This window comes from Pantoea sp. Morm (genome assembly GCF_016643525.1).
Classification (GTDB): Bacteria; Pseudomonadota; Gammaproteobacteria; order Enterobacterales; family Enterobacteriaceae; genus Pantoea; species Pantoea dispersa.
The window spans coordinates 1-56,000 of the sequence record NZ_VOQX01000029.1 but is presented as its reverse complement, the minus strand read 5'-3'; the positions used below and the strand labels follow the sequence as shown (position 1 = coordinate 56,000).

The 56,000-nt window shown below is 57.7% G+C and carries 55 protein-coding genes, 6 tRNA genes and 1 other RNA gene (1 of these 62 running past the window's edge); 30 read left to right on the top strand and 32 right to left on the bottom strand.

Annotation, left to right across the window (positions count from 1 at the left end):
- The coding region annotated (locus FT726_RS12375) for an NADP-dependent malic enzyme (protein WP_346302850.1) crosses the window boundary (this coding region is incomplete at its 5' end): on the top strand, positions 1-1,151 show 1,151 of its 2,233 nt. Its footprint begins 1,082 nt before the window's first position.
- Positions 1,152-1,223: 72 nt separating this feature from the next.
- Here FT726_RS12375 and hemF read toward each other — a convergent pair.
- Positions 1,224-2,144 carry an oxygen-dependent coproporphyrinogen oxidase gene (gene hemF, locus FT726_RS12370; protein WP_021508069.1) on the bottom strand — a complete coding sequence of 307 codons (921 nt, stop codon included), beginning with the start codon at positions 2,142-2,144 and terminating at the stop codon, positions 1,224-1,226.
- Positions 2,145-2,191: 47 nt separating this feature from the next.
- Entirely contained in the window at positions 2,192-3,049 is an 858-nt protein-coding gene (gene amiA / locus FT726_RS12365; RefSeq protein WP_288422179.1) for an N-acetylmuramoyl-L-alanine amidase AmiA, read from the bottom strand.
- A 209-nt stretch (positions 3,050-3,258) separates the two neighbouring features.
- Here amiA and FT726_RS12360 point away from each other — a divergent pair, with 209 nt between their 5' ends.
- The 10 genes from FT726_RS12360 to FT726_RS12315 all read left to right on the top strand — a co-directional run bounded on the left by FT726_RS12360 (position 3,259) and on the right by FT726_RS12315 (position 12,608).
- Entirely contained in the window at positions 3,259-3,684 is a 426-nt protein-coding gene (locus tag FT726_RS12360; protein WP_021508071.1) for a GNAT family acetyltransferase, read from the top strand.
- A 114-nt stretch (positions 3,685-3,798) separates the two neighbouring features.
- The gene (locus tag FT726_RS12355; protein WP_346302849.1) at positions 3,799-4,419 is read left to right on the top strand and encodes an RpoE-regulated lipoprotein; all 621 of its coding nucleotides are present in this window, start codon (positions 3,799-3,801) and stop codon (positions 4,417-4,419) included.
- A 97-nt stretch (positions 4,420-4,516) separates the two neighbouring features.
- Complete coding sequence (locus FT726_RS12350; RefSeq protein WP_021508073.1) at positions 4,517-5,419, top strand: Dyp-type peroxidase; 903 nt, start codon at positions 4,517-4,519, stop codon at positions 5,417-5,419.
- 220 nt (positions 5,420-5,639) lie between these two features.
- The gene (locus FT726_RS12345; protein ID WP_132464837.1) at positions 5,640-6,656 is read left to right on the top strand and encodes a sulfate ABC transporter substrate-binding protein; all 1,017 of its coding nucleotides are present in this window, start codon (positions 5,640-5,642) and stop codon (positions 6,654-6,656) included.
- Positions 6,656-7,489: a sulfate/thiosulfate ABC transporter permease CysT gene (gene cysT, locus FT726_RS12340; protein WP_021508075.1), complete on the top strand. Its 834-nt coding sequence runs from the start codon at positions 6,656-6,658 to the stop codon at positions 7,487-7,489. Before FT726_RS12345 ends, cysT begins: the two co-directional genes overlap by 1 nt.
- On the top strand, positions 7,489-8,361 hold the full coding sequence (cysW, locus tag FT726_RS12335; protein WP_104094123.1) for a sulfate/thiosulfate ABC transporter permease CysW: 873 nt from the start codon (positions 7,489-7,491) through the stop codon (positions 8,359-8,361). Before cysT ends, cysW begins: the two co-directional genes overlap by 1 nt.
- Complete coding sequence (gene cysA / locus FT726_RS12330; protein WP_058770811.1) at positions 8,351-9,439, top strand: sulfate/thiosulfate ABC transporter ATP-binding protein CysA; 1,089 nt, start codon at positions 8,351-8,353, stop codon at positions 9,437-9,439. The genes cysW and cysA overlap by 11 nt, the downstream gene beginning before the upstream one ends.
- Before the next feature lie 72 nt (positions 9,440-9,511).
- Positions 9,512-10,396, top strand: a complete 885-nt coding sequence (cysM, locus tag FT726_RS12325) for a cysteine synthase CysM (RefSeq protein ID WP_215480574.1) — start codon at positions 9,512-9,514, stop codon at positions 10,394-10,396.
- Between the two features lie 173 nt (positions 10,397-10,569).
- Positions 10,570-11,250, top strand: coding sequence for a response regulator transcription factor (locus FT726_RS12320; RefSeq protein ID WP_021508079.1), 681 nt, complete (start codon positions 10,570-10,572; stop codon positions 11,248-11,250).
- Entirely contained in the window at positions 11,247-12,608 is a 1,362-nt protein-coding gene (locus FT726_RS12315; RefSeq protein WP_021508080.1) for an ATP-binding protein, read from the top strand. Before FT726_RS12320 ends, FT726_RS12315 begins: the two co-directional genes overlap by 4 nt.
- Positions 12,609-12,852: 244 nt before the next feature.
- Here FT726_RS12315 and crr read toward each other — a convergent pair whose 3' ends face one another.
- From crr to cysZ, 6 genes are all read right to left on the bottom strand, one after another.
- On the bottom strand, positions 12,853-13,356 hold the full coding sequence (gene crr, locus FT726_RS12310; protein ID WP_010617547.1) for a PTS glucose transporter subunit IIA: 504 nt from the start codon (positions 13,354-13,356) through the stop codon (positions 12,853-12,855).
- Between the two features lie 42 nt (positions 13,357-13,398).
- Positions 13,399-15,126: a phosphoenolpyruvate-protein phosphotransferase PtsI gene (gene ptsI / locus FT726_RS12305; RefSeq protein ID WP_021508081.1), complete on the bottom strand. Its 1,728-nt coding sequence runs from the start codon at positions 15,124-15,126 to the stop codon at positions 13,399-13,401.
- A gap of 159 nt (positions 15,127-15,285) precedes the next feature.
- Positions 15,286-15,543 carry a phosphocarrier protein Hpr gene (ptsH, locus tag FT726_RS12300; protein WP_007889063.1) on the bottom strand — a complete coding sequence of 86 codons (258 nt, stop codon included), beginning with the start codon at positions 15,541-15,543 and terminating at the stop codon, positions 15,286-15,288.
- 178 nt (positions 15,544-15,721) lie between these two features.
- Positions 15,722-15,916 carry a hypothetical protein gene (locus tag FT726_RS12295; RefSeq protein WP_021508082.1) on the bottom strand — a complete coding sequence of 65 codons (195 nt, stop codon included), beginning with the start codon at positions 15,914-15,916 and terminating at the stop codon, positions 15,722-15,724.
- Positions 15,917-15,932: 16 nt separating this feature from the next.
- A complete protein-coding gene (gene cysK, locus FT726_RS12290) occupies positions 15,933-16,904 on the bottom strand; it encodes a cysteine synthase A (RefSeq protein ID WP_021508083.1) in 972 nt (323 codons plus the stop codon).
- Positions 16,905-17,044: 140 nt separating this feature from the next.
- A complete protein-coding gene (cysZ, locus tag FT726_RS12285) occupies positions 17,045-17,806 on the bottom strand; it encodes a sulfate transporter CysZ (RefSeq protein WP_127834407.1) in 762 nt (253 codons plus the stop codon).
- Between the two features lie 217 nt (positions 17,807-18,023).
- On the opposite strand from cysZ, the gene zipA reads away from it, so the two are divergent.
- The 3 genes from zipA to FT726_RS12270 all read left to right on the top strand — a co-directional run bounded on the left by zipA (position 18,024) and on the right by FT726_RS12270 (position 21,318).
- Positions 18,024-19,007, top strand: a complete 984-nt coding sequence (gene zipA / locus FT726_RS12280; RefSeq protein ID WP_346302848.1) for a cell division protein ZipA — start codon at positions 18,024-18,026, stop codon at positions 19,005-19,007.
- Between the two features lie 72 nt (positions 19,008-19,079).
- The gene (gene ligA, locus FT726_RS12275) at positions 19,080-21,098 is read left to right on the top strand and encodes an NAD-dependent DNA ligase LigA (protein ID WP_058758355.1); all 2,019 of its coding nucleotides are present in this window, start codon (positions 19,080-19,082) and stop codon (positions 21,096-21,098) included.
- Between the two features lies 1 nt (position 21,099).
- The gene (locus tag FT726_RS12270; RefSeq protein ID WP_059011533.1) at positions 21,100-21,318 is read left to right on the top strand and encodes a DUF3820 family protein; all 219 of its coding nucleotides are present in this window, start codon (positions 21,100-21,102) and stop codon (positions 21,316-21,318) included.
- A 31-nt stretch (positions 21,319-21,349) separates the two neighbouring features.
- Here the strand turns inward: FT726_RS12270 and FT726_RS12265 are convergent, their stop codons facing one another.
- Positions 21,350-22,351, bottom strand: a complete 1,002-nt coding sequence (locus FT726_RS12265) for a bile acid:sodium symporter family protein (protein WP_021508088.1) — start codon at positions 22,349-22,351, stop codon at positions 21,350-21,352.
- A 101-nt stretch (positions 22,352-22,452) separates the two neighbouring features.
- Between FT726_RS12265 and FT726_RS12260 the strand changes: the two genes are divergently transcribed.
- Positions 22,453-23,373, top strand: a complete 921-nt coding sequence (locus FT726_RS12260) for a LysR family transcriptional regulator (protein ID WP_264442358.1) — start codon at positions 22,453-22,455, stop codon at positions 23,371-23,373.
- Here FT726_RS12260 and FT726_RS12255 read toward each other — a convergent pair.
- From FT726_RS12255 to FT726_RS12230, 6 genes are all read right to left on the bottom strand, one after another.
- Positions 23,370-23,726, bottom strand: a complete 357-nt coding sequence (locus FT726_RS12255; protein WP_141496624.1) for a FlxA-like family protein — start codon at positions 23,724-23,726, stop codon at positions 23,370-23,372. The genes FT726_RS12260 and FT726_RS12255 overlap by 4 nt on opposite strands.
- A 199-nt stretch (positions 23,727-23,925) precedes the next feature.
- Positions 23,926-24,062: non-coding RNA, RtT sRNA (locus FT726_RS12250), on the bottom strand.
- A 44-nt stretch (positions 24,063-24,106) separates the two neighbouring features.
- Positions 24,107-24,182, bottom strand: a tRNA-Lys gene (locus tag FT726_RS12245).
- Between the two features lie 4 nt (positions 24,183-24,186).
- Positions 24,187-24,262 (bottom strand) — tRNA-Val (locus FT726_RS12240).
- Positions 24,263-24,303: 41 nt separating this feature from the next.
- A tRNA-Val gene (locus tag FT726_RS12235) sits at positions 24,304-24,379 on the bottom strand.
- Between the two features lie 41 nt (positions 24,380-24,420).
- Positions 24,421-24,496, bottom strand: a tRNA-Val gene (locus tag FT726_RS12230).
- A gap of 273 nt (positions 24,497-24,769) precedes the next feature.
- On the opposite strand from FT726_RS12230, the gene gltX reads away from it, so the two are divergent.
- Positions 24,770-26,191, top strand: a complete 1,422-nt coding sequence (gltX, locus tag FT726_RS12225; RefSeq protein ID WP_058758358.1) for a glutamate--tRNA ligase — start codon at positions 24,770-24,772, stop codon at positions 26,189-26,191.
- A gap of 83 nt (positions 26,192-26,274) precedes the next feature.
- Here gltX and FT726_RS12220 read toward each other — a convergent pair whose 3' ends face one another.
- The gene (locus FT726_RS12220) at positions 26,275-26,628 is read right to left on the bottom strand and encodes a YfeC-like transcriptional regulator (RefSeq protein WP_058758359.1); all 354 of its coding nucleotides are present in this window, start codon (positions 26,626-26,628) and stop codon (positions 26,275-26,277) included.
- A gap of 111 nt (positions 26,629-26,739) precedes the next feature.
- A complete protein-coding gene (locus tag FT726_RS12215; protein WP_021508241.1) occupies positions 26,740-27,528 on the bottom strand; it encodes a formate/nitrite transporter family protein in 789 nt (262 codons plus the stop codon).
- 361 nt (positions 27,529-27,889) lie between these two features.
- On the opposite strand from FT726_RS12215, the gene FT726_RS12210 reads away from it, so the two are divergent.
- Together FT726_RS12210 and FT726_RS12205 are read left to right on the top strand one after the other, a co-directional pair.
- A tRNA-Ala gene (locus tag FT726_RS12210) sits at positions 27,890-27,965 on the top strand.
- A gap of 44 nt (positions 27,966-28,009) precedes the next feature.
- Positions 28,010-28,085: transfer RNA gene (locus FT726_RS12205), tRNA-Ala, on the top strand.
- Positions 28,086-28,209: 124 nt separating this feature from the next.
- Here the strand turns inward: FT726_RS12205 and FT726_RS12200 are convergent.
- From FT726_RS12200 to FT726_RS12180, 5 genes are all read right to left on the bottom strand, one after another.
- Complete coding sequence (locus FT726_RS12200; protein WP_346302847.1) at positions 28,210-29,826, bottom strand: rhodanese homology domain-containing protein; 1,617 nt, start codon at positions 29,824-29,826, stop codon at positions 28,210-28,212.
- Complete coding sequence (locus FT726_RS12195; protein ID WP_346302846.1) at positions 29,819-30,409, bottom strand: cysteine dioxygenase; 591 nt, start codon at positions 30,407-30,409, stop codon at positions 29,819-29,821. The genes FT726_RS12200 and FT726_RS12195 overlap by 8 nt, the downstream gene beginning before the upstream one ends.
- Positions 30,406-31,389, bottom strand: coding sequence for an ABC transporter substrate-binding protein (locus FT726_RS12190; RefSeq protein WP_288422160.1), 984 nt, complete (start codon positions 31,387-31,389; stop codon positions 30,406-30,408). Before FT726_RS12190 ends, FT726_RS12195 begins: the two co-directional genes overlap by 4 nt.
- Positions 31,389-32,477, bottom strand: coding sequence for an LLM class flavin-dependent oxidoreductase (locus tag FT726_RS12185; RefSeq protein WP_021508245.1), 1,089 nt, complete (start codon positions 32,475-32,477; stop codon positions 31,389-31,391). Before FT726_RS12185 ends, FT726_RS12190 begins: the two co-directional genes overlap by 1 nt.
- A 193-nt stretch (positions 32,478-32,670) precedes the next feature.
- The gene (locus FT726_RS12180) at positions 32,671-33,861 is read right to left on the bottom strand and encodes a NupC/NupG family nucleoside CNT transporter (protein WP_031279840.1); all 1,191 of its coding nucleotides are present in this window, start codon (positions 33,859-33,861) and stop codon (positions 32,671-32,673) included.
- A gap of 370 nt (positions 33,862-34,231) precedes the next feature.
- On the opposite strand from FT726_RS12180, the gene FT726_RS12175 reads away from it, so the two are divergent.
- A complete protein-coding gene (locus FT726_RS12175; RefSeq protein WP_021508247.1) occupies positions 34,232-35,473 on the top strand; it encodes an Nramp family divalent metal transporter in 1,242 nt (413 codons plus the stop codon).
- Between the two features lie 50 nt (positions 35,474-35,523).
- Here FT726_RS12175 and FT726_RS12170 read toward each other — a convergent pair whose 3' ends face one another.
- Positions 35,524-35,868 carry a DUF2502 domain-containing protein gene (locus tag FT726_RS12170; RefSeq protein WP_288422156.1) on the bottom strand — a complete coding sequence of 115 codons (345 nt, stop codon included), beginning with the start codon at positions 35,866-35,868 and terminating at the stop codon, positions 35,524-35,526.
- 157 nt (positions 35,869-36,025) lie between these two features.
- On the bottom strand, positions 36,026-37,015 hold the full coding sequence (mgrA, locus tag FT726_RS12165; protein WP_282996241.1) for an L-glyceraldehyde 3-phosphate reductase: 990 nt from the start codon (positions 37,013-37,015) through the stop codon (positions 36,026-36,028).
- A 213-nt stretch (positions 37,016-37,228) separates the two neighbouring features.
- On the opposite strand from mgrA, the gene FT726_RS12160 reads away from it, so the two are divergent.
- Both FT726_RS12160 and glk read left to right on the top strand, forming a co-directional pair.
- Positions 37,229-38,890, top strand: coding sequence for an alpha-keto acid decarboxylase family protein (locus FT726_RS12160; protein ID WP_288422154.1), 1,662 nt, complete (start codon positions 37,229-37,231; stop codon positions 38,888-38,890).
- A 154-nt stretch (positions 38,891-39,044) separates the two neighbouring features.
- Positions 39,045-40,010, top strand: coding sequence for a glucokinase (glk, locus tag FT726_RS12155; RefSeq protein WP_021508251.1), 966 nt, complete (start codon positions 39,045-39,047; stop codon positions 40,008-40,010).
- Positions 40,011-40,045: 35 nt separating this feature from the next.
- Here the strand turns inward: glk and FT726_RS12150 are convergent, their stop codons facing one another.
- Positions 40,046-40,774 (bottom strand): LytTR family DNA-binding domain-containing protein, encoded by a 729-nt coding sequence (locus tag FT726_RS12150; RefSeq protein WP_021508252.1) that lies wholly within the window; start codon positions 40,772-40,774, stop codon positions 40,046-40,048.
- Positions 40,771-42,462, bottom strand: a complete 1,692-nt coding sequence (locus FT726_RS12145; RefSeq protein ID WP_346302851.1) for a sensor histidine kinase — start codon at positions 42,460-42,462, stop codon at positions 40,771-40,773. The genes FT726_RS12150 and FT726_RS12145 overlap by 4 nt, the downstream gene beginning before the upstream one ends.
- Positions 42,463-43,060: 598 nt before the next feature.
- On the opposite strand from FT726_RS12145, the gene FT726_RS12140 reads away from it, so the two are divergent.
- Both FT726_RS12140 and alaC read left to right on the top strand, forming a co-directional pair.
- Positions 43,061-43,585 (top strand): GNAT family N-acetyltransferase, encoded by a 525-nt coding sequence (locus FT726_RS12140; protein WP_031280018.1) that lies wholly within the window; start codon positions 43,061-43,063, stop codon positions 43,583-43,585.
- A 118-nt stretch (positions 43,586-43,703) separates the two neighbouring features.
- Entirely contained in the window at positions 43,704-44,939 is a 1,236-nt protein-coding gene (alaC, locus tag FT726_RS12135; RefSeq protein WP_059012156.1) for an alanine transaminase, read from the top strand.
- Between the two features lie 42 nt (positions 44,940-44,981).
- Here alaC and ypdK read toward each other — a convergent pair whose 3' ends face one another.
- The 3 genes from ypdK to FT726_RS12120 form a co-directional block, all read right to left on the bottom strand.
- A complete protein-coding gene (gene ypdK, locus FT726_RS12130) occupies positions 44,982-45,053 on the bottom strand; it encodes a membrane protein YpdK (RefSeq protein WP_006120362.1) in 72 nt (23 codons plus the stop codon).
- A gap of 202 nt (positions 45,054-45,255) precedes the next feature.
- The gene (locus tag FT726_RS12125; RefSeq protein ID WP_104188600.1) at positions 45,256-46,284 is read right to left on the bottom strand and encodes an HlyD family secretion protein; all 1,029 of its coding nucleotides are present in this window, start codon (positions 46,282-46,284) and stop codon (positions 45,256-45,258) included.
- A gap of 5 nt (positions 46,285-46,289) precedes the next feature.
- Positions 46,290-47,891, bottom strand: a complete 1,602-nt coding sequence (locus tag FT726_RS12120) for an MFS transporter (protein ID WP_104188599.1) — start codon at positions 47,889-47,891, stop codon at positions 46,290-46,292.
- A 149-nt stretch (positions 47,892-48,040) separates the two neighbouring features.
- On the opposite strand from FT726_RS12120, the gene FT726_RS12115 reads away from it, so the two are divergent.
- The 4 genes from FT726_RS12115 to FT726_RS12100 all read left to right on the top strand — a co-directional run bounded on the left by FT726_RS12115 (position 48,041) and on the right by FT726_RS12100 (position 50,636).
- On the top strand, positions 48,041-48,826 hold the full coding sequence (locus FT726_RS12115; protein ID WP_021509102.1) for an IclR family transcriptional regulator: 786 nt from the start codon (positions 48,041-48,043) through the stop codon (positions 48,824-48,826).
- Positions 48,827-48,833: 7 nt separating this feature from the next.
- Complete coding sequence (locus FT726_RS12110; RefSeq protein WP_127834392.1) at positions 48,834-49,286, top strand: universal stress protein; 453 nt, start codon at positions 48,834-48,836, stop codon at positions 49,284-49,286.
- Between the two features lie 9 nt (positions 49,287-49,295).
- Complete coding sequence (locus FT726_RS12105; RefSeq protein WP_215800785.1) at positions 49,296-50,099, top strand: hypothetical protein; 804 nt, start codon at positions 49,296-49,298, stop codon at positions 50,097-50,099.
- A 255-nt stretch (positions 50,100-50,354) separates the two neighbouring features.
- Positions 50,355-50,636 carry a membrane lipoprotein lipid attachment site-containing protein gene (locus tag FT726_RS12100; protein ID WP_021509105.1) on the top strand — a complete coding sequence of 94 codons (282 nt, stop codon included), beginning with the start codon at positions 50,355-50,357 and terminating at the stop codon, positions 50,634-50,636.
- Positions 50,637-50,709: 73 nt separating this feature from the next.
- On the opposite strand, the gene FT726_RS12095 is transcribed toward FT726_RS12100, so the two are convergent.
- Both FT726_RS12095 and FT726_RS12090 read right to left on the bottom strand, forming a co-directional pair.
- On the bottom strand, positions 50,710-50,862 hold the full coding sequence (locus FT726_RS12095) for a hypothetical protein (RefSeq protein WP_021509106.1): 153 nt from the start codon (positions 50,860-50,862) through the stop codon (positions 50,710-50,712).
- Between the two features lie 281 nt (positions 50,863-51,143).
- On the bottom strand, positions 51,144-52,361 hold the full coding sequence (locus FT726_RS12090; protein WP_152390601.1) for an MFS transporter: 1,218 nt from the start codon (positions 52,359-52,361) through the stop codon (positions 51,144-51,146).
- A 280-nt stretch (positions 52,362-52,641) separates the two neighbouring features.
- On the opposite strand from FT726_RS12090, the gene FT726_RS12085 reads away from it, so the two are divergent.
- Entirely contained in the window at positions 52,642-52,881 is a 240-nt protein-coding gene (locus FT726_RS12085; protein WP_021313687.1) for a hypothetical protein, read from the top strand.
- A gap of 36 nt (positions 52,882-52,917) precedes the next feature.
- Here the strand turns inward: FT726_RS12085 and FT726_RS12080 are convergent, their stop codons facing one another.
- A complete protein-coding gene (locus tag FT726_RS12080; protein WP_346302845.1) occupies positions 52,918-53,817 on the bottom strand; it encodes an EamA family transporter in 900 nt (299 codons plus the stop codon).
- A 182-nt stretch (positions 53,818-53,999) separates the two neighbouring features.
- Between FT726_RS12080 and FT726_RS12075 the strand changes: the two genes are divergently transcribed.
- Both FT726_RS12075 and FT726_RS12070 read left to right on the top strand, forming a co-directional pair.
- Positions 54,000-54,863 (top strand): helix-turn-helix transcriptional regulator, encoded by an 864-nt coding sequence (locus FT726_RS12075; RefSeq protein ID WP_346302844.1) that lies wholly within the window; start codon positions 54,000-54,002, stop codon positions 54,861-54,863.
- An 861-nt stretch (positions 54,864-55,724) separates the two neighbouring features.
- A partial coding sequence (locus tag FT726_RS12070) for a type VI secretion system contractile sheath small subunit (protein ID WP_346302843.1) occupies positions 55,725-56,000 on the top strand: 276 nt, incomplete at its 3' end.

Genomic DNA, 56,000 nt, shown 5'->3' with positions numbered 1-56,000 from the left:
AATACCTGATTCCCAAACCGTTCGATCCGCGCTTGATTGTGCAGATAGCCCCGGCCGTCGCCAGAGCAGCGATGGATTCCGGCGTGGCGACGCGACCGATTGCTGACTTTGACGCCTACCGCGAGCAGCTCACCGAGTTCGTGTATAAAACCAATCTGTTCATGAAGCCGATCTTCTCGCAGGCGCGCAAAGCGCCGCAGCGCGTGGTGCTGGCGGAAGGTGAAGAGGTGCGGGTGCTGCACGCCACTCAGGAGCTGGTGTCGCTCGGGCTGGCGAAGCCAATCCTGATTGGCCGTCCCAACGTGATTGCCATGCGTTTGCAGAAGCAGGGGCTGAAAATCGAGGCCGGGCGTGATTTTGAGATCGTGAACAACGAGTCCGATCCGCGCTTCAAGGAGTACTGGAATGAATATTATCAGCTGATGAAGCGGCGCGGCGTCACGCCGGAAACCGCCCAGCGCGCGGTGATTGGCAATCCCACGCTGATCGGCGCCATCATGGTGCATCGCGGCGAAGCGGACGCGATGATTTGCGGCACCATCGGCGACTACCGTGAACATTACGATGTGGTGGAGAAGGTGTTTGGCTTCCGCGATGACGTCAAGGTCGCCGGGGCGATGAACGCGCTGCTGCTGCCGAGCGGCAACACATTTATTGCCGATACCTATGTGAATGAGGATCCCAGCGCTGAGCAGCTGGCGGATATCACGCTGCTGGCGGCAGAAACCGTGCGGCGTTTCGGCATCGAACCGCGCGTGGCGCTGCTGTCGCACTCCAGTTTTGGCACTTCGAATGCCCCCGGCGCGCGGAAGATGCGCGAGGCGCTGGCGCTGATTCAGCAGCGAGCGCCGGAACTGGAGATTGACGGCGAGATGCACGGCGATGCAGCGCTGGTGGAGAGTATTCGTCGCGAGCTGATGCCGGACAGCCCGCTGAAAGGTACCGCCAATCTGCTAATCATGCCGAACGTTGAGGCCGCACGCATCAGCTACAACCTGCTGCGCGTGTCCTGCTCGGAAGGGGTGACGGTGGGGCCGGTGCTGATGGGCATCCGCAAGCCGGTGCATGTGCTGACGCGCATCGCCTCGGTGCGGCGCATTGTTAACATGGTGGCGCTGGCGGTGGTGGAGGCGCAGACCGAGCCGTTGTGACCGGCAGGGCAACCCCACGGGGGCGCGTTTTAGCGGATTATTCCGCAAGGTGCGCATAAATGCGCACCTGGCTTATTTTTCCAGCCCCAGCCAATCCTGCACCGGCAGGAAATCGCGGGTCAGCGCGGCTTCCGGGGAGTCGTCGGCGGGTTGATAATCATATTCCCAGCGCACCAGCGGCGGCATCGACATCAGAATCGATTCGGTGCGACCGCCGGTCTGCAAACCGAACAGCGTGCCGCGATCCCACACCAGATTGAACTCAACGTAGCGGCCCCGGCGGTAAAGCTGGAACTGACGCTCGCGCTCGCCCCACGCCAGCTCTTTGCGCTTCGCTACAATCGGCTGATAGGCCTGCATGAAACCGTTGCCGACCGCCTGCATGAAATCAAAGCAGTGGTCAAAATCCGGCGTATTCAAATCATCAAAAAACAGTCCGCCAATGCCGCGCTGCTCGTTGCGGTGTTTCAGGTAGAAGTAGTCATCACACCACTTTTTGTAGCGCGCATAGACGTCGTCGCCAAACGGCTGGCACAGATCGAACGCGGTCTGATGCCAGTGCCGGGCATCTTCTGTGAAACCGTAATAAGGGGTGAGATCGAAACCGCCACCAAACCACCAGACCGGATCGGCGCCCGGCTTTTCGGCAATGAAAAAGCGCACGTTGGCGTGGCTGGTTGGCACATACGGATTTTCCGGATGTACCACCAGCGACACGCCCATCGCTTCGAAGCTGCGGCCCGCTAGCTCCGGGCGGTGCGCGGTGGCTGACGCGGGCATCTGCTCGCCATACACATGGGAGAAATTAACCCCAGCCTGCTCGAACACCTTGCCATTACGCAGCACGCGGCTGCGTCCACCGCCGCCGCCGGGGCGTTGCCAGGTGTCTTCGGCAAAGCTGGCGCTGCCGTCTTCCGCCGCCAGACCGGCGCAAATGTCATCCTGCAGCGCCAGCAGATAGGCTTTGACGCGCGAAATATCGGGATTGCTCATGGCTCACTCATTGCAAAAATTTGCCGCGATTCTAGCACAAAACGCTATCAGGCCTGGCGACGATCGTACTCATCAAAGTAATTGACGATACCGTCAGCAATCGCCCGGGCAATTTTCTGGCGAAACGCCGTGGTGCCCAACAGCTGTTCTTCACGCGGGTTGGTGATAAACGAGGTTTCCACCAGCACCGACGGAATGGACGGGGATTTTAGCACCGCGAACGCCGCCTGCTCGGTGTGCTGGCTGTGCAGGTGATGCACCGGACGAATCTGGTCCAGCACGTGTTTACCCAGCGTCAGGCTGTTGCGGATGGTATCGGTCTGTACCAGGTCGAACAGGATCTGGTTAAGGTAATTATCTTTTTCCTGTACCGTCGCGCCGCCCACTTTATCGGCGTCGTTTTCGCGCTGTGACATATAGCGCGCCATGGCGCTGCTGGCACCGCGATTGGAGAGGGCAAACACCGATGCACCGTTGGCTTCCGGGCTGGTGTAGCCGTCGGCGTGAATCGACATAAACAGGTTGGCGCCGTGCTGGTGCGCAATCTCCACGCGCTGATAAAGCGGAATAAAGTGGTCGCTGTCGCGCGTCAGCCGCACTTCCACCTTCGGGTGGTTCTGCAGCAGCGTACGCACGGTGTTGGCGATCTCCAGTACGATGTGCTTCTCTTCTGAGCCTTCCTGACCCACCGCGCCAGAATCAATGCCGCCGTGACCGGGATCGATCATCACAATGCGCTTGCCGCTGGTGGCCGGTTTCGGCGGTGTATGGCGTGCGCTGACGGGCACTGCCGCGCGCGTTTCCTGCGCCTGGACCGCGCGCGGCGACAGCACCGCCAGCGCCAGGCCGGAGAGGATCAGCTGGCGGCGATTGGTCAGGCGCCGCAACAGTGAAATCTTGTTCATTAACATGTCCCTGAGAGTAAACCTGCCCCGTGTTATAGCTTAAGCGCCGTCCGGCGGCGACTGCCGAACCATTTCAGGACATTACTTTGTATTTCAGGCCGCGAATCGCTATTTAGCCGTTTTTTTCAGCCGTTGCGCCCTGCGAGGGTTGCGCCTGGCAAAGAATGCGTGATAATCAGCGAATTGTGCCTCATTGCAGGGTAACGCCGATGGAAATTCGCTCCTTCCGCCAGGAAGATTTTGAAGAAGTCATTACGCTCTGGGAGCGTTGCGATCTGTTACGGCCGTGGAACGATCCGGAACTCGACATCGAACGCAAAATGAACCATGACCCGGAGCTGTTTCTGGTGGCTGAGGTAGGCGGCGAGGTCGTGGGCACGCTGATGGGCGGCTACGATGGCCATCGCGGCTCCGCCTACTATCTGGCGGTGCACCCTGATTATCAGGGCCGGGGATTTGCCAATGCGCTGATGAACCGGCTGGAGAAAAAGCTGATTGCGCGCGGCTGCCCGAAAATCCATCTGATGGTGCGCGAAGAGAACGATCAGGTGGTGGCTTTCTACGAGAAGCTGGATTACGAGCCGGTCGACTCACTGCTGCTGGGCAAACGCCTGATTGAAGACCGTGAATACTGATTCCACTCGTCGCGCGGCCGGGTTTCTGCCCGCCATGCAGCAACAGCGAATAAACTTTTTGCCGGTTTGCGACTCCAACAGGCACGCCAGTCGGCACAAAAGAAAGGAGTTTGCATGAAAGTTGTTCGTCCCGCCCTGCTGGTCAGCGCCTTGGTGCTGGCCGGTTGCGCCAGTTCCGGTTCCTCTTCCCCTGCCAGCACCAGCGAAAGTCACTGGTACAATCCGCTCAGCTATCACTGGTCGGCGCTCAATCCGTTTAGCTGGTTTGGCAGTTCGCTCACCGTCACCGAGCAGGGCGTCGCCGGGCTGAACAGCAACACGGCAATGTCGGAGTCCGCCATTAGCGCCGCGCTGAACAATGATTATCAGCTGCGTCAGGGCATGCGCACGCAGAACGGGCAGGTAGTGGATTTCTGGCAGGCGCTGGATGACGGTAAGGTTAAGCTGGTGATTAATGGCCAGCGTAGCGTCGAGCGCATTGAAGTGCTCGATAGCGATGCGCGCAACGCCGACGGCAGTAAAATCGGTGATGCGTTCAGCGATAAATTCAGCAAAGCGTTTGATAATTGCAAAATGGTTGCCGGGCTGGATGTGCGCGATGTTGAGTGCCGCGCGCCGGGTAGTCAGCATATCGCCTATATCTACAGCGGCGAGTGGCACGGTCCGACCGGGCTGATGCCGTCGGACGATACGTTAAAAAGCTGGAAAATCAGTAAGATCGTCTGGCAGCATTAACTGGCGAAAAAATTGCGTTAACGCATCTTCTGCGCAGGGCTTTCCGGTATGATACCGGCGAAAAACGCCGTTAACTTTTATGCCGGAGAGCATTGTCATGTCTCAGTTTCAGAGCGGGATCCTGCTGGAGCACCGCCGTTTTGCCATTTGGCTGGAAGCCCGCGCCACCGGCGACCTCGCTGCGCTGCGTCAGGGTTGCCACGCCTTTCTGCAACAGCTGGCTGCGCTACAGCAGCAATTCCCGGACGCCGGCCTTGGTGCGGTCATCGCCTTTGGTGATGCGCTGTGGCGCGATCTGCAGGGCACCGACTCAGCTCCCGAACTCAAAGCTTTCACGCCGCTCGGCAAAGGTGCGGCACCGGCGACCCAGCGCGATCTGTTGATCCATATTCAGTCGCTGCGTCACGACGTGAACTTTTCGCTGGCGCAGGCGGCGCTGACGGCGTTTGCCGGCGCGGTCGCCATTGAAGAAGAGACGCACGGTTTCCGCTGGGTCGAGGATCGCGATCTTTCCGGTTTTGTTGATGGCACCGAAAACCCGCAGGGCGAGGCGCGCCAGCAGGTGGCGATCATTGCTGACGGCCCGGATGCCGGCGGCAGCTATGTGTTTACCCAGCGCTGGGAGCACAACCTGCCGCAGTTCAACCGGCTGGCGATTGATAAGCAGGAAGCGATTATTGGCCGCACCAAACAGGACAATGAAGAGCTGCCGGGCGATCAGCGGCCGGCGACGTCGCACCTGAGTCGCGTGGATTTGAAAGAAGCGGGCAAAGGCCTGAAGATTCTGCGCCAGAGCCTGCCGTACGGCACCGCCAGCGGTCGCCACGGTCTCTATTTTATTTCGTACTGTCATCGTCTGTATAACATTGAGCAGCAGCTGCTGAGCATGTTTGGCGAGCGCGACGGCAAGATGGATGCCATGTTACGGTTCACCAAACCGGTGAGCGGCAGCTACTTCTTTGCCCCTTCGCTGACGGCGCTGCAGGCGCTGTCACGTTAATCCATCGCGTTTTACCGGTGCGCCGCCGTGCGCACCACATCCCCGCTTGACGCGGCTCAGTTAATCCCGCCCTGCGCATAAACTCTGCCGCTGGCTTATGCCTTTTTAGACTTTGAAATCCCTAAACGATATATAAAACCGTTACAGCTTTCGCCAGAGTTATAAATACACTGACAGCATCTAATGGCATAGGCTCGAACTCCATTTCTCAGGGTGCAGCATGACACGTTCGGTTTCGAAAAAATGGCTTGGCGGTATAGCGCTGTCGCTGAGTTTAGCGGGCGCGGCACAGGCAACAGAGCTGCTTAACAGCTCTTACGATGTGTCACGTGAACTGTTTGTTGCCCTGAATGCGCCGTTTGAACAGCAGTGGAACGCGGCGCACCCTGACGACAAGCTGACCATTAAACAGTCACATGCGGGCTCCTCAAAACAGGCGCTGGCCATTCTGCAGGGGCTGCGTGCTGATGTCGTGACCTATAATCAGGTGACCGATGTGCAGGTGCTGCACGACAAAGGTAACCTGATCCCGGCCGACTGGCAGAGTCGTCTGCCCAACAGCAGCTCACCGTTTTATTCCACCATGGCCTTCCTGGTGCGCAAGGGGAATCCCAAGCAGATTCATGACTGGGCCGATCTGGCGCGCGATAACGTGAAGCTGATTTTCCCGAATCCGAAAACCTCCGGTAACGGCCGTTACACTTATCTGGCTGCGTGGGGCGCTGCCGACCAGGCGGACGGCAAAGATCAGGCCAAAACCGAAGCGTTTATGACGAAGTTCCTGAAGAACGTCGAAGTGTTTGATACCGGCGGCCGTGGTGCCACCACCACTTTTGCCGAGCGCGGGCTGGGTGATGTGCTGATCAGCTTTGAGTCGGAAGTGAACAATATCCGTAACCAGTACGGTAAAGACCAATACGAAGTGATTGTGCCGAAAACCAACATTCTTGCTGAATTCCCGGTCGCGTGGGTCGATAAAAACGTCGAACACAATGGCACGGCGGAAGCGGCGAAAGCCTATCTTAACTACCTCTACACGCCGCAGGCACAGAAAATCATCACCGGATTTTACTATCGCGTGAACAACCCGCAGCTGATGGCGGAGCAGAAAGATCGCTTCCCGCAGACTGCGCTGTTCAATGTTAATGACGCGTTTGGCGGCTGGCCGCAGGTGATGAAAACCCATTTCGCCAGCGGCGGTGAGCTGGATAAATTACTGGCAGCGGGGCGCGGCTGATGTTGGCTTCTGCACAGAAACGCGTTCTGCCCGGTTTTGGTCTCAGCCTTGGCACCAGCCTGCTGTTTACCTGCCTGATTCTGCTGCTGCCGATCAGCGCGCTGATCATGCAGTTGTCGCAGATGACGCTGGCGCAGTACTGGCAGGTGATCAGCAATCCGCAACTGGTGGCGGCGTATAAAGTCACGCTGCTGTCAGCGGGCGTGGCCTCGCTGTTTAACGCGGTGTTTGGCATGCTGATGGCGTGGATTCTGACCCGCTATCGCTTTCCCGGCCGTACGCTGCTGGATGGCCTGATGGACCTGCCGTTTGCGCTGCCGACGGCGGTGGCCGGCCTGACGCTGGCCGGACTGTTTTCGGTTAACGGCTGGTACGGTCAGTGGCTGGCGCATTTTGATATCAAAGTGTCTTACACCTGGCTCGGTATCGCGGTGGCGATGGCGTTCACCAGCATTCCGTTTGTGGTGCGTACCGTGCAGCCGGTGCTGGAAGAGTTAGGCCCGGAGTATGAGGAAGCGGCGGAAACCCTCGGTGCCACGCCGTGGCAGAGTTTCCGGCGCGTGGTGCTGCCGGAAGTCGCGCCGGCGCTGCTGGCCGGGACCGCGCTGTCGTTTACCCGCAGCCTCGGTGAATTTGGCGCGGTGATCTTTATCGCCGGTAACATCGCCTGGAAAACTGAAGTGACCTCGCTGATGATTTTTGTTCGCCTGCAGGAGTTTGATTATCCGGCCGCCAGCGCCATCGCTTCGGTGATCCTCGCGGCATCGTTGCTGCTGCTGTTTGCGATTAACACTCTGCAGAGCCGCTTTGGCCGCCGTCTGGGAGGTCACTGATGGCTGAGATTTCACAGATCAATCATGCCGAGCGTCAGCCGGTGAACTGGGGCAAATGGCTGCTGATCGGCATTGGCGTGCTGGTATCGATTGGCCTGCTGGTGGTGCCGATGATCTCCATCTTCTGGGAGGCGCTGGGACAGGGCATCGGCAAGGCTTTTAGCAACCTGCAGGATGGTGACATGCTGCATGCTATCTGGCTGACGGTGCTGGTGGCGCTGATTACCGTGCCGGTAAACCTGGTGTTCGGCACGCTGCTGGCCTGGCTGGTGACGCGCTTCACTTTCCCCGGTCGCCAGCTGCTGCTGACGCTGTTTGATATTCCGTTTGCCGTGTCGCCGGTGGTGGCCGGTCTGATGTATCTGCTGTTCTGGGGCGTGAACGGCCCGGCTGGCGGCTGGCTTGATGCGCACAACATCCAGGTGATGTTTGCCTGGCCGGGTATGGTGCTGGCGACGATTTTCGTTACCTGTCCGTTTGTGGTGCGCGAGCTGGTGCCGGTGATGCTGAGCCAGGGCAGCCACGAAGATGAAGCCGCCGTGCTGCTGGGCGCGTCTGGCTGGCAGATGTTCCGCCGCGTGACGCTGCCAAATATCCGCTGGGCGCTGCTGTACGGCGTGGTGCTGACCAACGCGCGCGCCATCGGCGAATTTGGTGCGGTATCGGTAGTGTCCGGCTCGATTCGCGGCGAAACCTATACCTTACCTTTACAGGTTGAATTACTGCATCAGGATTACAACACCGTGGGCGCTTTTACCGCCGCCGCGCTGCTGACCCTGATGGCAATTGTGACGCTGTTTCTGAAAAGCGTGGTGCAGTGGCGATTAGAGCATCAGCAGAAGCGCCAACAGGAGGAAAATCATGAGCATTGAGATTAAACACATTAATAAAGCATTTGGCCGCACGCCGGTGCTGAACGATATCTCTCTGGATATTCCTTCCGGCAAGATGGTGGCGCTGCTCGGACCGTCCGGTTCAGGTAAAACCACGCTGCTGCGCATTATCGCCGGGCTGGAGCACCAGAACAGCGGGCAGATCCATTTTCATGGCAAAGACGTCAGCCGCACGCACGCCCGCGATCGTCAGGTCGGCTTTGTGTTTCAGCACTATGCGCTGTTCCGCCATATGACGGTGTTCGACAACATCGCCTTTGGCCTGACGGTGCTGCCGCGCCGCGAGCGTCCGAACAGCGCCGAAATTAAGCAGCGCGTTACCCGCCTGCTGGAGATGGTACAGCTGGCACATCTGGCCAACCGCTACCCGGCTCAGCTCTCCGGTGGGCAGAAACAGCGCGTGGCGCTGGCGCGTGCGCTGGCGGTTGAGCCGCAGATTCTGCTGCTGGACGAACCGTTTGGCGCGCTGGATGCCCAGGTGCGTAAAGAGCTGCGCCGCTGGCTGCGTCAGCTGCATGAAGAGCTGAAATTTACCAGCGTGTTTGTGACCCACGACCAGGAAGAAGCGATGGAAGTGGCGGATAGCGTGGTGGTAATGAGTCAGGGCAATATTGAGCAGGTGGGCGCACCGGATGACGTGTGGCGCGAACCCGCGACCCGCTTCGTACTGGAGTTCCTCGGCGAAGTGAACCGCTTTGACGGTGAAGTGCACGGCTCGCAGTTCCATGTGGGCGCACATCGCTGGCCGCTGGGCTATACGCCAGCGCATCAGGGCGACGTGGAGCTGTTCCTGCGTCCGTGGGAAGTGGACGTGTCACGCCAGAGTAGCCTGGAGACGCCGTTGCCGGTGCAGGTGCTGGAAATCAGTCCGCGTGGCCACTTCTGGCAGCTGGTGGTTCAGCCCGTCGGCTGGCAGAGCGAGCCAATCTCGGTGGTATTCGCCGGTGAACAGACGGCGCCGATCCGTGGCGAACGGCTGTTTGTTGGTCTGCAACAGGCACGTATCTACCAGGGCACCACGCCGCTGCGCCCGGTTGCCTTTGCCGAAAGCGCCTGATATTTTTGTCACTCCTTCGGGCGGGATTTTCCCGCCCGATTTATTTGTACTCCTTTCGGCTGGAATGACACCGTGACCACTCTGGAAAACACCATCGGCAATACGCCGCTGATTAAGTTGCAGCGCCTGACGCCGGATAACGGCAGCGAAATCTGGCTCAAGCTGGAAGGCAACAATCCGGCAGGTTCGGTGAAAGATCGCGCGGCCTGGTCGATGATCCACCACGCTGAGTTGCGGGGTGAAATCCAGCCCGGCGACACCCTGATCGAGGCCACCAGCGGCAATACCGGCATTGCGCTGGCGATGATTGCCGCGCTGAAAGGCTACCGGTTACGCCTGCTGATGCCGGAGAACATGAGCCAGGAGCGTCAGGATGCGATGCGCGCCTACGGGGCTGAGCTGGTTTTGGTGACACGCGAGCAGGGCATGGAGGGCGCACGCGATCTGGCGCAGGCCATGGCGCAGCGCGGTGAAGGCAAAGTGCTGGATCAGTTTAATAATCCCGACAACCCGCTCGGCCATTATCTCACCACCGGTCCGGAGATCTGGCAGCAAAGCCACGGTCGTATGACACATTTTGTCTCCAGCATGGGCACCACCGGCACCATCAGCGGCGTCGGGCGCTATCTGAAAGAGTTTGCTCCGGCGGTGAAAGTGATTGGTTTGCAGCCGCAGGAGGGCAGCAGTATTCCCGGTATTCGTCGCTGGCCGGCGGCCTATCTGCCGGGGATTTTTCGTCCGGAACTGGTGGATGAAGTGATAGATATGGCGCAGCAGGAGGCAGAAGAGACCATGCGCGCGCTGGCGCAGCGCGAAGGCATTTTCTGCGGCGTCAGTTCAGGTGGGTCAGTGGCTGGCGCATTGCGCATTGCGACGGCGCAGCCGGGCAGTGTGATTGTCGCCATTGTCTGCGATCGCGGCGATCGCTATCTCTCCACCGGTGTTTTTCACCGCTAGTTCCCCCCGCCTGTTTCTGGCTTCGTGCGCCCTGTGACGCGGCGTACGGGCCATTTTTGTCTATAGTCTCCCTAAGCATGTTCTGACGCGGTCACTGTAAGGATCGCGTAAAACCGGCTGCTTTCCCGCGGCACTCAGGACAAAATAGCGGCAATTTTGTACGAGAGAAAAAGATGAAAATCCTGCTTGTTGATGACGATGTTGAACTTGGCACCATGCTGAGCCAGTACCTGATTGCCGAAGGTTTTGAAACCCAGCTGGTGCTGACCGGCAGCGCCGGGATTGAAGGGGCGTTATCCGGACACTACACCGCGATGATTCTCGACATCATGCTGCCGGATATGAGCGGTATTGATGTGCTGCGTCAGGTGCGGCAGAACAGCCGCCTGCCGGTGATTATGCTGACGGCGAAGGGCGACAATATCGATCGCGTTATCGGCCTGGAGATGGGCGCGGACGACTACGTGCCCAAACCCTGCTATCCGCGCGAGCTGGTGGCGCGTCTGCGCGCGGTGCTGCGTCGCTTTGAAGATCAGGCACCGGTGCCGGATAAGAAAGAGGTCCTGCGCTGGGGCGATCTCAGCCTGAACCCGGCTACGCGTATCACGGAGTGGCAGGGCAAAGCTTTTGATCTCACCGCGTCGGAGTTCAATCTGCTGGATCTGCTGCTGCGCGCACCGGACCGCGTGGTGTCCAAAGATGAGCTGTCGGAAAAGGGGCTGGGCCGTCCGCGTGAAGCTTACGATCGCAGCGTGGATGTGCACATCAGCAACATCCGCCAGAAGCTGGCTGCGCTAACCGCAGACAGCGTGAATATTGAAACCGTGCGCAGCATTGGTTATCGCATTCGATGAAACACAGCTACCGTGGCCGCATGTTCTGGAAGATCCTGCTGGGCTTCTGGATTGTGTTTGTGATTATCAGCCAGCTGCTGTGGCTGGGCTTTACCCTGTCAGGAAACCGTCACGAGCCGCCGGAGATTGTGGCGGTACGTCGGATCGTTAATCTGCAAATGGCTTCGGCGGTGTCGGTACTGGAGCGCGGCGGCCCCAGCTCGCTCGACGATATGATGGCCGACTGGGAGCCGAACGATCGCCAGTTTTTCTCAGTGATTCAGCACGCCAGACCGGCCACTACGCCGGACAATGCGCCGCCGGAGACCTTTAATCAGCCGTTTCACGGCCCGTTTCCGCAGGTGATTGTGCGCTGGGTGAAGGGCGCTGACGGTAAAGAGTACGAACTGCGCTATGACGTCAAAGGACTGCGCGAAGACAGTTCAATGGGCGGCGGAGGCCCGCGTCGTATTCTGAATATCCCCGAGCCGATGTTTACCTTTGCCGGCGCGCTGGGGCTGCTGTTCAGTCTGCTGCTGGCGTGGAACCTGACGCGGCCAATGCGTCAACTGCGCGAGGGGTTTGCCCGCGTGTCGCGCGGTGATTTGTCGGTGCGGCTCTATCCGGTGATGCGCCGCCGCCATGATGAGCTGTCGATTGTGGCCCAGGATTTTGATGCGATGGTGGAACGGCTGGATACGCTGGTGAAAGCGCGCGAGGAGCTGCTGCACGATATCTCCCACGAGCTGCGCTCCCCGCTGGCGCGCCTGCAATTAGCCACCGGTCTGGCGCGTCAGACGCCGGAGTCGGTAGCATCCTCACTCAATCGCATCGACGAGGAGGCGCGCCGTCTGGATAAGATGATCGGCGAACTGCTGACGCTGTCGCGCGCTGAACATGAGAGCATGCCTGGCGAGCAGTATTTTGACCTGACCGGCCTGCTGCATGCGGTGGTAACCGATGTGCGCTACGAAGCGCAGATCCCCGGTGTGCACGTAGATTTTCTGGTGGATGAGAACGCAGATTACACCGTGCGCGGTAATGCTGAGCTGATCCGCCGCGGCGTGGAGAATGTGCTGCGCAACGCGCTGCGTTTCTCGCATCAGGGGCAGCATATTAGCGTGCAGTTGCAGGCGGAGAATCAGTGGCTGGCAATTCGCGTGCGCGATCAGGGGCCGGGCGTGGATGATGAGAAGCTGTCGAGTATCTTCGATCCGTTCGTTCGGGTGAATTCACCGCTAATGGGCAAAGGCTACGGGCTGGGGCTGTCGATCGTGCGCAAAGTGGTTCTGGCCCATCACGGCGAAGTTCAGGCAGTGAATCGTCCGGAAGGCGGGCTGGAAGTGACACTGCGGCTGCCGCGCTGGAAGCAGGCGTAAATCATCATGCCAGGCGCAGGCGGTCAGGACGACCGGACAGATCGCAAAGACGGCATAAACCGTCCCTGGGCCTCGGCCCGCGCCATCCATGGCGCGGGACGCTTTGCTCCTCTGCCCGGTCGTCCTGCCCTCAAACAGGCACGGTGCGCTTTGCCAGAAGCGCTCGCCTGCAAATCATTCATCAGCGTGTGAAACAAACAAAAACGGCACCCATTGGGTGCCGTTTTCACGCAATCAGCGCGGTTTACTTCCTGATGCGGATAACCGGCGTTTCGCCCACGGTAACCTGACCGGAGAGTTTCACCAGGTCTTTGATCTCATCCATATTCGAGATCACGACCGGGGTCAGCGTGGATTTGGCTTTCTCTTCCAGCAGCGGCAGATCAAACTCGATCACCACATCGCCTTTTTTCACTTTCTGGCCTTCTTCAGCGATGCGTTTGAAGCCTTCACCTTTCAGTTCTACCGTGTCGATACCGAAGTGCACGAACAGTTCGATGCCGTTATCAGACTCGATAGAAAACGCGTGGTTGGTTTCGAAAATCTTGCCGATAGTACCATCCACTGGTGCAACCATTTTGTTGCCAGTAGGTTTGATGGCGATACCATCACCGACGATTTTCTCTGCGAATACCACATCAGGTACGTCTTCGATATTCACGATTTCGCCTGACAGAGGCGCAACGATATCGATAGTCCCTGACGCGCTCTCTGATTTATCGCCAAAAAGTTTAGAAAACAAACCCATGATCTTCTCCTAAGCAGTAATTTGGGGCCAGCGTCTCGTGGATCAGCAGAGCGTTTTTTCTTTGATGAACTTGTTCACCAGGTTCATCAAATCTTCCGCTGTGGGTTGAGCCAGAGCCTGCTCTGCCAGTGCCTTCGCATCTTCGAAATTGGTATTGCGAATGATCTTCTTGATGCTTGGGATTGAAATGGCACTCATGCTGAATTCGTCCAGCCCCATTCCCAGTAACAGTAGTGTAGCACGTTCATCACCAGCCAGCTCACCACACATGCCGGTCCATTTCCCTTCGGCATGTGATGCGTCGATCACTTGCTTAATGAGGCCCAGTACAGATGGCGTCATTGGGTTATAGAGGTGTGAAATCAAATCATTACCACGATCGACCGCCAGAGTATACTGCGTCAGGTCATTTGTCCCAATACTAAAGAAGTCGACTTCTTTCGCCAGATGGCGGGCAATCACTGCGGAAGCCGGGGTTTCTACCATGATGCCCACTTCAATGGACTCATCAAAGGCTTTACCTTCTTCACGCAGCTGTGCCTTCAGCATCTCCAGCTCAGCCTTCAGGAAGCGCACTTCTTCCACCGAAATGATCATCGGGAACATGATGCGCAGTTTGCCGAAGGAAGACGCACGCAGAATAGCACGCAGCTGGGCATGCAGAATCTCTTTGCGGTCCATAGCGATACGAATCGCACGCCAGCCGAGGAACGGGTTCTCTTCTTTTGGCAGGTTCATGTACGGCAGATCTTTGTCACCGCCGATGTCCATGGTGCGCACGATCACGGCCTGGGAACCCATCGCTTCCGCCACGGCTTTGTAAGCCTGGAACTGCTCTTCTTCGCTTGGCAGCGAATCGCGGTCCATGAACAGGAATTCAGTACGGTAAAGACCAACACCTTCCGCGCCGTTGCGCTCAGCACCGGCGACATCACGCACGGTACCGATGTTGGCGCACACTTCAACCTGATGGCCGTCCAGCGTAATCGCTGGCAGATCTTTCAGTTTCGCCAGCTCGTGCTTCTCAGACAGATACTGCGTCTGAATCGCTTTCAGCTCTTCCTGCACGTCGTCGGTCGGATTGACGTAAATCTTGTTGTTCACGCCATCGATAATCAGGAAATCACCGTTTTTCACGGTAGCGGTCACGTTACCGGTGCCGACAATCGCAGGCAGCTCCAGCGAACGCGCCATGATCGAGGTGTGTGAAGTACGACCACCCAGATCGGTAATAAAGCCCAGCACCTTTTTCAGGTTCAGCTGTGCGGTTTCGGATGGCGTCAGATCTTTCGCCACCAGAATGGATTCGTCAGCAATGGCGCTCAGGTCAACGATATGCAGACCCAGAATGTTCTGTAGCAGACGCTTGCCGATGTCACGTACGTCAGCCGCGCGCTCTTTCAGATATTCGTCGTCGAGCTCTTCCAGCGCTTTCGCCTGGCCTTCAACCACAGAGTGGGCGGCGGCGTCAGCGGTTACGTGATCTTTTTTAATCAGGTCGATGATTTCCTGCTCAAGCTCTTCGTCTTCGAGCAGCATGATGTGACCTTCAAAGATCGCCGCTTTCTCTTCACCGAAGGTTTCACCGGCTTTCACACGGATGGCTTCAAGCTGCCCGGCTGCTTTGCTGCGACCGTCGAGGAAGCGCTGAACTTCCTGCTCAACCTGGTCGTCAGTAATCTTTTTACGGCTGATGACGATCTCGTCTTCCTTCAGCAGCAGTGCTTTGCCGAAAGCGATACCCGGTGATGCTAAAATGCCTGAAATCATAACCCTACCTTTTAATCACGATGGCTCATTGACCCAATGCGTTGCCACTGTCGCGGAGCAGTACTCTAAGGAAGCAATAACGCGGACAGGTTGTCCGCGATCAACATAATTGCACTCAATGGGGCAAAGGAGTCGGTTTAATGGCTTGCCGGAACGGAATTACTCCAGTTCAGCCATCAGTTTGACCAGATGCTCAACCGCCTGCTGCTCGTCTTCACCTTCTGCAGAAAGCGTAACAACCGTACCCTGAGTCAGACCCAGAGTCTGCAGTTTGAACAGGCTTTTCGCGCTGGCAGATTTGCCGTTAGAAGTAACGGTGATTTCAGACTGGAAAGCCTTCGCTTCTTTCACGAACTGAGCTGCAGGACGGGTATGGAGGCCGTTAGGTGCGGTAATGGTAACTTCTTGCTGGAACATTCTATTTCCCCAACTTTATCAGGTTTGGTGTTATGGATCTAAAGTCTAGCCTGGAGCCGTAACTTTAGCCTGTGTAGGTGCGCTGGTACGGCATCACGCTGACCAAAAAATGCGCTTGAATGAAAAAGTCATTTTTTCGATGACGGATCAAAACTGCTGCAATACGTCACTCTGCTGATTATGCCGTGATTCGCCGTTTCACCAAATCAGTAAATCGATTCAGCTTGATCCACTTCAAAGGCAGATTAATTTCAGGCACCGAAATAATTGGCTGCTTAAATACCAGAGCCGCATCACTGAAATCAATCTGCCCGGTGGTAAAAGTGAGATCTGCGCCACAAAAAAGCACCCATTTGGGTGCTTTTTTCATCATTTTCAGACTCTGGCGTTTACTGTTGCAGCTCTTTTTCGGTGAACAGATCGGCAAACAGTGCGGTACTGAGATAGCGTTCGCCGGAAGAGGGCAGAATCACCACGATGTTTTTATTGGCGAAGGCTTCATCTTCCTGCAGCTTAAGGGCAGCCGCCACTGCTGCACCGGAAGAGATACCGGCCAGAATGCCTTCCTCTTCCATCAGCTGACGCGCGGTGCTGATCGCTTCTTCATTGGTGATGGCCACCACGCGGTCAATCAGTTTCAGGTCAAGGTTGCCCGGAATGAAACCGGCACCAATCCCCTGAATCTTGTGCGGGCCCGGTTTGATCTCTTCTCCCGCCAGCGCCTGCGCGATGACAGGGGAATCCGTAGGCTCAACGGCCACGGTGATCAAATCCTGCTTGCCTTTGGTGTTCTTGATGTAGCGGCTCACGCCGGTCAGCGTACCACCGGTGCCCACGCCGGCAATGAAGACATCTACGGCGCCGTCAGTGTCTTCCCAGATCTCCGGGCCAGTAGTCTTTTCGTGAATTTCCGGGTTGGCCGGGTTGCTGAACTGCTGCAGCAGCACATATTTGTCCGGATCGCTGGCAACAATCTCTTCTGCTTTAGCGATGGCGCCCTTCATGCCTTTTGGCCCTTCGGTCAGCACCAGATTGGCGCCCAGCGCTTTCAGCAGCTTGCGACGTTCAATCGACATGGTCTCAGGCATGGTCAGCGTCAGCTTGTAGCCGCGCGCAGCGGCGACATAGGCCAGCGCAATGCCGGTGTTGCCGCTGGTTGGCTCTACCAGCTCAACGCCCGGTTTCAGAATACCGCGTTTTTCTGCGTCCCAAATCATATTGGCACCGATACGGCATTTAACGCTGAAGCTCGGGTTACGCGACTCGACCTTCGCCAGAATGCGTCCATTACCGATGCGGTTCAGTCGAACCAGCGGCGTATGACCAATTGTCAGAGAGTTGTCTTCATAGATCTTACTCATAGCCCGTCCTTAACTGTATGAAATATTGGGAACCCTCAGAGCATACCTGTTCTGACCCCCGGCGGAAGGAAAGAAATCGTATATCTATATAGCCTGCGACCATAAGCCTGATGCAAAAATGCATAAGGCTTTTTGATGCATTATAGATGACGCGCATGCTGGCTGCGGTAGCGATCGACCCACATGGCGGTCGCGCCGCATACCGCGACCGGCATGATGGCGAGATTGAGGATCGGAATCATGGTGAACAGACTGACCAGCGCGCCAAACTGCATATTGGCGGTTTTATGCTGACGCAGCGCGTTACGCATCTGAGGAAAACTGACTTTGTGGTTGTCGAACGGATAGTCGCAATATTGTATCGATAGCATCCAGGCGCTAAACAGAAACCACAACACCGGCGCCACGGTCTGGCCAAAGCCGGGGATAAAATAGAGCAGCAGCAGGCCCAGTGCGCGCGGCAAATAGTAGCCGAGCTTCTGTAACTCGCGCTTCATGATGCGCGGGATGTCTTTCATCATGCCGAGCCAGCCACTGTCCGGCAGGGGTTTTCCGGTCAGACGCCCTTCCAGCTGCTCCGCCAGCAGGCCGCAAAACGGCGCGGCAATCCAGTTGGCGATGGTGGAGAAGAAATAGCTGAATACCAGCACAATCGAAATTACCGACAGCGGCCACAGCAGATAGCTCAGCCACTGCAGCCAGTCCGGCACGTGCGACATCAGCTGTGGAATCCACTGGCCGAGGCGCTGAAACAGCCAGATAAACGCACCGCCCAGCAGCACAATGTTCACCAGCAGCGGGATGATGACGTAGCGGCGGATACCGGGCAGACGCACCAGTTTCCAGCCCTGGGCAAAATAATGAATACCATTCATGGATGAGACCGAATTCTCAGCGGGCATAGCGAGCCTTTCTCCTTTATGTAGCGGCGCCAACATCATAACCTGGCTTTTTATCGGTGACAGGCGCACTTTGCGCGAAAAAACAGCAAAAAAGCGTGGGGCAGCTATCTTATTTGTCAGAAAATACTGCACAGACTTGCACTTGTGTAGCTGGGCAAATACAGTTAGAGGATAAAGTTTGCCGTGGTGGCAAGGTATTGGAACAACAGAGAATACAATGATGCAGGATTTGCGTCTGATATTAATCGTTGTTGGCGCGATCGCCATAATAGCGCTGCTTCTTCACGGACTGTGGACCAGCCGTAAAGAACGCTCTTCCGTGTTTCGCGATCGCCCGCACAAACGTCTGAAACAGCGTGAAGAAGCGGATGACGATGATCTGCTGAACAGCGAAGACGATGGCGTCGGCGAAGTACGCGTGCGTCGTCAGCGTGATGCCGAAGACGAGCCGCAGATCGATGCGCCGGTCACCAAACCTGCTGCTCCGCGTGCGCCGGAACCGGTGCGTCAGCCGTTCCCACGCCAGGAAACGCCGTTAAGCGGCGATCCGCTGCTGGACGATGAGCCGGTACGTCAGCCTGCACCTGCGCCACAACCGCAGGCGCCGGTGGCGCAGCCCGTGCCACAGCCACAACCGATTCAGGCCGATCCGCTGCTGGATAATGAACCGCTGTCCGCCACCCAGCCGGCTCCGGAGTTTACCGCCGCCGAGCCTGAGGTTAAACAACCTGAACCTGCGCCTGTGCAGGAAGCTGCACCGCAACCGCAGCCCGCTGCGCCGGGCAGTAAAAAAGAAGCGGTGCTGGTGTTGCACGTTGCCGCGCATGCCGGTGGCGCACTGAACGGTGAAGCGCTGCTGCAGGGCATTCTGCAGGCCGGCTTCCAGTTTGGTGAAATGAACATTTTCCATCGCCATCTTAGCCCGGCCGGTAGCGGTCCGGTGCTGTTCAGCCTGGCAAACATGGTCAAACCGGGTTCGTTCAATCCGGATGAAATGGGCGATTTCACCACGCCGGGCGTCTCAATCTTTATGATGGTGCCGTCCTACGGTGACGCCAATCAGAACTTTAAGCTGATGCTGCAATCGGCACAGCGCATCGCCGATGATGTCGGTGGCGTGGTGCTGGATGATGAGCGTCGCATGATGACACCACAAAAGCTGGAAACCTACAAAGCACGCATCCGCGAGGTTATTGGCTAAGCGCCGCCAGCAGTATCACCCTTTAACTAAATAACCCCCGCTTGCCGGGGGTTTTTTATCGGACGAGAGAATATGACATCGGTTCAGGAGCAGATCACCGCGCTGCGCACCACGTTACGCCACCACGAATACCTCTATCACGTGATGGATACGCCGGAAATCCCGGATGCAGAATATGACCGATTGATGCGCGAACTGCGTGAGCTGGAGAGCGCGCATCCCGATTTAATCACCCCGGATTCTCCCACCCAGCGCGTAGGCGCGGCACCGCTTGCCACCTTTGAACAGGTGCGCCACGAAGTGCCAATGCTGTCGCTCGATAACACCTTTGATGAAGCCGGATTTCTTGCCTTCAATAAGCGCGTGCAGGATCGCCTGAAAAGCACTGACGATCTCACCTATTGCTGTGAGCTGAAGCTGGATGGTCTGGCGGTAAGTTTACTGTATGAAAACGGCCTGCTGGTGCGTGCCGCCACGCGCGGCGATGGCACCACCGGTGAAAACATCACGGCGAACGTGCGCACCATTCACGCCATTCCGCTGCGCCTGCACGGCGACAATATTCCGGCGCGGGTAGAAGTGCGCGGCGAAGTTTTCATGACTGAAAGCGGCTTTGAGAAGCTGAATGAGGAAGCGCGACGCACCGGCGGCAAAGTGTTTGCCAACCCGCGTAATGCGGCGGCCGGCTCGCTGCGCCAGCTCGATCCGCGTATCACCGCGAAACGTCCGCTGACCTTCTTCTGCTACGGCTTTGGCCTGCTGGAGGGCGGCGAAATGCCTGCCAGCCACTGGCAGCGTCTGCAACAGTTTAAGGCCTGGGGATTACCGGTCAGCGATCGGATTCGCCTGGTGCACACCGCGGATGAAGTGCTGGCGTTTTATCGCCAGGTTGAGCAGGACCGTCCGTCACTCGGCTTTGATATTGACGGCGTGGTGATCAAAGTCGACTCGCAGGCGCTGCAGGAGCAGCTGGGCTTTGTGGCGCGCGCACCGCGCTGGGCGGTGGCATTCAAGTTCCCGGCGCAGGAGCAGATGACGGTGGTGCGCGACGTCGAGTTTCAGGTCGGACGTACCGGGGCGATTACGCCGGTGGCGCGCCTCGAACCGGTGCAGGTCGCGGGCGTGATAGTCAGTAATGCGACGCTGCACAACGCCGATGAAATCGCCCGGCTGGGGCTGCGTATCGGTGACAAAGTGGTGATTCGTCGCGCCGGTGACGTGATTCCGCAGGTGGTCAACGTGGTGGAATCTGAGCGTCCGGCGGATGCGCGCGAGATTGTGTTTCCCAGCCACTGTCCGGTGTGCGGTTCTGACGTAGAGCGTGTGGAAGGCGAAGCCGTAACGCGCTGTACCGGCGGGCTGATTTGCGGCGCGCAGCGCAAAGAGGCGCTGAAGCACTTTGTCTCACGCCGTGCGATGGACGTGGACGGCATGGGCGATAAAATCATCGACCAGCTGGTGGAAAAAGAGTACGTCAAAACCCCGGCCGACCTGTTCCGTCTCACCGCCGGCAAGCTGACCGGACTGGACCGCATGGGGCCCAAATCGGCGCAAAACGTGGTGGACGCGCTGGAAAAAGCCAAATTCACCACGCTGCCGCGCTTCCTGTATGCGCTCGGCATCCGCGAAGTGGGTGAGGCGACGGCGGCCAACCTGGCGAACCACTTTGGCGAGCTGGAAAAGGTCATGAACGCCGATCTCGATGCGTTAATCGCGGTACAGGACGTCGGCAAAGTGGTGGCAGCGCACGTGCGCAACTTCATGGAAGAGGAGAGTAACCGTGAAGTGATCCGCCAGCTGACGGAGGAGGTGGGCGTGCACTGGCCGGCGGTGGTGGTGGTCAAAGCCGAAGAGATCGACAGCCCGTTCGCCGGAAAAACCGTGGTACTGACTGGCTCGCTGTCGCAGATGAACCGTGACGATGCCAAAGCGCGGCTGACGGCGCTGGGAGCTAAAGTTAGCGGCAGCGTATCGAAAAAAACCGATCTGCTGATCGCCGGTGAGGCCGCCGGTTCCAAGCTGGCAAAAGCGCAGGAGCTGGGGATTGCGGTGATCGATGAAGCCGAAATGATTCGGTTACTGGGCGCCTGAGATGGATAAGCAGCAGCTGGTTGAGATTGCCAATACCGCGATGCCGTTTGGCAAATACAAAGGGCGGATGCTGATCGATTTGCCGGAAGAGTATCTGCTGTGGTTTGCGCGTAAAAATGAGTTTCCCGCCGGCAAACTGGGTGAGCTGATGCAGCTAACGCTGGCGATCAAAATCGAAGGCTTACAGGGCTTAGTTAAACCGCTCAAGCGCAGTGAATAAGTGACAGGCCCGCAATTGCGGGCCTGATGTTTTATGACTTCTGCGCTTCAATCTGTTGCTTCGCCAGCTTCTTCTCATTGCCGGCTTTATAGCGCTGGGCAATGAACGAGCACACCATCAGCTGGACCTGATGGAAGATCATCAGCGGCAGGACAATAATCCCCACCGCGCTGGCCGGGAACAGAATGTTAGCCATCGGCACGCCGTTTGCCAGGCTCTTTTTCGAGCCGCAAAACAGCACCACAATCTCATCCGCACGGCTAAAGCCAAACAGCCGGGAAGCGCCAAGGTTGATCGCCAGTGCGACGAACAGAATCAGCAGGCTGCCAGCCAGAATCCACAGCAGGGTATCAACGCCGACGCGATGCCAGATGCCGTTAACCACCGCTTCACTGAACGCCGAATAGACCACCAGCAGAATCGAGGTTTGATCGGTTTTGCCAATCAGGCTGCGATGCTTCTCCACCCAGCCACCAATCCAGCGGCGTGCCAGGTGGCCCAGCACAAAGGGCACCAGCAGCTGCAGCATGATTTTACCAATCTGCTCCAGACCGTTACCCGGCGCATCGCTGTGCACATTCATCACCAGGTTAACCAGCAGCGGCGAAATAAAGACGCCCAGCAGACTGGAGGCGGAGGCAGCACACACCGCCGCGGCAACGTTACCGCCCGCCATGGAGGTGAAAGCAATCGCGGACTGCACCGTCGCCGGCAGGATACACAGGTAGAGGAAACCGGTGTAAATCTCCGCGCCGACGTTAACCGGATGCCACCACACCAGCAGCAGGCCAAGGATCGGGAAAATCACGAAGGTGCTGCACATAATCCACAGATGAAGCCGCCAGTGGCTGCTGCCGGCGATGATCTTCTCACGCGACAGTTTGGCACCGTGCATGAAGAACAGCAGGGCGATGGCCGCAGTGGTCAGGTATTCGAAGAAATCGACAAACCCGCCTTTGGCCGGGAAGAAGCTGGCCAGCAGCACGGTGATGATGAGTTTGACCATCATCGGGTCAAGTCGTAAAAAGCCCATTGTTACAATCCGGTTAAATGTAATAAATGATGCTGCTGATTGTGCGTCAGACGCGTTTAGAAATAAAATTGATTTATTGCATTAATCTATGAGCGCAATAGATGAATTACACCTTACGACAGTTGCGCACCTTTGTGGCGGTGGTGCAGCACGGCAGTTTCAGCCAGGCAGGGCAGGCGATTGGGCTGAGCCAGTCGGCTGTCAGTCACAGCATTAAAGAGCTGGAAGCGGAGATGGGTGTACGGCTGCTGGATCGCACCACGCGCGAGGTGTTACTGAGTGAAGCCGGACAGCAACTGGCAACGCGGCTGGAACGACTGCTGGAGGAGCTCAATACCACGCTGCTCGATGTGCGCAGCTATGGCGAGCAGCGCAGCGGCACGGTGCGCGTGGCGGCCAGCCAGACGCCCTCGGCGCATCTGATGCCGCAATGCCTGGCCAGCAGCCAGCTGCGTTACCCCGACATTCGGGTGATTCTGCACGACCGCGTGCAGCAGTGGGTATTGCAGAGCGTGCGCAATGCGGAAGTCGATTTTGGCATCGTCATCGGTCCGCTGCAGGATGCGGATTTCGATAGCGAGGAGATTCTGCAGGAGCCGTTTTTACTGTTGTGCCATCAGGATGATGCGCTGGCGCAGGTGCCGCAGGCTCAGTGGTCAATGCTGGCTGGTCGCGCTATGGTGCTGCAGGATTACGCGTCGGGCAGCCGATTGCTGGTCGATGCCGCATTGCAGCGGCTGGCGCTGAACGTGCAGGTGGTGCAGGAGATTGGCCATCCGGCCACGCTTTATCCGATGGTGGAAGCGGGCATTGGCATCAGTATCTTACCGGCACTGGCGCTGCCGCTGCCGTCTGGTCGTAAGCTGACGGTACGCCGGCTCTATCCGGAGATCAATCGCAGCCTGATGCTGATTAAACGCAAAAACCGGTCACTCACCCCGGCAGCGGAGGCTATCTGGCAGGAAGTGCGTCAGCAGGCGGCGCTGCTGACGCAGGATCGCGCGCTTAATCCGGCGTTTTAAACATAAACGTCAAGTTGGTTGCTGTCGGTTGGGCGGTTGATGCCATCCGCTTTCACTGCAGTAACCTCCTGTTTCTCCTGCTTCTGCTCCGCTTTCTCCTTTTCCTGCTTCTGCAACTGCTGGATTTGCGCCTGCAGCAGCTGAATCTGCGCGTTAATCGTCTCCTGCTTCTCCTTTCTTTGCTTCTCGGTCAGGCTTTTGTCCTTCGCGATGTCTTTCAGTTCATCGTTCAGGCTGGCGATTTGTTTGGTCAGGCTGGCGATTTTCGAGGCGCTATCGCTACTGCCGGATGCGCTTCCGGAGCCGGAAGTACTGCTGCTGCCAATATTGGTATTGGTCGAAATGGTGGTCATAACGTTCTCCTTGCAAATGTGCCCTTTCGTTATCGGAACGCAGCCGCTGCGGCTTGAGGGTGAGAGGTGTTAAATTTGCGAAAAGGTTTCGTCAGGAACGAGGGCGAAAGGGGATAGGGCGGGTACGGCCTCAGGCTGAGCGCGTTCTTTCTTCACAGCTGAAGCGGAAAAGCGCCCTTTGGGCGCTCTTTCCTGAATCTGGTGGGTCGTGCAGGATATGCCTCGGCCCATCCGGGGCCTCGCCCTGCGGGTGATGCTGGCGCATCAGCCTGAATCGCTCCCGGCGATTCAGTCGAACCTGCAGCAGGTCCTCATCCTGCACGTTCAGCATCGGTGCACAGAAACGAAAAAAGCGCCCTGAGGGCGCTTTTTCCTGAATTTGGTGGGTCGTGCAGGATTCGAACCTGCGACCAATTGATTAAAAGTCAACTGCTCTACCAACTGAGCTAACGACCCGAAGTGGTGGGTGATGACGGGCTCGAACCGCCGACCCCCTCCTTGTAAGGGAGATGCTCTACCAACTGAGCTAATCACCCACTTCGGTACTGCTTAACAAGAGTGTCATCTGACTAAGATATGGTGGGTGATGACGGGCTCGAACCGCCGACCCCCTCCTTGTAAGGGAGATGCTCTACCAACTGAGCTAATCACCCATATCTTATCTCTTGTTCACTGCGGGCCATCTCATTAAGAGTGGTGGGTGATGACGGGCTCGAACCGCCGACCCCCTCCTTGTAAGGGAGATGCTCTACCAACTGAGCTAATCACCCCCGCTGTGTGGAGTCGCATTATAGGGATCCTTCGAAGTGAGTCAACGCTTTTTAAAACATAAATGTGCGTTCGCTTTAAATTTAGACATCATGCAGCGCTTTTAGCCAATGTGCTGGTTTTATTAGCAGAAAAACGCACTTCTGCCCGCGCAGCCAGCGTGACAGTGATTGAGGAATCAGCCTCACCTGCTAGAATATGCGCACTGTTTTTCCGCGTTAACCCGTTTTTTTGTCATCCAGACAACGAAACCTGCGCATTTAAGGCAATGCTGAATGAAAATCAAAACTCGCTTCGCACCCAGCCCGACGGGCTACCTGCACGTCGGTGGTGCGCGTACTGCGCTTTACTCATGGCTTTATGCTCGCCATAACCAGGGCGAATTCGTCCTGCGTATCGAAGATACCGACCTGGAGCGCTCCACGCCGGAAGCGATCGAAGCCATTATGGATGGGATGAACTGGCTGAATCTCGACTGGGATGAGGGCCCGTACTACCAGACCAAACGCTTCGACCGTTATAACGACGTTATCGACGAAATGCTGGAAGCCGGTACTGCTTATAAATGCTATTGCTCGAAAGAGCGTCTGGACGCGCTGCGTGAAGAGCAGATGGAAAAAGGCGAGAAGCCCCGTTATGACGGCCGCTGCCGCGACAGCCATGAACATCATGCTGCCGATGAACCGTGCGTGGTGCGCTTCCGCAACCCGCAGGACGGTTCGGTGATTTTTGACGATCAGATTCGTGGTCCGATCGAATTCAGCAACCAGGAACTGGATGATCTGATCATCCGCCGTACCGACGGTTCACCGACCTACAATTTCTGTGTGGTGGTCGACGACTGGGATATGGGCATCACGCACGTTATTCGTGGTGAAGACCATATCAACAACACGCCGCGTCAGATCAACATCCTGAAAGCGATTGGTGCGGAAGTGCCAACTTATGCGCACGTATCCATGATCCTCGGCGATGACGGCAAAAAGCTGTCCAAGCGTCACGGTGCTGTGGGCGTCATGCAGTATCGCGACGACGGCTACCTGCCGGAAGCGCTGCTTAATTATCTGGTGCGCCTCGGCTGGTCGCACGGCGATCAGGAGATTTTCAGCGTGGCGGAAATGACTGAACTGTTCACCCTCGATGCGGTGAGCAAATCGGCCAGCGCCTTCAACACCGAGAAACTGCAGTGGCTCAACCACCACTACATTAATACGCTGCCGCCGGAATATGTCGCGACCCAGCTGCAGTGGCACATCGAGCAGCAGAATATCGATACCCGCACCGGACCGGAGCTGGCGAAGCTGGTGACGCTGCTGGGTGAGCGCTGCAAAACGCTGGTCGAAATCGCCGCGTCCTGCCGCTACTTCTATGAAGAGTTTGACGCGTTTGATGCGGATGCAGCGAAAAAGCATCTGCGTCCGGTGGCGCGTCAGCCGCTGGAAGTGGTACGCGACAAGCTGGCAGCCATCAGCGACAGCGACTGGAATGCGGAAAACGTGCATCACGCCATTCAGGCTGCTGCGGATCAACTTGAGCTCGGCATGGGCAAAGTCGGTATGCCGCTGCGCGTTGCCGTAACCGGTGCCGGCCAGTCGCCTGGACTCGACGTGACGGTGGAAGCCATCGGCCGCAGCCGCAGCGTGGCGCGTATCGAAAAAGCGCTGGCGTTCATCGCGGAGCGTGAAGCACAGGCCTGATTGAGCTGAACAGCGGCCTGTCAGGCTGCTGTGATAAGGCAGGCAACAAAAAAGCCGGAAGCATCTCACTGCTTCCGGCTTTTCTATTCTTCCTGGATTCCTAACCGCTGTAATACGCCCCTGATCCCTTCCCGCAATAACAGCGCCGCCAGTTGTTCCTGTTCGGTGGCCGTCATTTGCTGGACAGAATTTATTAATAACGCAGGTAACGTATTTTGCTGAGCGCCGTAATTCGCCGCCGGTTCGTTTGCATGGCGGGTGGACTGAATGAAGCTTTTGACACGCTCATCAATATGGATTAATCGCGCCTTACCGCCCTGTACACCGGGCTTGGGCGTGGTCGTCCAGTTTTCACGCTTGATCCATTTATTCACCGTCTGCCGACTGTAGCCCGTTTCCAGCGCGAGCTCTTCGGGAGTGAGCCATTCCTTTTTCACGATGCTGTCCCTGTTAAATACATTAGCTCTACATATTACAACAAAACGTTACGGGGAAAAGTAATCAAGGCAGAAAATGCCTTTTGCTGTGCGACAAAAGGCAAAATCGGTTTACTGCGCTTCGCTGACCGCCGCCTGTGCCGGACGGAAGGCGAGGAAATAGGTGAGGCCGACAAAGATCGCACCGCCCACACCATTGCCTAAAAATACCGCAACCACGTTAGGTGCAAATTCTGCCCAGCTCATCTGACCGGCAAAAATTGCGGCAGGCACGATAAACATGTTGGCCACCACGTGCTGGAAACCGATTGCCACGAAGGCCATCACCGGGAACCACATGCCGAAGATTTTGCCGACCATATCTTTACTGGCGAAGGCCAGCCACACCGCCAGACACACCAGCCAGTTGCAGCCGATGCCGGAGATGAACGCGTGCATGAAATCGGCGTTCACTTTGGCATGGGCGATCGCCACGGTTTTCTTCAGATAGTCGCCTTCGGTCATGCCGAGCAGATGGCCGAAGAACCATGCTACCGCAACGCTGCCAATAAAATTGGCGATGGTGACCCAAAACCAGTTACGCAGCACGCTGAAACCGCTAATGCGGCGCGCGAACCAGGCGATGGGCAGCGTCATCATGTTGCCGGTCAGCAGTTCGCCGCCCGCCAGCACGGTCAGAATCAGTCCGACCGGGAATACCGCCGCACCGAGGAAGCCGGCAAACGAGCCCCATTCAGCAGGCAGCTGGTTAATAACGTGCAGATCGAGCAGGAAGCCGGTGGCAATAAACGCGCCAGCCATAAAGCCAAGAATTAATAAGGTGGAAACCGGCAGACGGCTTTTAGCCACGCCGGCCTGAATCGCCAGTTGCGCGATCTCTTTAGGTGTATGCAGCGACATAGTTCACTTTTCTTTTATTAAACAAGGAGGACGTGCTGGCCGGTTAGCGAGTGAATACCCTGGACGGCTAACCGGTTAATTAGCGCGCTAAGTTTTACACGCACCATTAACGAAAACAAGCCTGACGCTAACATCTTTAACCTAAAGTTAACCTCGGCATGGCGCACCGTTGAGGCGGCGTTGAGATAACGGCTGAGGGCAGGGATGACGAGCACGCGCTGCGCTGAAAAAAAAGCCACGGCGACACAGGGTTGCCGCCTTTTTCAGCGATCGCACGCAGAACGAGAATTTGCCGTTGACACTCAAACAGCGGTCTCATATTATGCCGTCCGTCGAGGTAACTCGGCGGTTTTTTCGGTACGGGGCTATAGCTCAGCTGGGAGAGCGCTTGCATGGCATGCAAGAGGTCAGCGGTTCGATCCCGCTTAGCTCCACCAAACCGCTCCCAACGGTTTGCACTGAAAAAACGAATTCCAGATGTGGGGCTATAGCTCAGCTGGGAGAGCGCTTGCATGGCATGCAAGAGGTCAGCGGTTCGATCCCGCTTATCTCCACCAATTCTCTGTTCGTTCAGAACAAACGTATTCAAAACCCGATAATAATACTGCCGTTTGCGCAGTGTGACGTTGCATTCGCCGACTGGCTGCGCGCAATGGCGCTGACCTGCAGCGCCTTTACGTGTTAAACCGTCACGGCCTGTGGCTGCAGCTGCAGCACGCGAAAACCGTGGGTACCGTCGCTATCCAGTTGCGCCACCAGACCATATTCCCAGTCGAGATAGGCCTGCATCACGTCCGGTTCAATATCGGTGCCTTCGTACGGGCGGCGATAACGATCGATGGGCGGCGAGAGCAGGCGCTGCTCGCCCTGTTCGGTGGGCAGACCGGCGGCACGCCAGGCTGCATTGCCTCCCGCCAGCACCCGCACCGGTTTGCCGGTCAGCGTGGCAATTTGCTCCACGGCATAGCTGGCCAGCAGGCTGCTGCCGCAGGTCAGCACATAGCGGCCAGCATCGGGCAGTAGTGCCTTGCCCTGCTGCTGCAGGGTGGAACGCAGCAGCCAGGCCGCACCGGGAATATGGCTGTTGCGGTAACTGGCGAGCGTGGTGAAATCCAGCACCTGCGTGTCGCCAGCCGCCAGCCACTCGGCTAGCTGCGCGGGGGAGATCGATTCCGGCGCAGCAACCGGCGCCACCTGCGGCTGCCAGCTACCGACAGCGCTGAAATCGCTGGCCTGCAACGCGTCAGGCACCGCCACCTGCCAGCCAAGCTGCGCCAGCCAGGAGCCGGTCATATTGGCGCGGACACCGTCATCATCCACCAGCACGATACGCGCACCGCGCACGCTGGCGTAGTGATCGGTCTCCTGTACCAGCTGGCCGCCCGCCACGTGGCGGCTGCCCGGCAGATGACCGGCGGCGTACTCTTCGGCATCACGCACGTCAAACAGGTAGGTGGTGCGTGCTTCCTGCTGCCAGCGCGTCAGCGTCGCCAGAGAAATGCGTGTCACGCCAGCGCGATCGGCAATGGCGCGGGCCTGGCTCGCGGCCTGACGTTGCGCGGTTTCGCTGGTGTTGCCATAGCGGCGGCTCTGCCCATGCTCCAGCGCATGACCGGCCAGCGTCCAGCCAATGGTGCCGTTGCGCAGCGCGAATACCGGATTACGAATACCGGCATTGACCAGCGACTGCGTGCCAATAATGCTGCGCGTGCGTCCGGCGCAATTCACAATCACCGTGGTACGCGGTGAGGGGGCTAAATCGCGTACGCGCAGCACCAGTTCGCCGCCCGGTACGCTGGTGGCGCCCGGAATGCTCATGGTGTGATATTCATCGAAGCGCCGCGCATCCAGCACCACCACGTCGGCATCATCGCTAATCAGTGCCTGTACCTCATCAGCGGAGAGCGAAGGCGTGCGGGCATGATGTTCCACCAGTTCGCCAAACGCTTTGCTGGGTGAATTAACATCGATAAACAGCTCGCCGCCAGCCGCCTGCCAGCCGGCTAAATCATCGGCCAGTAGCGTGACCTGCTGATAACCCAGCGCGGCGAGACGCTCAGCGGCGGTCTGCGCCAGGCCTTCGCCGTTGTCATACAGCGTAATGGCAGTGTGACGTTGGGGAATGCGGTCCAGCAGCTCCAGCTCCAGCTTTGACAGCGGAATGTTGACGGCAAACAGCGGATGCCCGGTGGCAAACAGCGCCTCATCGCGCACGTCAATGATCGCCACTTCCTGTTGCTGACGCAGCGCTGTCAGCAGTTCCGCCGCCTGGCGAAACGGGAAAACCGGTTTAGTCATGTGAAAGGTCCCAAATGTTAGGTAGATAACGGTTGCTGTAGCCGGAAATAAAGCGTTTTTCGTGGCCGTCGGCGGTGTAGACCGCGCGCTCAACCGCGCCGATATTCGCGCCATACACGTGGATACTGACGGAGACGCGATCGTCAAAGGCGTTGCTGACGCGATGGATATCACCGACCGTTGGCGACACCGCCTCCACGTTGCCGGGTTCAAGCCGCACCGGCGCACCTTCTGCCTGTAAACCGTGCGGGCCCGGCTGCCACGATTGTGAAATCTCGGCGCCGCGCAGCATGCCAATCAGGCCCCAGACGCGGTGATCGTGAATCGGCGTCTGCTGACCCGGCCCCCAGACAAAACTCACCACGGAAAAGCGCTGCTGCGCATCGGCATACAGCAGATATTGCTGATAGTGCTGCGGATGGGGCTGGGTAAACGCCTCATCCAGCCAGTCATCGCGGCGAATCAGTTCGGCCAGCCAGCCGCTGCCCTGCCGCAAAATGGTCGCTTCGTCCGGCTGGCTGTCGAGCAGGGTGGCCAGCCGGGCGACGAAGGTGCGCAGGCGATGGTGCTGATAATCACTCATGATTTGTCTCCCGGCGCGTGCTGGGCGATGCGGTTAGCGGCGGCGGACAGACTGAAGTCAAACGCCTGGCTGACATCGACCTGTTTTGGCAATACCTGATAACGATGGAAAAAGTCGGCGGATTTCTGCAGCGTGGCAATCAGGTGCGTATCAAACACCAGCGGGCGGATGCGCGCATCGTCAATCCAGCTGCGGGTAATGGCGGGGGGCATATTCAGGGCTTGGCTCAGCACGCCGGCGAATTCCTGCGGATGGTGTTGCGCCCAGATTTGCGCCTTCGCCAGTCGCGCCAGCAGATCAGCAATCGCTTCCCGCTTGCCGGCGTCCTGCAACGCTTCATTGCGGGCCAGCGCGTAGGAGTAACCGGACATAATGCCTTTACCCCCGCCGTCCGGCACGCGCACCGTGCCGTCGATGGCGGTCGAGGTGGCAATATAAGGCTCCCACGGCGCCCAGGCCGCGACCGCACCGGACGTCAGCGCCGCGCGACCATCCACCGGTCCGAGGAAGCGCAGCGTGACATCCTGCGGCGTCAGGCCAGCGCGCTCCAGCAAGCCCAGCAGCAGATAGTGTCCCCAGCCGCCGCGGTTGACCGCGATCTGCTTACCTTTCAAATCCTGCAGCCGGTGAATGCCGGCGTCGGGGCGGGTCAGCAGGGCGATGCTGTCCGGGTTATTCTGCCAGGCACCCACGGCTTTCACCGGCGCGCCTGCCGCATAGACAAACAGAAACGGCAAATCACCGGTAAAGCCAACGTCGAGCGCCCCGGCATTGAGCGCTTCCTGCACCGGCGCGCCGGAGTCAAAGGCGGTGAGCTTAAGATCGTAAGGCAGATTGTTCAGTTCGCCCGAGGCTTTCAGGGCGGCAAAACGATCGCCTTTCACATCGCCAAGGCGCAGCGTGACTTTATCGGCCGCCAGCAGCGGCTGGAGTGACGCGAGGGCCAGCGCAACACCGGCAAACAGAGCGGCGAGACGCATCAGGCGCTCCTTTTTTCAGTTGCGCTGAGCGCAGCCACTTTTTCACGCGTCAGCGGCAGCAGCTCACGGCCGTATTCCACCGCGTCATTCAGCGGGTCAAATCCGCGGATCAGCACGCTATGAATACCGAGGCGATAATAATCCAGCAGCGCCTCAGAAACCTGATCCGGCGTGCCGACCAGCGCGGTGGAGTTGTAGCCGCCCTGCACCAGTTTTGCCACGCCGGTCCACAACACTTTGTCGTGGCGTTCGCTCTCATGCGCCGCCGCCAGCAGACGCTGCGCACCGACACTCTGCGGCTTCGGCAAACCAAAGGTATAGCCGGTCTCCGCCAGCTGCTTCTCTGCGGTGGCGCGGATATGTTCGGCGCGCTCCCAGGCTTCTTTTTCGGTGTTACCCAGAATAGGCCGGAAGGAGATGTTAAACGCAATCTGGCGCCCCTGCGCGGCCGCCGCCGCACGCACGTTACGTACCGTCTCGGCCGCGCCTTTTAACGGTTCGCCCCACAGCGCGAAGACATCAGCATGCCGCGCCGCCACGTCAATCGCCTCCGGTGACGATCCGCCGAAATAGATCGGCAGCTTATGTTGCAACGGTTTAATGGCGGAGAACGCCTGCTCAGCCTGGTAAAACCGGCCCTGATGATCGTAAGGCTGCGGCGATTCAAGGCTCTGTTTCAGCACGCTGAGAAATTCGTCGGTGCGCGCATAACGTTCAGCCTTGCTGAGAAAATCACCGTCGCGGCGCTGTTCGCTGTCGCTGCCGCCGCTGATAATGTGCACGGCCAGGCGGCCGTCGGTGAGATGGTCGAGCGAAGCCAGCTTGCGGGCCGCCAGCGTGGGCGCGACAAACCCCGGACGGTGCGCCAGCAGGAATTTAATCTTCTGGGTATGCGCCGCTGCGTGAGCGGTGACCAGAAAGCCATCGGGTTGATCGGACCAGTAGCCGACAAGAATGCGGTCGAAGCCGGCCGCTTCATGGGCGCGGGCAAAGCGGGCGATGTAATCTTTATCGAACAACGTGCCGGACGCGGGAATGATTTCTGAGGCAAGCCGGTGGCCAATCATGCCGAGGAACTGAATGCTCATGCGATTCTCCTGAGGTGAGGTCAGAAAGAAAAGCTACGGGCGCAGACGGCAATAACGGAAATTCGATATTGTGCAAAGGGTTTGCGGGAAACGATGAAGCAGGGCGTGGCGCGGCGGCAGACTGACTGGCGCGGGATATAACGCTTAGGTATATATAAAGAAGAGAAGGGCGAGCCGCAGCCCGCCCTGTAGATCAGAAGCCCAGCACCAGACCGGCGATGGCGGCGGAGAGCACGCTCACCAGCGTCGAGCCGTACAGCAGTTTCAGGCCGAAACGTGATACCACGTTACCCTGCTCTTCATGCAGACCTTTGATCGCGCCTGCGACAATGCCGATGGAGGAGAAGTTGGCGAAGGAGACCAGGAACACAGACAGAATGCCTTCCGCATGCGGCGACAGCTGACCGGCGATTTTCTGCAGATCCATCATTGCAACGAATTCGTTAGAAACCAGCTTGGTCGCCATGATGCTGCCCACCTGCAGCGCTTCGCTGGATGGCACGCCCATTACCCAGGCAAACGGATAAAACACATAGCCGAGCACGCCCTGGAAGCTGATACCAAAGATGGTATCAAACAGCGCGTTAAGGCCGGAGATCAGCGCGATAAAGCCAATCAGCATCGCTGCAACGATAATCGCCACCTTGAAACCGGCCAGGATGTATTCACCCAGCATCTCAAAGAAGCTCTGACCTTTGTGCAGATCCTGCAGCTGCAGGTCTTCTTCGCTGTCCACGCGGTACGGGTTAATCAGCGACAGCACGATAAAGGTACTGAACATGTTGAGCACCAGCGCGGCCACTACGTATTTTGGCTGCAGCATCGTCATGTAGGCACCCACAATCGACATCGACACTGTCGACATCGCGGTGGCTGCCATGGTGTACATGCGGCGCTGTGACATTTTGCCAAGGATATCCTTATAGGCGATAAAGTTTTCTGACTGTCCCAGAATCAGAGAGCTGACGGCGTTAAAGGATTCCAGTTTGCCCATGCCGTTGATCTTCGACAGCACGGTACCGATAGCGCGAATCACCCAAGGCAGGATGCGGAAATGCTGCAAAATCCCGATCAGGGCTGAGATGAAGACGATAGGGCACAAAACATTGAGGAAGAAGAAGGCCAGGCCTTTCTCGTTCATGTTACCGAACACGAAATTGGTGCCTTCTGCTGCATATTTGAGCAGATGATCAAACAGCCCGGCGAAACCTTTAACAAAACCAAGGCCTGCTTCGGAGTTAAGGAAGAACCACGCCAGCAGCACTTCAATCACCAGCAGCTGAACGATATAGCGAATCCGGATACTCTTACGATCGTGACTGACGAGTAACGCCAGCACGGCTACCACCACCAATGCTAAAAGGAAGTGCAAAATATGGGACATATCGGCTCCAAATTTGAGGAGGGTTGTATTTTGCTGCGTATTCTATGTAACGCGTTACTTAAAAACGAGATCAAAACCACAATATAAGTATTCGGTATCGCTTTATTTCTCAGATTAGTCTCACCGCTCACAACCTGTTTACAAATAGATCACAAGAAATATCCACAAAGAGATTGTCTATAATTTGACCCGGGAGTAGAGTGAAACCTGTTGCATAATTTTTAGCAAGCGCTAACTTTACCTTGTGGTATAGCAATGGCTATACTTTATAGCACCATCTATCAATGCGATAACTATAACCAAATTTCACTTGCCTTGAATGCCCCGTAAGCTGGATGGGTCAGACAAGCGTTAGGACAGGGTCAAAACTATGTCAGAAAGTCGCACCGCCGAGCGCGCCGCTCGCGGAGCCAGAAAGATCAAGCTCGCGCTGCTGGGACCGGCCTTCATCGCGGCCATTGGTTATATCGATCCCGGCAACTTTGCCACCAACATCCAGGCGGGGGCCGCGTACGGCTACAAACTGCTGTGGGTGGTGGTATGGGCCAACATTATGGCGATGTTGATCCAGCTGATGTCTGCCAAGCTGGGTATTGCCACCGGTAAAAACCTCGCCGAGCATATTCGCGATCGCTTCCCGCGCCCGGCGGTGTGGTTCTACTGGGTACAGGCGGAGATTATCGCCATGGCCACCGATCTGGCGGAATTCATCGGGGCTGCGCTCGGCTTTAAGCTGCTGCTCGGCATCTCGCTACTGCAGGGCGCGGTGTTAACCGGTATCGCCACGTTCCTGATTTTGATGTTGCAGAACCGTGGACAGAAGCCGCTGGAGCTGGTGATTGGCGGGCTGCTGCTGTTTGTCGCCGCCGCTTATATCGTTGAGCTGTTCTTCTCGCAGCCGCGCGTCAGCGATCTGGTGGTGGGCATGGCGCTGCCGAGCCTGCCCACTTCGGACGCGGTATTCCTCGCGGCTGGCGTGCTGGGCGCGACCATTATGCCGCACGTCATTTATCTGCACTCGGCGCTGACCCAGTACGGAAATAAAGGCAGTAAGGCGGAGCGCTACTCCTCCACCAAGCTTGACGTGGCGATCGCCATGACCATTGCCGGTTTCGTTAACCTGGCGATGATGGCCACCGCAGCGGCCGCGTTCCACTTTAGCGGTCACACCAGCATTGTCGATCTCGACCAGGCCTATCTGACGCTGCAGCCGCTGCTGGGTCACGCGGCGGCGATTGTGTTCGGGCTGAGTCTGGTAGCGGCCGGCCTCTCTTCTACCGTGGTGGGCACGCTGGCCGGCCAGGTGGTGATGCAGGGCTTTATCCGCTTCCACATTCCGCTGTGGTTCCGTCGTACCATTACCATGCTGCCGTCCTTTATTGTTATTTGGGCGGGTTGGGATCCGACGCGCATTCTGGTGATGAGCCAGGTGCTGCTGAGCTTCGGTATTGCGCTGGCGCTGATTCCGCTGCTGTCGTTCACCGGGAACCGTGACATCATGGGCGATGAATTGGTGAACTCACGCCTGATGCAAAATGCCGGGCGTCTGATTGTGGTGCTGGTGGTGGCGCTGAATATCTATCTGCTGGTGGGCGAAGCGCTCGGCTGGTAAGCGAATAACTGAATAAAAAAATCCCGGCTGCGTCTGCGCCGGGATTTTTTTTAATGGTGATGATGGTCGTGGCGGTCGTGCCGGCGATCGTGACGCCAGTGTTCGCGACGTTCGCGCTCGTGCCAGCGGCGCTCACGTTCACGCTCCCAGGCTCGATGGCGTTTCCACTCTTCGTGACGCCACCAGCGATGATCGTTGTACTGATAGCGATCGTGCCACCAGCGCGGTTCACGCCAGCGACCGCCGTCCCAGTAGTAGCCGCGACGATCGCGATCGCCGAGATGCAGCGTGACGCCAGGGGCCAGATTGATGGTAGCGCTACTGGCTTCAGCTGTGTGCAGCGCCAGAGGGGATAACGTTGCCAGCAAAGCGGCAAACAAAATTGCACGTTTCATACTTTCTCCTCATCGATAGCATCGAGGCTACCGTGGCGCTAGTGTGCCATATCGGACCAGACACGCCTTGAGATTTAGTCTGAAAAAGTGCCAGCGAAAGGTTGCGCAGCGTTTTCTGCTAAGGACAGCGCCCGGAAAAGTCCGGGCGGGTAAACGGTTACACCAAAATTTGCTCAATGGCGGCGATCTCGTCCGCGGTTAATTCAGGCTGGCTCAGCATGTCGACGGCATCATCAATCTGCGCGCTTTTACTGGCACCAATCAGCACCGACGTGACGCGCGTGTCGCGCAGCACCCAGCGCAGCGCCATTTGCGCCAGCTTTTGACCGCGCTGCTGTGCCAGCGCCTGCAGTTGCTGCACCTTTGCCATCTTCTCTGGCGTTAGCTGGTTTTCGTTGAGGAATTTGCTGCCGCTGGCGATGCGCGAATCCTGCGGAATGCCCTGCAGATAGCGGTCGGTCAGCACGCCACCGGCCAGCGGCGAGAAAGCAATACAGCCGACGCCATTGTCGCCCAGCACGTCCAGCAGACCCTGTTCCGGCGTGCGTTCGAACATCGAATAGCGCGGCTGGTGGATCAGGCAGGGGGTGCCGAGATCGCGCAGCATGGCGATAGCGGCGGCGGCTTTATCCGCCGGGTAGTTCGAAATCGCCGCGTACAGCGCTTTACCCTGACGCACCACCTGATCGAGCGCGCGCATGGTCTCTTCCAGCGGCGTTTCCGGATCCGGACGATGGTGATAAAAGATATCCACATACTCCAGCCCCATGCGCTTCAGGCTTTGATCGAGGCTGGAAATCAGGTACTTGCGTGAGCCCCAGTCGCCGTACGGACCGTCCCACATGGTGTAACCCGCTTTGGTGGAGATCACCAGCTCGTCGCGCAGGCCGTGAAAATCTTCGCGCAGAATGCGGCCAAAGTTGCTCTCCGCGGAACCGGGCGGCGGCCCGTAGTTATTGGCCAGATCAAAATGGGTTATACCGCGATCGAACGCGTGACGCAGCAGCGCGCGGCTGTTGTCGACGCGCGTGCTGTCGCCAAAGTTGTGCCATAGACCCAGCGAAATCGCCGGCAGCTTCAGGCCGCTGCGGCCGCTGCGGCGATACTGCATCTGGTGATAACGTTCGGCGTGGGGAAAAGTACTCATGCAGCGTTCCTGTCTCAGGTGGGAGAAAGTGGCATCAGCATAGCAGTGTATGCGTTTACACTGCGCCGTAACGCGGCAAAGATCGCAACTTACAGAATTTTCTGTCGTCGTAACGAATGCTTGCCATGCATGACAGCGCGATGATGGCGAAAATCTCGCCAGTTCAGCCACATCGCTAATACTCCTGATCATTCCCCCTCACAGGAGCGGTCGATGAACACTCTTAACGTTGGCGACTATTTACTGCATCGTTTGCACCAGGCGGGTATCCGCCATCTGTTCGGCGTACCCGGCGACTACAACCTGCAATTTCTCGACAGCGTCATTGACCATCCCGGCATTACCTGGGTCGGCTGCGCTAATGAACTGAATGCCGCCTATGCGGCCGATGGTTACGGTCGCTGCAACGGCGCGGCCGCGCTGCTGACCACCTTTGGCGTCGGTGAACTTAGTGCGATTAACGGCATCGCCGGCAGCTACGCCGAATATGTGCCGGTGATTCACATCGTCGGCGCTCCCGCCAGCCACGCCCAGCAGCAGGGCGACTGCGTGCATCATTCGCTCGGCGACGGCGATTTTGGCCATTTTCTGCGCATGGCCAAGGAAGTCAGTGCCGCCAGCGCGGTGCTGAGCGCCGACAACGCCGTGGCTGAAATTGATCGGGTCATCGCTGGCGCGCTACAGCAGCACCGTCCGGGCTATTTGCTGCTGGCGGTGGATGTCGCCGCCGCCACGGTAACGCTGCCGTCAGCCAGCGCCAGCCCGGTACCGGCTGAAAACCGCGACGTGGCGCAGGCGTTTGCCGCAGCGGCGGAGCGCCTGCTGGCACCGGCGCAGCGCGTGGCGCTGCTGGCCGATTTTCTCGCTGCCCGCTGGCAGCTGCAGGCACCGCTGGCTGAGCTGCGTGCGCTGCGCGCCATTCCGGCTGCCACGCTACTGATGGGCAAGGGCGTGCTGGATGAGCAGCAACCGGGCTTCGTCGGCACCTACGCCGCCAGCGGCAGCCGCGAAACCGTGCGCGCGGCAATTGAAGACACCGATGTCACCCTGTGCGTCGGCGTGCGTTTTACCGACACCCTGACCGCCGGGTTTACCCAGCAGCTGTCGGCGCAGCGGGTGATTGATCTGCAGCCGTTTCATGCCAGCGTCGCCGGAGAAACCTTCGCACCGCTGAGCATGGCGCAGGCGCTGGCCGCGCTGCTGCCGGTTTATCAGCGCCACTGCGCGCACTGGGCCACGGGCGTGGCCGACATGCCGGACGATGCACCGCCCGCTGCTGCCGCCGTAATCAGTCAGCAGGCTTTCTGGCAGGCGATGCAGCGTTTCCTGCAGCCCGGTGATATTATCCTTGCTGATCAGGGCACGGCGGCGTTTGGCGCTGCCGCGCTACGTTTACCGCATGATGCGCAGCTGCTGGTACAACCTTTATGGGGTTCCATTGGCTATACTTTACCCGCCACCTTTGGTGCCCAGACGGCGCAGCCTGACCGCCGCGTCATTCTGATCATCGGCGATGGATCGGCGCAGCTGACCATTCAGGAACTGGGATCGATCCAGCGCGACGGCTTAAGCCCGATCATTTTTCTGCTGAATAATGAGGGATACACTGTCGAACGCGCGATCCATGGAGCGGAACAGCGCTACAACGACATCGCGCAGTGGAACTGGACCGCGCTGCCGCAGGCGATGAGCCTGAATTGTGCGGCTCAGAGCTGGCGCATCAGTGAAACGGCGCAGCTCGACGCCGTGATGGCGCTGCTCAGCCAGGCGCGTTGCCTGTCACTGATTGAAGTGGTGATGGAGAAACAGGATTTGCCGCCGCTGCTGCGCACCGTCACGGCGGCGCTGCACCAGCGAAATAGCCACAAAGTTTAGGACAGTTGCCTCTGTACAGTTGGGCTGGCGACAGTCAGGCTGTGCGTCGCACTGAATGACCAACGCTCATCGTGCAAGGTGAGCGTTGTTGTTTTATTGGCAGGCTTTTATAGTGTCCTGCACTTGTTTATGACCCAAGCGGAGCAGCAGAAGAATGACAAAATACGCCCTGGTCGGCGATGTGGGCGGCACTAACGCTCGTCTCGCCTTGTGTGAGGTGGAGACCGGCGCCATCTCCCAGGCCAAAACATTCTCAACATCAGACTACGACAACCTTGAAGCAGTTATCCGTCACTATCTGGATGAGCAAAAACAGGACATTACCGACGGCTGCATCGCCATCGCCTGTCCGATCACCGGCGACTGGGTGGAGATGACCAACCATGACTGGGCCTTCTCAACGCGTCAGATGAAGGAAAGTCTGGGCTTTGCGACGCTGGAAATCATCAACGATTTCACCGCGGTTTCCATGGCGATTCCGATGCTGACCGCACAGGACGTCATCCAGTTCGGTGGCAAAACGCCGGTGCAGGATAAACCGATTGCCATCTACGGTGCTGGCACCGGGCTCGGCGTCAGCCATCTGGTGCACGTTGATAAGCGCTGGGTCAGCCTGCCGGGTGAGGGCGGTCACGTTGACTTCGCGCCAAACAGCGAAGAAGAAGATGCGATTCTCGAAGTACTGCGCGCCGAACTGGGTCACGTTTCTGCCGAGCGCGTGCTGTCGGGTTCCGGACTGGTTAACCTGTATCGGGCGATTGTGAAATCCGATCAGCGCGAGCCGGAAAACCTCAAGCCTAAAGATGTCACCGAGCGGGCACTGCAGGACAGCTGCATTGACTGCCGCCGTGCGCTGACGCTGTTCTGCGTCATCATGGGACGGTTTGGCGGTAACCTGGCGCTGAACCTTGGCACTTTTGGCGGCGTCTACATTGCCGGTGGCATCGTGCCGCGCTTCCTCGAGTTCTTTAAAGCGTCCGGCTTCCGTGCGGCGTTTGAAGACAAAGGCCGCTTCCGCGATTACCTCGTTGATATCCCGGTCTACATGATTACTCACGACCAGCCGGGCCTGCTTGGCGCCGGTGCCCATCTGCGCCAGGCGCTGGGGCGCGTGCTGTAACCTGACGGGCGAACGGCTTCCCGTGCCGTTCGCCTTCAAAGATGCATCAGCTGGCGAAACGCCTTCACCTTGCTGCGGCTCACCGGCACCTGCGCATCCATGTCGCGCAGCTTCACCAGATAGGTGTTGTTAAACCACGGTTCGATCTCGCCAATCTTGCTCAGATTAACGCAGTAGGAACGGTGGCAGCGAAAGAACATCGACTCAGGCAAACGGCTGCAAAACTCGCTGATCGCCATCGACATCACATAGGCTTCGCGCCGCGTGTAGACAAAGGTCAGCTTCTCATGCGCTTCAACGTAATAGATATCGTTGATATCGGTCACGATAATGCGCTCATCTTTAACTAAATTCACCGTTTGCGGCGCGCTGGCTGCCGGATTGTGCTGCTGCGCCTGCTGCTGTTGTGCGCTGGCCTCCAGCTTGTTCAGCATGGTGATGATGCGCGACTCGTGATACGGCTTGAGGATGTAGTCAAACGCCTGTAATTCGAAGGCCTCGACCGCGTGCTCTTTCCACGCGGTGATAAACACAATCAGCGGCTTATGGATAAACTGGTTGATGTTCTGCGCCAGCAGCATGCCGTCCAGCGACGGGATGTTGATATCGAGGAAAATCACGTCCACCCGATGAGTCTGCAGATACTTCAGCACTTCCAGCCCATCATCAAAGCAGGCTTCGATGCTGATCTGGCTATGCTGCTGGATCATCCAGCTTAGCTCCTGCTGCGCAAGGAATTCGTCTTCGACAATAATGGCTTTCACGCTGAGGTTTCCGCTAACGGGGTGAGCGGGCCAGACAGCCGCTGACCACTTTTGCTGAGGGTAAAGGCGATTTCCGTACCGGGCTGATGACGGGTGATGGTTAAGCCGTGGCCGGACAGCAGTTTCACCCGGTGATGCACATTTAGCAGGCCAATTTTGTTGCCCGGCATTTCGTTGCGCGCCACCCGGCTGACCACCTCTTCGCTGATGCCGGCACCGGTATCGCGCACCGCCACGCGCACGCGATCGCCCAGATCTTTCACGCTCAGCGTGACCACGCCTTTGCCACGGCAGGGCTGAATACCGTGCACGATGGCATTCTCCACCAGCGGCTGGATCAGCAGGCTGGGCAGCGAAAAGTGCAGATCTTCATCGATGTCGTAAATCATCGACAGCTTGTCGCCAAACCGTGCCTGCTGAATGGCGATGTAATCTTTCACCTGCCACAGCTCTTTTTTGATGTCGATGGGTTCATCGTCGTTGAGTTCCAGGTTGTAACGCAGGTAGCGCGACAGATTAATCACCAGCTGGCGCGCCGTGTCCGGGTTCAGGCGAATCGATGAGGAGATAGCATTCAGCGCGTTAAACAGGAAGTGCGGGTTGATTTTGCTTTGCAGCGCGCGCAGTTCCGCTTTATTGGCCATCTCGCGCAGCTGCTCGGCACGCGAGACTTCCAGCTGCGTCGAGATGATTTGCGACAGGCCGACCGCCATCTCTTTCAGCGAACCGGTAATGCGATGGGCGCGGCGATAGTAGATTTTCAGCGTGCCGGTCACTTCCCCTTTTTCCCAAAGGGGAATCACCAGCATTGAGTGAATGTCTTTGGTGCGGTGTGCCTCATCGTTATTCTTAATGATAATTTTTCCGCTGGCGATCGCCTGCGCGGTGGTCGGACTGATGCCGTCGTCGCCGTTGTGGTAGTTCTGCTCGCCGTAGCCGACGTAAGCCAGAATCTGTTTGGTGTTAGTGATCGCCACCGCATCGGCATGGATGTCGCTGCGAATGATGGCGCACACTTTGCGCAGCGAGTCGCTATTAACCTGACGAAACAGCGGCAGGGTTTTGTTGGCAATCTCCAGCGCCAGCTTGGCCTGACGCGCGGCAATCGCCTCCTTTTCCCCTTCGACGCTCTGCACCAGCAGCACAATCAAACCAATGCTCGACGCGCCGAGAATCATCGGCAGCGCAATTTCCGACACGATGGTTAAACCGAGTGACATCGGTTTCGCCCACAGCACGATCAGCAGCATGGTCAGGCTTTCACACAGCATGCCGCCGAGGATGCCGGCGCGCCAGCGCTGCTCTTTGCTGACGAAGCGGTTGATGGCGCCGGCGGCGATACCGGCGACGATGCTGGTAATCAGACAGGGCACCGAGGTGATGCCGTCGATATCAATCAGGAAGCGGTGCACGCCGGCAATCACGCCGGTTGCAATGCCGACCCACGGCCCGAACAGAATGCCGCCCGCCATGACCGCAATCACCCGGACGTTGAGCAGTGAGCCGTCAACGTTGATGCCGGACCAGGTGCTGAACAGCGCAAACAGCGAGAAGATGGCGGTCACCACGGCTTTTTCGCCGATTGAGTGTTCATCTTTTTGCAGTAGCTGACGAAATACGCGGGTGCGGGTCAGGAAGAACAGGCAGATCAGCATCAGCGCGGCGCGGTCAAACACCGCCAGCAGCATGTCGAAATGGGAAGGCACGGTGTTCTCCGGAGCAGGCAAGGTTGCGGACATGATAAAAAATGTGATCGCGATCCGCCAGCGTCCCGGCAAGCTGCAGACGTTTCTCATAGCATGGATCAATTTTTAAGGTGCGTGCTGCTGGTGCGCATCAATGCGCAACCTGCAAGACCGCGGATGCACTGCAGGGTCACCATTTATGGCGACCAGATATGAAGGTGCGCACTGCCGGTGCGCATCAATGCGCACCCTACAAGACCGCAGATGCATTGCAGGGGCGCCATTTATGTCGACCAGATTGGAAGATGCGCGCCGTGTAAAATTGGCCGCTGACACACCGTAGGGGCGCCATTTATGGCGACCAGATACGAAGATGCGCACCCTGCAAGACCGCAGATGCACCGTAGGGGCGCCATTTATGGCGACCAGATCCGCCCGTCACATCCGATCCTGAAGGGAAGCAAGGCAGATTATCCGCTATGAAACTGAAAAGAGGAAATCCTGAGTGCTAAAAAGAGGATTGCTGAAAGCGTGCAGCGGTCACTGGTTGTCACGGATGCGGTTTGCTATGTTGCCGTAAGCACAACAGCGGAGCGTGGCCATGCAATTACTCACCCCTCGTTTGTCCCTCAGCCGGTTACAGCCGGAAGACTGGCAGATTTTCAAAGCGGTACATGAAGATGCCGCGACCATGACCTGGGTGAGCGAGATCCCCGATGAAAACGACATCCGCCAGCGCTTTAACGAGCGGCTGGCACCGTGGCAACCCAGCAGTTTTCACATGCTGTGCCTGGTGGCGCGCCTGCGCGACAGCGGTGAAGCGATTGGCCTGTTTGGCTGCAGCGCCGAATGGCATCCGTATCGTCAGGCCGAAGTGGGTTACATGCTGCGCCACGCCTGTACCGGTCAGGGCTACGGCAGCGAAGCGTTGCAGGCATTGTGCACGTTCCTGCTGCAGGCCGACTTCCACAAACTCAAAGCGCTGGTGATTGAGGGCAACTGGCCGTCACGGCGCATTCTGGAAAAGAACGGTTTCGCGCTGGAAGGCACGCTGCGCGATAATTACCGTCTCAACGGCCAGTGGGTAAACGATTGGGTGTTTGGGCGCTTAAACGAAGCAGGCTAAAAAATTTGCCGTCCCCCCTCGACAATATTGTTATCAGCGCGTTATGTTCTTGTTTCGGTCACGGCAGTGACCAGCGTCGCTCGGACGGTCCGGGCGCTAACGTAATCCAGAGGACATCATGGCTGATAACAGCACACCCCGTCGTTTCTCGCGTATTGAACGTCTGCCCCCCTATGTATTTAACATCACGGCTGAATTGAAAATGGCTGCGCGCCGGCGCGGCGAAGACATCATCGATTTTTCCATGGGCAACCCGGATGGCGCGACACCGCCGCACATCGTGGAAAAGCTCTGTCAGGTGGCACAGCGTGAAGACACGCACGGCTACTCTACCTCCAAAGGGATTCCGCGCCTGCGCCGCGCCATATCGCGCTGGTACGCCGAGCGTTACCAGGTGGATATCGATCCGGAGTCCGAAGCCATCGTTACCATCGGCTCGAAAGAGGGCCTGGCGCACCTGATGCTGGCGACGCTCGATCACGGCGACACCGTGCTGGTGCCCAATCCCAGCTACCCGATTCACATCTACGGTGCGGTGATCGCCGGCGCGCAGGTGCGCTCGGTGCCGCTGGTTGCTGGCGTCGATTTCTTCAATGAGCTGGAACGCGCCATCCGCGAAAGTTACCCGAAACCGAAGATGATGATCCTCGGCTTTCCGTCCAACCCGACATCGCAGTGCGTGGAGCTGGACTTCTTCGAGCGCGTCATCGCGCTGGCGAAACAGTACAACGTGCTGGTCATCCACGATCTGGCTTACGCTGACATCACCTATGACGGCTGGAAAGCGCCCTCGATTATGCAGGTGCCGGGCGCGCGCGATGTGGCGGTGGAATTCTTTACCCTGTCAAAAAGCTACAACATGGCGGGCTGGCGCATCGGCTTTATGGTCGGCAACAAAGAGCTGGTGGCGGCACTGGCACGCATCAAAAGCTATCACGACTACGGCACCTTCACACCGCTGCAGGTGGCGGCGATTGCGGCACTGGAGGGCGATCAGCAGTGCGTGCGTGATATCGCCGAGCAGTATAAACGCCGGCGCGATGTACTGGTAAAAGGGCTGCATGAGGCAGGCTGGATGGTCGATCTGCCGAAAGCGTCCATGTACGTCTGGGCGAAAATCCCCGACCATTACGCGCATCTGGGCTCGCTCGAATTCGCCAAACGGCTGCTGCAGGAGGCGAAAGTGTGCGTCTCGCCGGGCATTGGCTTTGGTGATTACGGCGATACCCACGTGCGTTTTGCCCTGATTGAAAACAGCGATCGTATTCGTCAGGCGGTGCGTGGCATTAAAGCGATGTTCCGCGCCGACGGTATTTTGCCGGGAACGGTAAAAGCGGTGGAAGAAGCAGAGTAACTACAAATCGGGGCGACTGAGCGGTCGCCCCGGCTGGCGTCTTTACAGCATCAGCACGAAGGTGCCGACCCAAAGTAAGACGAAGAAAGAGATTCCCATCAAGGCGTATTTCACAAAACAACTCCTCTGAGCGGTTACAATGATGGCGATCCCAAACCAGCGTAACCCGAACAGAATAAGAGAAAGGTGGAGTTCATCATCGCTACACGCTTTCTACTCAGGTCGCTTCGGGCTGCCCCGAAACAGGATCGAGCGCTAATTTACGCGGAATCGATCCGAAAATAAATAGGTCACTTCTGAGAAGTTGCTCACATTTTCATCGGGTCTCAATCTGCGGAATCGCCGACATGCCGACACGTAATTGCGCCAGATCGCTTTGATGCGGATCCAGCACAATTTTCACCGGCAAACGCTGAACCACTTTAGTGTAGTTGCCGGTGGCGTTATCGGGGGCAATCGCGGAAAACGTGGCGCCGGTAGCGGGCGCGATACTGTCAACGTGACCGGTGAAGGTCTTGCCGGGCAATGCATCAATCTTCACCACCACTCTCTGGCCCGGGCGCACATCCGCCAGCTGCGTCTCCAGATAGTTGGCGGTGATGTAAGTCTGCTGTAGCGGCACCACGGCCAGCAGACGCGTACCCGCGCTGACCCAGGCTCCCACGCGCACCGAACGCTGACCCACCATGCCATCCACCGGCGCAACAATACGCGTATAAGAGAGATTCAGCCCGGCCTGGTCGACGCTGGCCTGCGCCGCCGCGACATCAGCCTCCGCCTGACGCAGCGCGGCCTCAAGTACCTTCACCTGCTGTTCGGCCGCCGCCAGCGCCGCTGCGCTCTGGCGCACCGTAGCGGCCGCAGAACGCTGGGTTGAGCTGGCTTTCTGCTGATCGTCAGCGGCTATGGTGCCGCTCTTGTACAGCTGGTTGTAGCGCGCCGCGCTCTGTCCGGCATACTGTGCCGATGCCTGACTGGCGGCCAGCGTGGCGCGGGCCTCGGCAATGGTGGACTGCTGCTGGTCGAGCTGCGCCTGCGCGCTCAGCCGTTTGGCGTCGCTGACCTGCAGATTAGCCCGCGCGGTCTCCAGCGCCACGCGATAGTCGCGGTCGTCGAGCGTCGCCAGCACGTCGCCAGCCCGCACGCGCTGGTTATCCTGCACGTTGACGTGGGCAATGTAGCCGGACACCTTCGGGGCCACCAGCGTGTAATCGGCATTCACCCAGGCATCATCAGTGCGATGGTCGTTGCCGGTCATGGCTGACCACAGCCAGAACGCCATCGCCAGCAAAACCAGCAGCAGGGCGCTCAGCAGGATTGTTCGTTTCATAGCAAAAGCGTGCATAACAGTTATTCCGGAGTTTTGGTAACAGGTTGAATCAGGGTTTGCGGTGGCCAGACGCGTTTCGCCAGGCACAGCGTCAGCACTAACAGCCCGGCAGCGAAGGCGATCAGCATCAGATACGCATCGCTCAGGCTCAGCACCATGGCCTGATGCTTCAGCAGGGTGGCGAAGCCGCTGAGATTGGCCGCGCTGCTGGCGCTGCCGTCGGCCAACAGCGGCAGGCTGCTGCTGGCCTGCTGGCTATCCGCTGCGGTCATCAGCCAGCTGCGACTGGCAGCCTGATCGACCAGCACGCTGGAGTGAAACTGCTCACGATGGCTGATAAACCACTCCACCAGCGTGCTGGCGGCAATGCTGGCAAAGCCGCGTACGGTATTGAACATGGCGGAGGCGAACGGCCCTTCCGGCGGCGCGACCACGCTGGTGGCGCTCATCAGCACCGGCAGAATCACCATCGGCTGACCAAACGCCTGCAAGATCTGCATCAGCCAGAAGTTTTGCCGCGCCCAGTCGGTAGTGATCTGCATGCCGAGCAGGCAGGCGGTTGCCAGCAGCAGCACACCGACGCTCAGCACCCAGCGGCAGTCAATCCAGCGGATATTCAGCAGGCTGGCGACCAGCGGTGCAATCAGCAGCTGTGGCAGGCCGATGGTCAACGCCAGCGGCGCGAACTGCAGCGTGCGAAACCCCTCCACCTGACCAAAATAGGCCGACGGCAGCGCCGAACCGGACAGCGCCAGAATCAGTACACCCGCCAGCGCCAGCAAACCGTGCGACAAATTACGGCGGCGCAGCATCTGCAACTTAAACAGCGGCAGCGGGTGAAACCATTCATTAATAAAGAACACAATCAGCAACGCCAGCGCGCTGAATAATAGGGCGACAAACAGCGGCGAGCTGAGCCAGTCGAGACGCTCACCCTGCGTCAGCGCCAGAATCAGCAGCGCCATGCCCGAGCAGCCGCTCAGCATGCCGAACAGGTCAATCTGTTTAAATCGCTCAGTGCGCAGCGGATCCTGCGGCAGACCCCAGCCGATCAGCAGCATGGCGATCAGCATGGCCGGCACCACCTGCCAGAACACAAACATCCAGCTGACGTCATCGGTCCAGAACGCCGCCAGCGACGCCGCCAGATTCGGGCCAAACGTGGCGGTGAGGGCGTAAGCACTCAGCCCATAAAGTTTGATCGGCGGTGGCAGAAAGCGCAGCGCCACCGTCATCAGCAGCGGCGGCAGGGCGCCGCCAAACAGTCCCTGCACCACGCGCAGCGCAATAAACAGCGGAGCCGTGGGCATAAAGGGCAGCAGAACACCGCACACCATGAAACCGGCCGACACCGCCAGCGCGAAGCGGCGCAGCGAAAAGGTGACGGCGAACCACGGCGCAATCATCATCGCGGCGACTTCCGCTGCCTGATAGGCCGAAATAATCCAGCTGCCGTCATCGTAGCTAATGCCGACTGCGGCACGGATATCGGCCAGCGCGATGTCGGTAACGCGATCGTTTAATCCGGAGGTCAGCGCGGCGATCAGCACCCCCACCAGCCCCAGCGCGAGGCGCAGGGTAAAAGGATGCGGTGCCGGTGCCGCCACGGGCTGGGCATTCATAACAGGTGTCTCGTTATTGGTTGATGCAGTGTATTGCGATGTGATACAGCTCGCATCTTACATTTCGATATGGTGTATTGCAATGTGATACAGGGTGTAAAAGTGCGATCGTTCGCGCTAAAGTAGGACAGGCCAAAAAGGAACGTATCATGGTAGAACCTCCCTCAAGCCGTGAGGATGAAAAAGCGGGTGGCATTCAGGTCATTGCGCGTGCGGCAAAAATTTTAAATGCGCTCGGTGAGCATCCGGGCGGCATGAGTCTGGGTGAAATTGCGCAGGTGGTCGATCTGCCGCGCTCGACGGTCCAGCGCATCGTGGCGGCGCTGGATAGCGCGCAGCTGGTGCGCAGCGGCGGGGCAGGCGGGCTGCGCCTCGGTCCGGCGTTGCTGAAGCTGATCTCCAGCGTGCACAGTGACGTGGTGGAAATTGTCCGGCCGTTCCTCGAACAACTCTCGGCGGAAATCAATGAAACGGTGTCGCTGGCGCGGGCCAGCGGGACGCAGCTGGCGATTGTCCATTACGTGGTGGCCACGCGTGAGCTGCGCGTGGTGCCACACATCGGCCTGAATCTGCCGCTCTACAGTACGTCCGGTGGCCGGGCGCTGCTGGCGCTGGAGAGCGACGAAGATGTGCGGGTGATGGTCGGCGAAGCCTATGCGGAACTGACGGAAATGACGGTAAAAACGCTGCCGCAGTTGCTGACGCTGATTGCGGAGGTGCGCGCCAGCGGACTGGCTATCGATCGCGGCGAAACGCTGGAGGGCATTTCCACCATGGCGGTCGCGATTGATACGCTGTTCGGGCGCTTCTCAATCTCACTGCTGGTGCCGACGGCACGTTTTCACCGCCAGGAAGCGCATTACCGGACAGCGCTGATAAAGTGTAAAGAGGCGCTGATTCGCGAAATTGGCAAAATAACTGCTGCGGAAGGATAACCGACTGATGAAAACCTTGCTGATGGCCATCGATAACTCACCGGTGGCGGAAAAAGTGATCGCCCTGACCATTGAACAGGCGCTGGCGCAACAGGCGCAGGTCACCGTGCTGTGCTGTGTCGATCCGGCATATTCGTCGTGCAATCAGCCGATTGAGATCGACGCCGGGGAAGACCCGGACGATTTTGTCGTGGCGCAGGATGAACAAAATACAGCTGAAATGGTGGTACGCCATGCGCTGGCACCGCTGCTGCGCGCTGGCATTGACGCACGCGGGCTGATTCTGGCCGGTGAAGCGGCGGAAACCATTGTGGCGCAGTCTGAGGCGTTGCACGCCAGTATGATTATAATGGGCCGTCGTCACCTGTCGCCGCTCAACCGCCTGCTGAAAGGCTCGGTAAGCGCAACAGTGATTGAACGCGCCAGCTGTCCGGTTTTAATTGACGTTCGCAAGGATTAATGTCGCTCCATGTTCTCGCTTTTCCCGCTCACGCTGGCCGCTTTTGTGGTGCTGGCGATCATCATCGTGATACTGCTGCGCACCACCGCGCTGCGCGTCTGGCAGGGTGTCCTGCTGTTTTTGCTGCCTGTGCTGCTGGCCAATCTGCTGTGGTTTAGCTGGCTGCATCCGCGTCAGGAGCGCGAGGCGCTGGCGGCGCAGGTGGCTACCCAACTGAGCGACGCGCCGGGTTATCGCGTGCTGAAAGTGCAGGAGCCGGCGCTGTGGCAACTGCTCAATCGCGAGCTGCAGCACAAGCTGGCAGAGGGCGTACCTGCGGAACAGGCGCTGGGCGATATGCGCGGCTGGCTGATGGATTTGGTGAATCAGCGCATGGCGCGCGCCAGCGATGCGGCGATCATCAACTATATCCGCGTTTCGGTGCAGGAGATGCAGGCGCTGCAGCAGCAGGATACGCAGCGCTGCTTCCGTTTCCTCTATCCGCAGGTCAGCGGTGGCGTCAATCTGCAACAGGTGCTGTCGCCGGAGCTTAATCAGCGCGATGGTGAAGCGCTCGAGGCACTGCTGCAAAACAGTACCGGCGATGAGCTGGCGGTGGATCAGTCTCAGGCGCAGCGCGATCTGCAGCGTGTGGTGGAAAAACTGTATGGCAAGTGGGGCGATAAGCTGCAGCAGCTGAATATGCCGGCGGATACGGCGGTGGATCGCGGCACGATGTGCGCGATGTCGATTGATCTTTACAGCGGAATTCTCGCATTGCCGGACAAACAAGCGGCCAATCTTTTGCGTAAGATGGTCAGCCTTACCGGATAACGGGCGAAAAAAAAGCCCGCTCAGCACGGGCATAAAGGTCACTTTCAGTATGTCTTTTTGTGGGTATCACCTGGTGTGGTGCAGACTTCGTTTTGTCTGAAGTCATCTTCTCACTGCTGATGTGATAAGGAAAACCGTTTGGTTTTATTGATTTGATTGGCGAAAGCTTTGCATTAATCGGACATTTCGCGTCTTTTTCCTATAGAGGCGTGTGGCGTTGCCTTTTACACTGCAACGTCTGATGAGGACATCCTAATGAATAAAATGCTTATTAGCGCGTTAGCGCTTTTTATGCTGGCCGGTTGTAGTGTCAGCAAACCCGGGGGTTTTGAGCGCGTGGATGAAGATGCCCGTTCAAATACCGTACAGTATCGTTACGATCCACAGAAGCTGGATAAAGATGCGCTGGAACTTGATCTGGCGAATTACTGTAACCAGCGCGGCTTCGATAAAGTCGAATCGCTTCCGGCGCAGGACAGCAATTTGCCTGGCCTGAAGAAAGTCTGGTATCAATGTAATTACGCGGTGAAAAGCTAAAAAATAAGGGCGGGATTGATTCCCGCCCTTTCTTTATTCATTTTTTATTATGTGCTGTGTGTGCTTTGCCCAATTACCAGTGACGATAGCCGCCATGGCCGTGATGCCAGCCGCCGCCGTGCCCGTGGCCCCAGCCGGGACCGCGTCCATGGTCGTGCTCGATAATACACCCGCTTAGCATGGTCATCATCGCCACCACCGAAGCGACTTTTATTAACTTCTTCATGGAGAGTCCTCCTCTTTTCCAATGAGGCCAGATTAACCGGGAAAAGTGGAGTGAAGATGCAGTGAATGTAGAGTTATTTCCGTAATTATTACCAGATATGTCAATTAAAAGCTAAAAGTGACAGGGCGGGAAATAAACCAATCGGAATAAGCTGAATAGCGCCTGATAATAACCCGATTACTCTGAAATGCAAGGTTAAATAACAGTCATTCTCAACGCGTGATCAATTCTGTGGTTATCAGTAAAAAGCCTGCCGTGCATTTACACGGCAGGGTGGTGAATTAATTATGCAGTACCGGCGCGACCAGGTTTTGACGATTTGGCAGACGGATACTGAGCGACAGCACCAGCGAGATCACCAGCAGCGTCATAATCAGACTGAAGGTCACGGTGAAGCCGCCGAACACCGAAGCCACCAGCGAGCCAAGCACGCTACCGATGCCGAAGCCGAGATAGATCAGGCCGTAGTTTTTGGTCAGGTTGTTGAGGCCGAAGAAATCGCTGACCAGTGACGGGAAGACGGTGATGGTGCCGCCAAAGCTGAACGCCACGCAGGCCAGCGACAGGAAGAAGGTGGTTTCATTCATGTGGGTGAACAGCAGGATGCTCATGCCGCTCAGCGAAACCAGCTGTGCCAGCGAAATGACCCGGATGCGCGCCATTTTGTCCGACAGCACGCCGAGAATCAGTCGTCCGCTCAAATTGGCAATAGCAATTATCGTCACCGCATTGGCCGCCGTTTGCGTACTCAGGTGCACCAGACCTTCACCAATATCCTTCGCTACGCCAATCACATACAGACCGCTCATGCAGGCCGTCAGGAACATCAGCGCCAGCATCCAGTACTGCGGCAGGCGCACCGACTGCGCCAGCGTGAACTCCTGTGTGGCCTGCTGCTGACGTGAGCCGGCCTGCTGCAGCGGCGCATCGCGCATCATCAGGGCACCGGCAATAATCATCGTCATCGCCAGCACACCCCAAATCACAAAGGTATTTTCCAGCCCCTGAGTGCTGAGCAGCGCGCCACAGATGAATTTAAAGCCGAGACTGCCGAGGCCGTAAGCGCCGATCGAACAGGCCGAAATCAGCCCTTTGCGCTCCGGAAACCACTTCACGCAGTTAGAGAGCGTCATCAGATAGCCCGCGCCATCGGCTAGACCGACCAGAATGCCGGCGCTCAGGTACAGCATCATCAGGTTGTCAGCATGGGCGGTCAGCCAGAAGCCAATCGCCATCAGAATGCCTGCACCGATAGTGACATTACGCACGCCAAAGCGCTCCTGCAGCTTGCCGGCCAGCGAGGAGGCAATCGCCAGACCGAGGCTGAGCAGACCAAAGGAAAAAGCCACCTGGCTGACCGGCGCATCCAGTTTCTGTGCCAGCTGGCCATTAAACAGGCTCCAGGTATAAACCGAGCCGAGCGCGAACTGGGTAATGATGGTGCCTGCGAGGGTAAGGATACGGACACGCTGATGATTAGGGGTAACGGCTGTTGTCATTTTTCTCTCTCCCATCCGGGAATACGGAATCTGCAGCGATAATAAGCCTCACGCGGGCGCGGGTGGCGCGGACGGGCGTGAACGGAGCGGGAGACGGAATGAAATGCTGTGAAACCGGTATGAATGGCATTGCGCCTTTGCTTAAGCGCAGCGCGGATGTCGTCACATGAACAGGCATTGCGACAGGTGAGCATGTGTAACAGGGTGTTTTAAGCGCAGCATCTGCGCGGCAAAACGCAGGAACTTTGCCAGGCTTATAGTTCATTCAACAGGAGGAAATATGAAAGACCGGGCATATGAATCCGTATCCAGCGGGGATGAGGTTTGCTGCATCATCGGTCAGGCGGTTATCGAGTTAAGCGATGAACAGCAGCCTGTGACCAGGTCCACCCTGTCGCTGAAATTACTGGCGATGGCCGACCGCGACAGAGATGATGAACGCGTTCTGCTTTACTGGATTGCCAGAAAAGCCATTAACCAACCTCACCAGCTCAACATCGGCGTCGGGGGCTGGCGCTAGAGGAGTGACAGAGCGGGCGCTATGCCCGCTCTTGCTTCAGGCCAGACGTAACCGGCGATGAGCCGGCCAGCGCACGAACATCACCATATTCCCTGCCAGAATCATCACCAGCCCGACGATGGCATTGCTATGCCACTGATAGCCTTCATACAGCGTCGAAAGCGTCAGCGCCACCAGTGGAAACAGCTGGGTGCTGTAAGCCGCCTGGCTGGCACCGATGCGCCCCACCAGCGTGAAGTAGGCACCAAAGCCCAGTACCGAGCCAAACAAAGCCAGATAGCTCATCGCCCCCAGCCACTGCAGATTGAGTGCCGGTGCCAGCGCGTCGCCATTCACCAGCGCCAGCACGGCCATGATCAGCGCACCGTACAGCATGGCGTAGCTGTTGGTGGTCAGCACGTCGCGCTGACGACGCTGATGGCGGGTAGAAATCATATTGCCAAAGGAGAAACCGAGCGTGCCCAGCGCGCTCAGCCCCACGCCCCACAGCAGCTGCGGCGCAACATGGGCTGACTGAATATCCTGCCAGAACAGCGCAACAATCCCGCCGAGGCCCAGCGCGGCGGCGGGCAGCAGGCGGAAAGGCGGGCGCTGGCGGAAAAAGATCCAGCTGTTGAGCGCGTTATACAGCACCGCCATCGAAAAAATCACCGACTCCAGTCCGGTGCTGATCATCGCTGCCGCGTGGTAAAAGCAAACAAAATTAAAACCGAATACGCAGCCGCCCTGTAACAGACAAAACAGGTGGTCACGCGCATCCAGCGTACGCAGACGTTTCAGCAGCCGGAGAAGCACCAGCATGGTCAACGAGGCGAACAGGAAGCGCCAGAACACCGCCACCAGTATCGGCGTATCGGCGGCCTGCTGCTGCAGAAAAATCGCAATCCAGGTGGTGCCCCAAATCAGCACCACCGCGAGGTATAACATCAGGTTCATCAGAAACTCTCCGGCGGAATCAGGCTCGCAGTGTGCCTGAGCGACAGGAGCGCGGCTTGCATGACTTTGCGCAGCACTTGCAAATTCTTGCGCTTTTTCCCGCCTGGTCCGGCATTGGCCTGTTTTCTGTCCGGTCAGTTGCGTAAACTACAGGACATCAATCCAGAGAGCGATGTCAGACCATGCCGGAATATCAGACGTTTACTATGCTTCAGCGTCACAAAGCGCAGCTGCGCGATAGCGTGCAGCTGAGCGGCGGCATTCGGCTGGCGGCCTGGTTCAACAGTGGCGATCGCGTGACCAACCTCAGCGATCACCATACGCTTAGCCTTTATGTGGCTGACGGTTACGATACCTGGCACAAAACGCCGCACGGCTGGCGCAACGGCGGCGCGCCGGATCGCTTTTGCCTGATGCCGTCTGGCACCGAGTCGACCTGGGATCTGCGCGCGGATTTATCCTTCGTGCACCTCTACTGCACCGATACGCATTTGCGTCACCTTGGTGAGCAGGTGTGGGATCGCAGCCCGGCGCAGCTTAATCTGCATGAGAAGATTTTTGCCGACGATGACCGCATCACCCAACTGTATCGTCATTTTCTGCTGAGCGCCGACTGGCAGCAGCCGGCTAACCAGCTGATGCTGAGCAGCGCCTCAACACTGCTGATGACCCATCTGCTGCAGCGCTACAGTCAGGTACAGTGGCAGCTGCCGCAGGTGCGCGGCGGACTGGCGCCGGCGGTATTGCGCCGCGTGATGGCGCTGATCGATACGCAGCTGGATCAGCCGTTAACGCTGGCCCAACTGGCGGCAGAGGCGGCGCTCAGCGAATACCATTTTGCACGTATGTTCCGCAGCAGCACCGGCGAAGCGCCACACCAGTATGTGATGCGCCGCCGTATGGAAGCCGCGCAGCAACTGCTGCAATTCAGCGCGCTGTCGCTCACCGAGATTGCCCTGCGCTGCGGTTTCCACTCTTCCAGCCATTTCAGCAACCGCTTCCGCCAGCTGCACGGCATGGCACCCTCGGCATGGCGTCAGCGCTGACGGGGCAGTTGCATTGAATTTTGCGAGAATTGCATTACTGATTACGCTACAGCGAGTAAATGCGGCTGCACATCCCTATGTGCCTGCTTAAACCAGTCAGGTGTTGCCTGAGTGAAATACAGCACTTAATACTCAGGATAGTACCAACATTGTCCCGCAGATGGATATTCGCTCAAATACCTGGGAATGATGTAGTACAAGGCTTGCATCGATCTTTTTAACAGGGAGGTTTAACAGCATCACATTATTGTCCTGTATAAAAATGCACGCTGCTGCTATCCGAAAATTTATCTTTTTATGTCATTTCATCTGACGAAAATAATTAAACCCCGTTTATTCGAACGAAAAGAAATGTTGGAATTTGAAAAAGTGGTCTGTTTTTCACATGCTCAGTCACGTCCGGCCTCTCATTTTTGAACAAAGTACAAAATCAGATATTTCTCTTGATTGATGGCATTTTGAACAGAATCACGCCCTATGCCAAATTGATCTCTCGTTGCATGTCCTTATCCCACAAGGCCTGAAGGGGTAATGCAAGAAAATTCTTATTAATCATGAAGATGATCTGGAGATGTTAAAATCGGGTTGTGTAATATTGTTTTACATTTTTCCGTTTCCGGTCAGACAGGGAACGTTCTTACACTGCGGCTATTGGGTTTTATCCGAAATTTTTCATTTCAGACAAATGCCTAAAAAATAGTGTCGATATGCTGGTGAATGGAATGCACTCGCTTTTAATTCCGGAGTTTTTATTCCCGTCGGAGGACGTGAACCGGGACGTTGTTCTGGCTGGGTTTGCCTTTCTTACTAATTTCTCACTGGCATTGACCGTTTCTATCATTCAATAGAACAGGGACAGCCATGTCTAACTCTTCCTTTCAGTCCGAAATCCCCAAGGCACGTATTAACTTAAAACTTGACCTGCATACCGGTGGCGCAAGCAAGAAAACCGAGCTTCCGCTGAAATTACTGGTGGCGGGCGACTTCAGTCATGGTCAGGCGTCCGCACTATTATCAGAGCGAACCAAAGTTAATCTGAATAAAAATAATTTTGACGCAGTGCTTTCCGAATATTCGCCCAAAGTCACGGTTGCCGTTAAAAATACGCTGGCCGATGACGGCAGCGAAGACAGCATC

Bases quoted from the DNA above. Each gene is read 5' to 3' on its own strand.
- hemF (WP_021508069.1), bottom strand. From the start codon at position 2,144: ATGAGCAATCCCGATATTTCGCGCGTCAAAGCCTATCTGCTGGCGCTG.
- amiA (WP_288422179.1), bottom strand. From the start codon at position 3,049: ATGAACAAGATTTCACTGTTGCGGCGCCTGACCAATCGCCGCCAGCTG.
- FT726_RS12360 (WP_021508071.1), top strand. From the start codon at position 3,259: ATGGAAATTCGCTCCTTCCGCCAGGAAGATTTTGAAGAAGTCATTACG.
- FT726_RS12355 (WP_346302849.1), top strand. From the start codon at position 3,799: ATGAAAGTTGTTCGTCCCGCCCTGCTGGTCAGCGCCTTGGTGCTGGCC.
- FT726_RS12350 (WP_021508073.1), top strand. From the start codon at position 4,517: ATGTCTCAGTTTCAGAGCGGGATCCTGCTGGAGCACCGCCGTTTTGCC.
- FT726_RS12345 (WP_132464837.1), top strand. From the start codon at position 5,640: ATGACACGTTCGGTTTCGAAAAAATGGCTTGGCGGTATAGCGCTGTCG.
- cysT (WP_021508075.1), top strand. From the start codon at position 6,656: ATGTTGGCTTCTGCACAGAAACGCGTTCTGCCCGGTTTTGGTCTCAGC.
- cysW (WP_104094123.1), top strand. From the start codon at position 7,489: ATGGCTGAGATTTCACAGATCAATCATGCCGAGCGTCAGCCGGTGAAC.
- cysA (WP_058770811.1), top strand. From the start codon at position 8,351: ATGAGCATTGAGATTAAACACATTAATAAAGCATTTGGCCGCACGCCG.
- FT726_RS12320 (WP_021508079.1), top strand. From the start codon at position 10,570: ATGAAAATCCTGCTTGTTGATGACGATGTTGAACTTGGCACCATGCTG.
- FT726_RS12315 (WP_021508080.1), top strand. From the start codon at position 11,247: ATGAAACACAGCTACCGTGGCCGCATGTTCTGGAAGATCCTGCTGGGC.
- crr (WP_010617547.1), bottom strand. From the start codon at position 13,356: ATGGGTTTGTTTTCTAAACTTTTTGGCGATAAATCAGAGAGCGCGTCA.
- ptsI (WP_021508081.1), bottom strand. From the start codon at position 15,126: ATGATTTCAGGCATTTTAGCATCACCGGGTATCGCTTTCGGCAAAGCA.
- ptsH (WP_007889063.1), bottom strand. From the start codon at position 15,543: ATGTTCCAGCAAGAAGTTACCATTACCGCACCTAACGGCCTCCATACC.
- FT726_RS12295 (WP_021508082.1), bottom strand. From the start codon at position 15,916: ATGATGAAAAAAGCACCCAAATGGGTGCTTTTTTGTGGCGCAGATCTC.
- cysK (WP_021508083.1), bottom strand. From the start codon at position 16,904: ATGAGTAAGATCTATGAAGACAACTCTCTGACAATTGGTCATACGCCG.
- cysZ (WP_127834407.1), bottom strand. From the start codon at position 17,806: ATGCCCGCTGAGAATTCGGTCTCATCCATGAATGGTATTCATTATTTT.
- zipA (WP_346302848.1), top strand. From the start codon at position 18,024: ATGATGCAGGATTTGCGTCTGATATTAATCGTTGTTGGCGCGATCGCC.
- ligA (WP_058758355.1), top strand. From the start codon at position 19,080: ATGACATCGGTTCAGGAGCAGATCACCGCGCTGCGCACCACGTTACGC.
- FT726_RS12270 (WP_059011533.1), top strand. From the start codon at position 21,100: ATGGATAAGCAGCAGCTGGTTGAGATTGCCAATACCGCGATGCCGTTT.
- FT726_RS12265 (WP_021508088.1), bottom strand. From the start codon at position 22,351: ATGGGCTTTTTACGACTTGACCCGATGATGGTCAAACTCATCATCACC.
- FT726_RS12260 (WP_264442358.1), top strand. From the start codon at position 22,453: ATGAATTACACCTTACGACAGTTGCGCACCTTTGTGGCGGTGGTGCAG.
- FT726_RS12255 (WP_141496624.1), bottom strand. From the start codon at position 23,726: ATGACCACCATTTCGACCAATACCAATATTGGCAGCAGCAGTACTTCC.
- gltX (WP_058758358.1), top strand. From the start codon at position 24,770: ATGAAAATCAAAACTCGCTTCGCACCCAGCCCGACGGGCTACCTGCAC.
- FT726_RS12215 (WP_021508241.1), bottom strand. From the start codon at position 27,528: ATGTCGCTGCATACACCTAAAGAGATCGCGCAACTGGCGATTCAGGCC.
- FT726_RS12200 (WP_346302847.1), bottom strand. From the start codon at position 29,826: ATGACTAAACCGGTTTTCCCGTTTCGCCAGGCGGCGGAACTGCTGACA.
- FT726_RS12195 (WP_346302846.1), bottom strand. From the start codon at position 30,409: ATGAGTGATTATCAGCACCATCGCCTGCGCACCTTCGTCGCCCGGCTG.
- FT726_RS12190 (WP_288422160.1), bottom strand. From the start codon at position 31,389: ATGCGTCTCGCCGCTCTGTTTGCCGGTGTTGCGCTGGCCCTCGCGTCA.
- FT726_RS12185 (WP_021508245.1), bottom strand. From the start codon at position 32,477: ATGAGCATTCAGTTCCTCGGCATGATTGGCCACCGGCTTGCCTCAGAA.
- FT726_RS12180 (WP_031279840.1), bottom strand. From the start codon at position 33,861: ATGTCCCATATTTTGCACTTCCTTTTAGCATTGGTGGTGGTAGCCGTG.
- FT726_RS12175 (WP_021508247.1), top strand. From the start codon at position 34,232: ATGTCAGAAAGTCGCACCGCCGAGCGCGCCGCTCGCGGAGCCAGAAAG.
- FT726_RS12170 (WP_288422156.1), bottom strand. From the start codon at position 35,868: ATGAAACGTGCAATTTTGTTTGCCGCTTTGCTGGCAACGTTATCCCCT.
- mgrA (WP_282996241.1), bottom strand. From the start codon at position 37,015: ATGAGTACTTTTCCCCACGCCGAACGTTATCACCAGATGCAGTATCGC.
- FT726_RS12160 (WP_288422154.1), top strand. From the start codon at position 37,229: ATGAACACTCTTAACGTTGGCGACTATTTACTGCATCGTTTGCACCAG.
- glk (WP_021508251.1), top strand. From the start codon at position 39,045: ATGACAAAATACGCCCTGGTCGGCGATGTGGGCGGCACTAACGCTCGT.
- FT726_RS12145 (WP_346302851.1), bottom strand. From the start codon at position 42,462: ATGCTGCTGGCGGTGTTTGACCGCGCCGCGCTGATGCTGATCTGCCTG.
- FT726_RS12140 (WP_031280018.1), top strand. From the start codon at position 43,061: ATGCAATTACTCACCCCTCGTTTGTCCCTCAGCCGGTTACAGCCGGAA.
- alaC (WP_059012156.1), top strand. From the start codon at position 43,704: ATGGCTGATAACAGCACACCCCGTCGTTTCTCGCGTATTGAACGTCTG.
- FT726_RS12125 (WP_104188600.1), bottom strand. From the start codon at position 46,284: ATGCACGCTTTTGCTATGAAACGAACAATCCTGCTGAGCGCCCTGCTG.
- FT726_RS12120 (WP_104188599.1), bottom strand. From the start codon at position 47,891: ATGAATGCCCAGCCCGTGGCGGCACCGGCACCGCATCCTTTTACCCTG.
- FT726_RS12115 (WP_021509102.1), top strand. From the start codon at position 48,041: ATGGTAGAACCTCCCTCAAGCCGTGAGGATGAAAAAGCGGGTGGCATT.
- FT726_RS12110 (WP_127834392.1), top strand. From the start codon at position 48,834: ATGAAAACCTTGCTGATGGCCATCGATAACTCACCGGTGGCGGAAAAA.
- FT726_RS12105 (WP_215800785.1), top strand. From the start codon at position 49,296: ATGTTCTCGCTTTTCCCGCTCACGCTGGCCGCTTTTGTGGTGCTGGCG.
- FT726_RS12100 (WP_021509105.1), top strand. From the start codon at position 50,355: ATGAATAAAATGCTTATTAGCGCGTTAGCGCTTTTTATGCTGGCCGGT.
- FT726_RS12095 (WP_021509106.1), bottom strand. From the start codon at position 50,862: ATGAAGAAGTTAATAAAAGTCGCTTCGGTGGTGGCGATGATGACCATG.
- FT726_RS12090 (WP_152390601.1), bottom strand. From the start codon at position 52,361: ATGACAACAGCCGTTACCCCTAATCATCAGCGTGTCCGTATCCTTACC.
- FT726_RS12085 (WP_021313687.1), top strand. From the start codon at position 52,642: ATGAAAGACCGGGCATATGAATCCGTATCCAGCGGGGATGAGGTTTGC.
- FT726_RS12080 (WP_346302845.1), bottom strand. From the start codon at position 53,817: ATGAACCTGATGTTATACCTCGCGGTGGTGCTGATTTGGGGCACCACC.
- FT726_RS12075 (WP_346302844.1), top strand. From the start codon at position 54,000: ATGCCGGAATATCAGACGTTTACTATGCTTCAGCGTCACAAAGCGCAG.